The 57,671-nt window shown below is 68.9% G+C and carries 47 protein-coding genes, 3 tRNA genes and 3 pseudogenes (1 of these 53 running past the window's edge); 29 read left to right on the top strand and 24 right to left on the bottom strand.

From position 1 onward, the window contains the following. The 7 genes from ACFYZ8_RS43085 to trxA form a co-directional block, all read left to right on the top strand. On the top strand, positions 1-2,043 hold the 3' portion of the coding sequence (locus tag ACFYZ8_RS43085) for a DUF6049 family protein (RefSeq protein ID WP_388540557.1). Its footprint begins 327 nt before the window's first position; 2,043 of the gene's 2,370 nt are visible here — the last part of the coding sequence; its start codon lies beyond the left edge, outside the window; the stop codon is at positions 2,041-2,043. 44 nt (positions 2,044-2,087) lie between these two features. Next, positions 2,088-4,376: a murein biosynthesis integral membrane protein MurJ gene (gene murJ / locus ACFYZ8_RS43080; protein WP_388540554.1), complete on the top strand. Its 2,289-nt coding sequence runs from the start codon at positions 2,088-2,090 to the stop codon at positions 4,374-4,376. A 119-nt stretch (positions 4,377-4,495) separates the two neighbouring features. Further along, positions 4,496-6,211: a protein kinase family protein gene (locus ACFYZ8_RS43075; RefSeq protein WP_359033814.1), complete on the top strand. Its 1,716-nt coding sequence runs from the start codon at positions 4,496-4,498 to the stop codon at positions 6,209-6,211. A 32-nt stretch (positions 6,212-6,243) separates the two neighbouring features. Continuing rightward, positions 6,244-6,969: an RNA polymerase sigma factor SigM gene (gene sigM, locus ACFYZ8_RS43070; RefSeq protein WP_388540551.1), complete on the top strand. Its 726-nt coding sequence runs from the start codon at positions 6,244-6,246 to the stop codon at positions 6,967-6,969. Further along, positions 6,966-7,856, top strand: a complete 891-nt coding sequence (locus ACFYZ8_RS43065; protein ID WP_359033810.1) for a hypothetical protein — start codon at positions 6,966-6,968, stop codon at positions 7,854-7,856. Before sigM ends, ACFYZ8_RS43065 begins: the two co-directional genes overlap by 4 nt. A 167-nt stretch (positions 7,857-8,023) precedes the next feature. Next, positions 8,024-8,992 carry a thioredoxin-disulfide reductase gene (gene trxB, locus ACFYZ8_RS43060; protein ID WP_359033808.1) on the top strand — a complete coding sequence of 323 codons (969 nt, stop codon included), beginning with the start codon at positions 8,024-8,026 and terminating at the stop codon, positions 8,990-8,992. Between the two features lie 43 nt (positions 8,993-9,035). Further along, the gene (gene trxA, locus ACFYZ8_RS43055) at positions 9,036-9,368 is read left to right on the top strand and encodes a thioredoxin (protein WP_103545205.1); all 333 of its coding nucleotides are present in this window, start codon (positions 9,036-9,038) and stop codon (positions 9,366-9,368) included. A gap of 66 nt (positions 9,369-9,434) precedes the next feature. On the opposite strand, the gene ACFYZ8_RS43050 is transcribed toward trxA, so the two are convergent. From ACFYZ8_RS43050 to rpmH, 9 genes are all read right to left on the bottom strand, one after another. After that, positions 9,435-10,052: a GNAT family N-acetyltransferase gene (locus ACFYZ8_RS43050; protein ID WP_359033805.1), complete on the bottom strand. Its 618-nt coding sequence runs from the start codon at positions 10,050-10,052 to the stop codon at positions 9,435-9,437. Positions 10,053-10,379: 327 nt separating this feature from the next. Then, positions 10,380-11,480: a ParB/RepB/Spo0J family partition protein gene (locus ACFYZ8_RS43045; protein WP_388540547.1), complete on the bottom strand. Its 1,101-nt coding sequence runs from the start codon at positions 11,478-11,480 to the stop codon at positions 10,380-10,382. Beyond that, positions 11,477-12,550: a ParA family protein gene (locus tag ACFYZ8_RS43040; RefSeq protein WP_356595053.1), complete on the bottom strand. Its 1,074-nt coding sequence runs from the start codon at positions 12,548-12,550 to the stop codon at positions 11,477-11,479. The genes ACFYZ8_RS43045 and ACFYZ8_RS43040 overlap by 4 nt, the downstream gene beginning before the upstream one ends. A gap of 265 nt (positions 12,551-12,815) precedes the next feature. Further along, positions 12,816-13,532, bottom strand: a complete 717-nt coding sequence (gene rsmG / locus ACFYZ8_RS43035) for a 16S rRNA (guanine(527)-N(7))-methyltransferase RsmG (protein ID WP_359033801.1) — start codon at positions 13,530-13,532, stop codon at positions 12,816-12,818. Positions 13,533-13,650: 118 nt separating this feature from the next. Further along, positions 13,651-14,163, bottom strand: coding sequence for a R3H domain-containing nucleic acid-binding protein (locus ACFYZ8_RS43030; protein ID WP_355748709.1), 513 nt, complete (start codon positions 14,161-14,163; stop codon positions 13,651-13,653). A gap of 15 nt (positions 14,164-14,178) precedes the next feature. After that, complete coding sequence (gene yidC / locus ACFYZ8_RS43025) at positions 14,179-15,465, bottom strand: membrane protein insertase YidC (protein WP_359033799.1); 1,287 nt, start codon at positions 15,463-15,465, stop codon at positions 14,179-14,181. Between the two features lie 3 nt (positions 15,466-15,468). Further along, on the bottom strand, positions 15,469-15,819 hold the full coding sequence (gene yidD / locus ACFYZ8_RS43020) for a membrane protein insertion efficiency factor YidD (RefSeq protein WP_359033797.1): 351 nt from the start codon (positions 15,817-15,819) through the stop codon (positions 15,469-15,471). Then, complete coding sequence (rnpA, locus tag ACFYZ8_RS43015; protein WP_059208182.1) at positions 15,816-16,187, bottom strand: ribonuclease P protein component; 372 nt, start codon at positions 16,185-16,187, stop codon at positions 15,816-15,818. Before rnpA ends, yidD begins: the two co-directional genes overlap by 4 nt. A 21-nt stretch (positions 16,188-16,208) precedes the next feature. Further along, positions 16,209-16,346 (bottom strand): 50S ribosomal protein L34, encoded by a 138-nt coding sequence (gene rpmH, locus ACFYZ8_RS43010; protein ID WP_005482975.1) that lies wholly within the window; start codon positions 16,344-16,346, stop codon positions 16,209-16,211. 383 nt (positions 16,347-16,729) lie between these two features. On the opposite strand from rpmH, the gene dnaA reads away from it, so the two are divergent. From dnaA to ACFYZ8_RS42965, 9 genes and pseudogenes are all read left to right on the top strand, one after another. Continuing rightward, complete coding sequence (gene dnaA / locus ACFYZ8_RS43005; RefSeq protein WP_359033794.1) at positions 16,730-18,712, top strand: chromosomal replication initiator protein DnaA; 1,983 nt, start codon at positions 16,730-16,732, stop codon at positions 18,710-18,712. Positions 18,713-19,593: 881 nt separating this feature from the next. Continuing rightward, a complete protein-coding gene (gene dnaN / locus ACFYZ8_RS43000) occupies positions 19,594-20,724 on the top strand; it encodes a DNA polymerase III subunit beta (RefSeq protein ID WP_359033791.1) in 1,131 nt (376 codons plus the stop codon). A 143-nt stretch (positions 20,725-20,867) separates the two neighbouring features. Then, entirely contained in the window at positions 20,868-21,743 is an 876-nt protein-coding gene (gene gnd / locus ACFYZ8_RS42995; protein ID WP_359033789.1) for a phosphogluconate dehydrogenase (NAD(+)-dependent, decarboxylating), read from the top strand. Between the two features lie 51 nt (positions 21,744-21,794). Continuing rightward, positions 21,795-22,916, top strand: a complete 1,122-nt coding sequence (gene recF / locus ACFYZ8_RS42990) for a DNA replication/repair protein RecF (protein ID WP_388540540.1) — start codon at positions 21,795-21,797, stop codon at positions 22,914-22,916. Further along, positions 22,913-23,455, top strand: a complete 543-nt coding sequence (locus ACFYZ8_RS42985) for a DciA family protein (RefSeq protein ID WP_359033785.1) — start codon at positions 22,913-22,915, stop codon at positions 23,453-23,455. Before recF ends, ACFYZ8_RS42985 begins: the two co-directional genes overlap by 4 nt. 396 nt (positions 23,456-23,851) lie before the next feature. Continuing rightward, the gene (gene gyrB / locus ACFYZ8_RS42980; protein ID WP_359033783.1) at positions 23,852-25,897 is read left to right on the top strand and encodes a DNA topoisomerase (ATP-hydrolyzing) subunit B; all 2,046 of its coding nucleotides are present in this window, start codon (positions 23,852-23,854) and stop codon (positions 25,895-25,897) included. A 42-nt stretch (positions 25,898-25,939) separates the two neighbouring features. Next, positions 25,940-28,537, top strand: coding sequence for a DNA gyrase subunit A (gene gyrA, locus ACFYZ8_RS42975; RefSeq protein ID WP_359033781.1), 2,598 nt, complete (start codon positions 25,940-25,942; stop codon positions 28,535-28,537). Between the two features lie 219 nt (positions 28,538-28,756). Then, positions 28,757-29,455 (top strand): annotated as a pseudogene (locus tag ACFYZ8_RS42970) (DUF3566 domain-containing protein); the annotation flags it as partial. Between the two features lie 121 nt (positions 29,456-29,576). Beyond that, positions 29,577-29,653 (top strand) — tRNA-Ile (locus ACFYZ8_RS42965). Positions 29,654-30,060: 407 nt separating this feature from the next. Here the strand turns inward: ACFYZ8_RS42965 and ACFYZ8_RS42960 are convergent. Then, positions 30,061-30,402, bottom strand: coding sequence for a DUF6344 domain-containing protein (locus tag ACFYZ8_RS42960; RefSeq protein ID WP_388540536.1), 342 nt, complete (start codon positions 30,400-30,402; stop codon positions 30,061-30,063). 339 nt (positions 30,403-30,741) lie between these two features. Between ACFYZ8_RS42960 and ACFYZ8_RS42955 the strand changes: the two genes are divergently transcribed. Together ACFYZ8_RS42955 and ACFYZ8_RS42950 are read left to right on the top strand one after the other, a co-directional pair. Further along, positions 30,742-30,870, top strand: a complete 129-nt coding sequence (locus tag ACFYZ8_RS42955) for a DLW-39 family protein (protein WP_003999697.1) — start codon at positions 30,742-30,744, stop codon at positions 30,868-30,870. 304 nt (positions 30,871-31,174) lie between these two features. Further along, the gene (locus ACFYZ8_RS42950; RefSeq protein WP_388540533.1) at positions 31,175-32,563 is read left to right on the top strand and encodes a hypothetical protein; all 1,389 of its coding nucleotides are present in this window, start codon (positions 31,175-31,177) and stop codon (positions 32,561-32,563) included. Positions 32,564-34,495: 1,932 nt separating this feature from the next. Here ACFYZ8_RS42950 and ACFYZ8_RS42945 read toward each other — a convergent pair. Together ACFYZ8_RS42945 and ACFYZ8_RS42940 are read right to left on the bottom strand one after the other, a co-directional pair. Then, positions 34,496-35,848: pseudogene (locus tag ACFYZ8_RS42945) on the bottom strand (serine/threonine-protein kinase); the annotation flags it as partial. Positions 35,849-36,099: 251 nt separating this feature from the next. Then, a complete protein-coding gene (locus tag ACFYZ8_RS42940) occupies positions 36,100-36,648 on the bottom strand; it encodes a DNA-binding protein (protein WP_031036313.1) in 549 nt (182 codons plus the stop codon). A gap of 184 nt (positions 36,649-36,832) precedes the next feature. Between ACFYZ8_RS42940 and ACFYZ8_RS42935 the strand changes: the two genes are divergently transcribed. Beyond that, positions 36,833-36,905: transfer RNA gene (locus tag ACFYZ8_RS42935), tRNA-Ala, on the top strand. Between the two features lie 165 nt (positions 36,906-37,070). Here ACFYZ8_RS42935 and ACFYZ8_RS42930 read toward each other — a convergent pair. Together ACFYZ8_RS42930 and ACFYZ8_RS42925 are read right to left on the bottom strand one after the other, a co-directional pair. Further along, the gene (locus tag ACFYZ8_RS42930; protein WP_388540530.1) at positions 37,071-38,021 is read right to left on the bottom strand and encodes a glycoside hydrolase family 26 protein; all 951 of its coding nucleotides are present in this window, start codon (positions 38,019-38,021) and stop codon (positions 37,071-37,073) included. 150 nt (positions 38,022-38,171) lie between these two features. Next, complete coding sequence (locus tag ACFYZ8_RS42925; protein WP_359033770.1) at positions 38,172-38,873, bottom strand: DUF5324 family protein; 702 nt, start codon at positions 38,871-38,873, stop codon at positions 38,172-38,174. A 242-nt stretch (positions 38,874-39,115) separates the two neighbouring features. Here ACFYZ8_RS42925 and ACFYZ8_RS42920 point away from each other — a divergent pair, with 242 nt between their 5' ends. Next, a complete protein-coding gene (locus ACFYZ8_RS42920; protein ID WP_351989054.1) occupies positions 39,116-39,649 on the top strand; it encodes a peptidylprolyl isomerase in 534 nt (177 codons plus the stop codon). Positions 39,650-39,754: 105 nt separating this feature from the next. Beyond that, complete coding sequence (locus ACFYZ8_RS42915) at positions 39,755-40,642, top strand: rhomboid family intramembrane serine protease (protein ID WP_359033767.1); 888 nt, start codon at positions 39,755-39,757, stop codon at positions 40,640-40,642. A 264-nt stretch (positions 40,643-40,906) separates the two neighbouring features. Here ACFYZ8_RS42915 and crgA read toward each other — a convergent pair whose 3' ends face one another. Continuing rightward, a complete protein-coding gene (crgA, locus tag ACFYZ8_RS42910; RefSeq protein ID WP_007383302.1) occupies positions 40,907-41,161 on the bottom strand; it encodes a cell division protein CrgA in 255 nt (84 codons plus the stop codon). A 140-nt stretch (positions 41,162-41,301) separates the two neighbouring features. On the opposite strand from crgA, the gene ACFYZ8_RS42905 reads away from it, so the two are divergent. From ACFYZ8_RS42905 to ACFYZ8_RS42880, 6 genes are read left to right on the top strand one after another with little or no spacing between them, the layout of a single operon-like run. Next, entirely contained in the window at positions 41,302-42,081 is a 780-nt protein-coding gene (locus tag ACFYZ8_RS42905; protein WP_388540527.1) for a DUF881 domain-containing protein, read from the top strand. Between the two features lie 27 nt (positions 42,082-42,108). Then, a complete protein-coding gene (locus ACFYZ8_RS42900) occupies positions 42,109-42,798 on the top strand; it encodes a class E sortase (RefSeq protein WP_388540524.1) in 690 nt (229 codons plus the stop codon). A gap of 52 nt (positions 42,799-42,850) precedes the next feature. Continuing rightward, entirely contained in the window at positions 42,851-43,012 is a 162-nt protein-coding gene (locus ACFYZ8_RS42895; RefSeq protein ID WP_359033760.1) for a hypothetical protein, read from the top strand. Further along, on the top strand, positions 43,009-43,647 hold the full coding sequence (locus tag ACFYZ8_RS42890) for an aminodeoxychorismate/anthranilate synthase component II (RefSeq protein ID WP_359033758.1): 639 nt from the start codon (positions 43,009-43,011) through the stop codon (positions 43,645-43,647). Before ACFYZ8_RS42895 ends, ACFYZ8_RS42890 begins: the two co-directional genes overlap by 4 nt. Further along, positions 43,644-44,801, top strand: a complete 1,158-nt coding sequence (locus ACFYZ8_RS42885; protein ID WP_388540521.1) for a class E sortase — start codon at positions 43,644-43,646, stop codon at positions 44,799-44,801. The genes ACFYZ8_RS42890 and ACFYZ8_RS42885 overlap by 4 nt, the downstream gene beginning before the upstream one ends. Before the next feature lie 13 nt (positions 44,802-44,814). Then, positions 44,815-45,552 carry a class E sortase gene (locus ACFYZ8_RS42880; RefSeq protein WP_359033754.1) on the top strand — a complete coding sequence of 246 codons (738 nt, stop codon included), beginning with the start codon at positions 44,815-44,817 and terminating at the stop codon, positions 45,550-45,552. A gap of 196 nt (positions 45,553-45,748) precedes the next feature. On the opposite strand, the gene pknB is transcribed toward ACFYZ8_RS42880, so the two are convergent. The 6 genes from pknB to ACFYZ8_RS42850 all read right to left on the bottom strand — a co-directional run bounded on the left by pknB (position 45,749) and on the right by ACFYZ8_RS42850 (position 53,932). Beyond that, entirely contained in the window at positions 45,749-47,746 is a 1,998-nt protein-coding gene (gene pknB / locus ACFYZ8_RS42875) for a Stk1 family PASTA domain-containing Ser/Thr kinase (protein WP_388540518.1), read from the bottom strand. 169 nt (positions 47,747-47,915) lie between these two features. Further along, a complete protein-coding gene (locus tag ACFYZ8_RS42870) occupies positions 47,916-49,388 on the bottom strand; it encodes a peptidoglycan D,D-transpeptidase FtsI family protein (protein ID WP_388540515.1) in 1,473 nt (490 codons plus the stop codon). Continuing rightward, a complete protein-coding gene (locus ACFYZ8_RS42865; RefSeq protein ID WP_388540512.1) occupies positions 49,385-50,839 on the bottom strand; it encodes an FtsW/RodA/SpoVE family cell cycle protein in 1,455 nt (484 codons plus the stop codon). Before ACFYZ8_RS42865 ends, ACFYZ8_RS42870 begins: the two co-directional genes overlap by 4 nt. A gap of 27 nt (positions 50,840-50,866) precedes the next feature. Next, positions 50,867-52,432 (bottom strand): Stp1/IreP family PP2C-type Ser/Thr phosphatase, encoded by a 1,566-nt coding sequence (locus tag ACFYZ8_RS42860; RefSeq protein WP_388540731.1) that lies wholly within the window; start codon positions 52,430-52,432, stop codon positions 50,867-50,869. 98 nt (positions 52,433-52,530) lie between these two features. Next, positions 52,531-53,043 carry an FHA domain-containing protein gene (locus tag ACFYZ8_RS42855; RefSeq protein ID WP_280850468.1) on the bottom strand — a complete coding sequence of 171 codons (513 nt, stop codon included), beginning with the start codon at positions 53,041-53,043 and terminating at the stop codon, positions 52,531-52,533. A gap of 10 nt (positions 53,044-53,053) precedes the next feature. Further along, a complete protein-coding gene (locus ACFYZ8_RS42850) occupies positions 53,054-53,932 on the bottom strand; it encodes a DUF3662 and FHA domain-containing protein (RefSeq protein ID WP_359033743.1) in 879 nt (292 codons plus the stop codon). Positions 53,933-54,397: 465 nt separating this feature from the next. Here ACFYZ8_RS42850 and ACFYZ8_RS42845 point away from each other — a divergent pair. Next, positions 54,398-54,484 (top strand) — tRNA-Leu (locus ACFYZ8_RS42845). A gap of 549 nt (positions 54,485-55,033) precedes the next feature. Here ACFYZ8_RS42845 and ACFYZ8_RS42840 read toward each other — a convergent pair. After that, a complete protein-coding gene (locus tag ACFYZ8_RS42840) occupies positions 55,034-55,897 on the bottom strand; it encodes a helix-turn-helix domain-containing protein (RefSeq protein ID WP_388540508.1) in 864 nt (287 codons plus the stop codon). 168 nt (positions 55,898-56,065) lie between these two features. Between ACFYZ8_RS42840 and ACFYZ8_RS42835 the strand changes: the two genes are divergently transcribed. Continuing rightward, on the top strand, positions 56,066-56,821 hold the full coding sequence (locus ACFYZ8_RS42835; RefSeq protein ID WP_388540505.1) for an SDR family NAD(P)-dependent oxidoreductase: 756 nt from the start codon (positions 56,066-56,068) through the stop codon (positions 56,819-56,821). A 96-nt stretch (positions 56,822-56,917) separates the two neighbouring features. Here the strand turns inward: ACFYZ8_RS42835 and ACFYZ8_RS42830 are convergent, their stop codons facing one another. Then, positions 56,918-57,112 (bottom strand): hypothetical protein, encoded by a 195-nt coding sequence (locus ACFYZ8_RS42830; protein ID WP_388540502.1) that lies wholly within the window; start codon positions 57,110-57,112, stop codon positions 56,918-56,920. 367 nt (positions 57,113-57,479) lie between these two features. Continuing rightward, a pseudogene (locus tag ACFYZ8_RS42825) lies at positions 57,480-57,671 on the bottom strand (TetR/AcrR family transcriptional regulator); the annotation flags it as partial.

Here is a 57,671-nt window from a genome sequence, read left to right as displayed (position 1 = left end):
GACGAGAACTCGCTGCAGGGCGCCACGGGATCCGAAGTCGGCGGCAAGTACGTGGCGAAGTTCGCCAAGCTGGCCCCCGGGGTGGCCCAGCCCTTCTCCATCTCCGTGCCGGTAGACGAGTTGGGCCTCGGCGACGCCGGCGTCTACCAGTTCGCCGTCTCCCTCTCGGGCAAGACCTCCGCACAGCCGTGGGACAAGACGCTGGGCGTCCAGCGGACCTTCCTGCCCTGGCAGTCCGACGAGGCGGACCCGAAGACGAAGACCACGTTCCTGTGGCCGCTCATCTCCACCGTGCACATGACGGCGGAGACCGGCTCGAACGCGCAGCAGACACCGGTCTTCCTCAACGACGATCTCGCCGAGGAGATCTCGGCAGGCGGCCGGCTGGACCAGATGCTGTCTCTGGGCGAGAACCTGGACGTCACATGGGTGATCGACCCGGACCTGCTGGCGTCCGTCGACGCGATGACCCGCAGCTACCGGGTCCAGGGCGAGGGCGACACCACCACTGCGGGCTCCCACCAGGCGCTGGCCAAGCAGTGGTTGGCCAGGCTGCAGAAGGCGGTGCAGGACAAGGAGGTCGTCGCGCTCCCCTTCGCCGATCCCGACCTCGCCTCCCTGGCTCACAACGGCACGAGCGTCAGCGGCTCGCTCAGCCACCTCGACGAGGCCACCGACGTCGCCGCCACCACGGTGCGGACCGTGCTCCACGTGACGCCGAGCACCGACTTCGCCTGGCCCGTGAACGGCGCGGTGGACCCCTCGATCGTCAAGGTCGCGACCTCCGCGGGCGCCGACAAGGTGATCGCCCGCAGCGACAGCCTCCAGGAGACCGCCGGACTGTCGTACACACCCTCCGCGGCCCGTCCCATCGGCGGCGGCACCACGGCGGTGGTGGCGGACGCGCGGCTGTCCACCTCGTTCCAGGGAGATCTGACGAGGGCCTCCTCGGCCACGCTCGCCGTCCAGCGGTTCCTCGCCCAGAGCCTCGCTCTCGACCTGCAGACGGACAAGCAGCGCAGCATCGTCGTCGCCCCGCAGCGCATGCCCTCAGCGAGCCAGGCCGCCACCATGGCCGAGGCGGTCACCGCGCTGCAGGACGGGAACTGGTCCCAGTCCCAGAGGCTCACGGCGGCGGCCGCGGCCAAGCCCGACCCCGAAGCCACCACCAAGGTGCCGTCGGCGTCGGCCTACCCCTCCTCGCTGCGCAAGCAGGAGTTGCCGAAGTGGGCCTTCCAGCAGATCGCGAGCACGCAGGGCAAGCTCGACAAGTTCAAGGTGATCCTCTCCGACCAGTCCCGCGTCGTGACCCCCTTCGGGCGGGCCGTGAACCGCGAGATGTCCACGTCGTGGCGGGGCCGCGCCGCAGAGGCGAGCGGCTTCCGCAGCGATGTGGAGGCCTACCTCGACGATCTGATCTCCCAGGTCAGCCTGATCGACAAGTCGGAGACCAAGCTCTCCGGCCGCAGCGCCACGATCCCCGTGACGGTCCAGAACAACCTGGTGCAGGGCGTGGAGCACCTGAGGCTGCGCCTCACCTCGCTGAGCCCGAACCGGCTCGAGATCGGTGGCGACCGCTACGACGAGCAGCCGGTCGAGGTGTCGGGCGGACACAGCCAGACGGTGAAGTTCACCACGACGGCCAACGCCAACGGCAAGGCTTCCGTGGTCGCCCAGCTGTACACGGAGGACGGCCGGCCCTACGGCGAGGCCGTCAGGTTCGACGTGAAGGTCACCGAGTTCACGGCCACGGTGATGCTGGTCATCGGTGGCGGCGTGCTGCTGCTGGTGCTGGCAGGATTCCGGATGTACACCCAGCGCAAGCGCGCGGCCGCTCGTGAGGCCGAGGAGAACGGCCCCGACGACGCGACGGACGAAGCCGTGGACGGCCCGGAGAACCCGGAGGCCCCCGGGGACCGTCTCAAGGAGGAGTCCGGCACCGGCACCGGGGCAGACGCCCCGGAGCAGCCGAGTGACCTGACAGCGGACACCGCAGCGGAAAGCGCTGACCCGTCCGGCACGGGTGAGAGAGTGGACCGTTGAGGATGTCGTGGCCGGTGGGCCCGGGACGATGAGGTGGGGTAACCATGAACGCGCCGTACGACGGTGATCGCGGTCAGGGCGCGGGCAACTCGGACCGCCCCGAAGGCCCGCCGCCCGAGCCCGGCCAGGTGCCGCCGCAGGCTCCCGCGGACATGTACCTCCAGGACGCCTACGACCAGGACCCCTACCGGGCTCAGGACCTCCACGCCCAGGACCCGGTGGCCGAGGCGCTCTACGACCGTGCCGCGCATCCCCCGCCGCCGCCCGGAACCCAACAGCCGCAGCAGCCGCTGTACTCCCAGCCGCCCCAGTCTCCGTACGCCCCCGACCCGCACGTGTGGGCGCAGACCCCGGCACCCGAGCCGGAGGGCCCCACGCAGTACCTGCCGTACGGCGACAACCCTCGCACCACCCAGTTCGTGGGGGTCGACGACCTGATGAGCCAGGCCGGCGAGGAACGCCACGAGCCGGACGCCTTCGCCCACCTCTTCCGCGACCAGCAGCAAGGCGGCCGCCCGACGGATCCCCCGTCGGTGCCCGGCCCGGCTCCGGCCCCGGGCGGACCCTCACCGTCGCCCGTGCCGCAGTTCCAGGCCCCGGCCGTCCGCGCACCCTCGGCCGACGAGACGATGAACCTCGGTACCGCGCCGGTTGCGGCGGCCGCCGCGGCCCCTGCCGCAGCCCCCGCTGCTGCGAAGAAGGGCGGGAAGGCCGGGGGTCTGCTGAAGTCGAGCGCCGTGATGGCGGCCGGCACGATGGTCTCGCGGCTCACCGGCTTCATCCGGTCGGCGCTGATCGTGTCGGCGCTGGGTGTCGGCGTGCTCGGTGACACTTTCCAGGTCGCCTACCAGTTGCCGACGATGATCTACATCCTGACCGTCGGCGGCGGCCTCAACTCCGTGTTCGTGCCGCAGCTCGTGCGTGCGATGAAAGAGGACGAGGACGGCGGCGAGGCGTACGCCAACCGGCTGCTGACCCTGGTGATGGTGGCGCTCGGCGGTCTGACCGCCCTCGCGGTCCTCGGCGCCCCGTTCCTGATCCAGCTGCTGTCGGACTCGGTGGCCAGCGACCCGGCGGCCAACGAGGTCGGCATCACCTTCGTCCGCTACTTCCTGCCCTCGATCTTCTTCATGGGCATCCACGTGGTCATGGGCCAGATCCTCAACGCGCGCGGAAAGTTCGGCGCGATGATGTGGACGCCGGTCCTCAACAACATCGTCATCATCGTGACACTCGGCATGTTCATGTGGGTCTACGGCACCGCGTCCGACTCCGGCATGGAGGTCACGAACATCCCGCCCGAGGGGCAGCGCCTGCTCGGCATCGGTGTCCTGCTCGGCCTTGTGGTGCAGGCGCTGGCGATGATTCCCTACCTGCGCGAAACCGGCTTCCGTATGAGGCTGCGCTTCGACTGGCGCGGCCACGGACTCGGCAAGGCCGTGACGCTCGCCAAGTGGACCGTCCTGTTCGTCCTGGCCAACCAGGCCGGCGCACTCGTCGTCACCCAGTTGTCCACCGCCTCCGGCAAGGCTTCTCCCGTCGACGGCACCGGGTTGTCCGCCTACGCCAACGCCCAACTCATCTGGGGCCTGCCGCAGGCCATCATCACCGTCTCCCTGATGGCGGCTCTGCTGCCACGCCTGGCCCGCTCGGCGGCCGAGGGAGACAGCGGCGCCGTCCGTGACGACATCTCCCAGGGTCTGCGCACCACGGCCGTCGCCATCGTGCCGATCTCCTTCGGGTTCCTCGCTCTCGGCATCCCGATGTGCACGCTGATCTTCGGCCCCTCCGGCACCGGCGAGGCCACGAACATGGGGTACACGCTGATGGCCTTCGGCCTCGGTCTGATCCCCTACTCCGTGCAGTACGTCGTCCTGCGTGCCTTCTACGCCTACGAGGACACCCGGACCCCCTTCTACAACACGGTGATCGTGGCAGCGGTGAACGCGGGCGCGTCCGTCCTGTGTTACGTGGTACTGCCGCCGCGCTGGGCCGTGGCGGGCATGGCCGCCTCCTACGGCCTCGCGTACGCGATCGGCGTCGGCGTCGCCTGGAACCGGCTGCGCAAGCGCCTCGGCGGCGACCTGGACGGCAACCGTGTCCTGCGGACCTACGCCCGGCTCTGCATCGCCTCCATCCCGGCCGCGCTCCTCAGCGGAGCGGCCTGCTACGGCATCGGTCACTCGCTCGGTCAGGGAGTCGTCGGTTCGTTCACCGCTCTGATCGCGGGTGGAGCGGTTCTGCTCGGGATCTTCTTCGTCGCCGCGCGCAAGATGCGGATCGAGGAACTGAACTCACTGGTCGGCATGGTCCGGGGGCGTCTGGGGCGCTGAGGCAGGGGTACGCGCACAACCATCGTCCGTCTCTGTGTGTCGTGCATAGCGTCGGACTGTGGGCACAATTGGATTCTGCGTCGCACGGCGCGCAATGAATGGGGAGGCAGGGAACGACGGTGGCGGAACGGAGCACGGCTGCCGTCGACGTGGCAGACACCAGCGGTGACGAACCGCTGACCGCCAAGGCGGACCAGCCCACGGCCGACGGCGTGGCCAAGAACCGGGAGCGGGACACGGAAGACGTCGAGGCACAGGGGAGTGGCGGGACCGGGAGTCCTGGCAAGGCGTCACCGCCGGAGTTGCACAGCGGCCACAAGCTCGCCAGACGCTACCGACTCGAGGAGTGCGTCACCCGTCTGGACGGCTTCAGCAGTTGGCGTGCCGTCGACGAGAAACTCCGTCGGGCCGTCGGCGTGCACATCCTGCCGGCGGACCATGCGCGGGCGCGCTCCGTCCTGGCCGCGGCCCGTTCCTCCGCGCTGCTCGGTGACCCGCGCTTCGTCCAGGTACTGGACGCCGTCGAGGAGAACGACCTCGTCTACGTCGTCCACGAGTGGCTGCCCGACGCGACCGAGCTGACCACCCTCCTCGCTCCGGGCCCGCTGGAGGTGTACGACGCCTACCAGATGGTCAGTCAGGTGGCGTCCGCCATGGCCGCGGCCCACCGTGAGGGGCTCGCGCATCTGCGGCTGAACCCGAACGCGGTCCTGCGTACGTCGAGCGGTCAGTGGCGCATCCGCGGCCTCGCGGTGAACGCCGCGCTGCGGGGCGTCAGTTCGGAGACTCCGCAGCGCACGGACACGGAGGCGATCGGCGCCCTCCTGTACGCGGCACTCACCCAGCGCTGGCCGTACGAGAGCGACGCCTACGGACTCGCCGGTCTGCCCAAGGACGTCGGTCTCATCGCGCCCGACCAGGTGCGGGCGGGCGTCCACCGTGGGCTGTCCGAGCTGTCGATGCGGGCCCTCGCCAACGACGGTGCGACGGCCTCCCGGCACGAGTCGGCGTGCACGACGCCCGAGGAACTGGTCAAGGCGATCGGCGAGATGCCCCGCATCCGCCCGCCCGAGCCGGCGTTCACGGCGCCACCCGAGTACCAGCGCACGACGTACCAACAGGGCACATACGGCCGCCCCGCACCGCACCCCGGCGTCACCCAGCCGGTCCCTGCTCCGCCCCCACCGCTGCAGAGCCGCACAGGCCGGGCCTTGAAGTGGGCGGTCTCCGCGCTCCTCATCGCCGCGCTGGGCCTCGGCAGTTGGCAGCTGGCGGACGCCCTGATGGACCGGGGCGGCACATCGGACGAGAACCAGACCCAGACGACCGACGACGGCGACAAGAACAGCACCGCGCCGAAGCCGACGAAGACGCTCAGTATCGAGGGCGCCGAGGAGTACGTGGCCGAGGGCGACGCGCAGCATCCCGGTGATGTGCAGCTGACGTACGACGCCAGCATGACGACGGGATGGCGGACCAGCAGTTACAAGGACGGTCCCAAGATAGTGATCAAGCCCGGCGTCGGGATCGTCTATGACCTCGGTTCCGCCCAGGAAGTGTCGGCCGCGACGTTGTCCCTGCGGTACGGCGGCGATCACACGACGGTCGCGCTGTACGCGGCCGACTCGCTCACGCCGGCGTCGCTGGACTCTCTGAAGAAGATCGGCTCAGCCACCACGAAGGGCACCACGGCCACAGTGAAGGTCGGCAAGCCGGCGAAGTCGCGGTACGTCCTTGTGTGGCTCACCGCCCTGCCCTACTCCGGGGCCGACTCGGCGAACTTCAGCGACCCCGGCTACAAGCAGGCCATCACCAACGTGAAGTTCACCGGCTGAGAGCTCACCGCAGACAAGGGGGAGGGGGTCCGATGGCAGATGACACCGTGTACGGCGACACCAGCGATCAGGACCTCCTGGCCCGGCACGTGGACGGCGACCCCGACGCCTTCAGTGAGCTCGTGCGGCGGCACCGGGACCGGCTGTGGGCCGTGGCCCTCCGCACGCTCGGGGACCGTGAGGAAGCCGCTGACGCCGTTCAGGACGCCCTGGTGTCCGCCTACCGGGCAGCCCACACCTTCCGGGGTCAGTCGGCGGTCACGACGTGGCTGCACCGGATCACGGTGAACGCCTGCCTGGACCGGGCCCGGAAGGCAGCCTCCCGCAAGACCTCCCCCGTGGACGACACCGAGCGCCTGGAGCAGCTCCTGGAGCCGCACGAGTCCGCCTCGGCGCCCGCTGAGCGCAACGACCTCCACCGCCAGCTCCTGGAGGCCCTCGGCACGCTCCCGCCCGACCAGCGTGCCGCCCTCGTCCTGGTGGACATGCAGGGCTACCCCGTCGCCGAAGCCGCCCGCATGCTCGACGTGCCGACCGGGACGGTGAAGAGCCGCTGCGCCCGAGGCAGAGCCAGACTGCTCCCCCTTCTCACCCACCTGCGGCCGGAAAACGCCGGAGACGGCAGAGAAGGGGACGTTGGACGGAACCGGACTCAGGGGACATCCGTCCCACCCGCAGCGGGACCTCCGTCACAGGGCCCGCCGGATTCGGGACCAAGCGATTCAGCTGCAGTGAAGGGCGGAGGTGGGCGAGCGTGACTTCCTCGACAGACACAGCCGGGCACCCGGACGTCGCGGAGATCTCCGACCTCACCGAAGGCATCCTTCCGGTCTCCAAGGCCACCGATGTACGCCGGCATCTGGACGAGTGCGAGCTCTGCGCCGACGTTCACGCATCGCTGGAGGAGATCCGCGGACTGCTCGGGACACTGCCGGGCCCGACACGGATGCCTGACGACGTCGCCGGCCGGATCGACGCCGCTCTCGCCGCGGAGGCTCTGCTGCAGGCCACTGCCCCCGAGGCCGTGAACGCATCGGCACCGGTCGAGAGCGCGCATGTTTCACGTGAAACATCGCCCACCGACCGTCCCACGGGACACGCCCGTACTGCCACCACCGGACCCGGCCGCAAGGACCGCAAGAGGAGCGGGCGCCGCAAGGTTGCCGTCCTCGGCGCCGTCTTCACTGTCGCCGCCCTGGGATTCGGCTCCGTCCTGCTGTCTGCGCTGGATGACAGCACGTCGAAAGATCCGGCAGGCGGGCACGCGACCGCTGCTGCTGACACCTTCTCCGCCGGCAGCTTGGAGAAGGAGGTCTCGGACCTTCTCTCCGAGAAGAACGCGAGTGGCGGGTCCAAGGCTCCGCACACCGACATGGGGACGCTGGGCATTCCCAGCGCCGGGGGCCCCAGGGTTCTGCTGACGCCCGAGGTGCCTGCATGTGTCCAGAAGGGCCTCGACAGCACCGGCCGTCCCCTCGCGACCGATGACGGCGTCTACAAGGGGAAGGACGCGCTTCTGGTGGTCCTGCGCGACCCCTCTGACGGCACCCGCGTCACCGCGTACATCATGGATGCGTCCTGCATGAAGGACTCGCCCACCGGCAAGGCGAAGATCCTGCTGAAGCAGTCCTACACGCACTCCTGAGAGCTGACGCTCCGTCTCCGCCCCGCCGTGGTGGCTCGTAGGGTGCGGCCTCTCCGTGTGCCCGGACACACCGGGAATGCGCGCCCCTTAGGATCCGTTGGGTGGGGTGAGAGTTCTGAGTGGCTCCACCGGTCCGACGACGCAGTCCAGAGACGAGGAACCCAGCTGTGAGCGACGTCCGTAACGTGATCATCATCGGCTCCGGGCCCGCCGGCTACACGGCGGCGCTTTACACCGCGCGCGCGTCGCTGAAGCCGCTGGTGTTCGAGGGCGCCGTCACTGCCGGTGGCGCGCTGATGAACACCACCGAGGTGGAGAACTTCCCCGGCTTCCAGGACGGCATCATGGGCCCCGAGCTCATGGACAACATGCGGGCCCAGGCCGAGCGTTTCGGCGCCGAGCTCATCCCGGACGACATCGTCAGCGTCGACCTGACGGGCGACATCAAGACTGTCACCGACACCTCGGGCACGGTCCACCGGGCGAAGGCCGTGATCGTCACCACCGGCTCGCAGCACCGCAAGCTCGGTCTGCCGAACGAGGACGCCCTGTGCGGACGCGGTGTCTCGTTCTGCGCCACCTGTGACGGCTTCTTCTTCAAGGACCAGGACATCGCCGTGATCGGCGGCGGTGACACCGCGATGGAGGAGGCGACCTTCCTCTCCCGCTTCGCCAAGTCCGTGACGATCGTCCACCGTCGGGACACCCTGCGTGCCTCCAAGGCGATGCAGGAGCGCGCCTTCGCCGACCCGAAGATCAAGTTCGTGTGGGACAGCGAGGTCGCCGAGATCCAGGGTGACCCGAAGCTCTCGGGCCTGAAGCTGCGCAACCTCAAGACCGGCGAGCTCTCGGACCTGGCGGTCACCGGCCTGTTCATCGCGATCGGCCACGACCCGCGCACCGAACTGTTCAAGGGCCAGCTCGAGCTGGACGGTGAGGGTTACCTGAAGGTGCAGGCGCCTTCGACCCGCACCAACCTGACCGGTGTCTTCGGCGCCGGCGACGTGGTCGACCACACCTACCGCCAGGCGATCACCGCGGCCGGCACCGGCTGTGCCGCCGCTCTCGACGCCGAGCGCTTCCTCGCCGCCCTCGCCGACGAGGAGAAGGCGGAGCCCGAGAAGACCGCTGTCTGACCCCCATCCCGCCCCACCGCACCAACCAGTTAAGGAGCCCGCCGTGGCCGGCACCCTGAAGAATGTGACCGACGATTCCTTCGAGCAGGACGTCCTGAAGAGCGACAAGCCCGTCCTGGTGGACTTCTGGGCCGCCTGGTGCGGACCGTGCCGTCAGATCGCGCCGTCCCTCGAGGCGATCGCCTCCGAGTACGGCGACAAGATCGAGGTCGTCAAGCTGAACATCGACGAGAACCCGGGTACGGCCGCCAAGTACGGCGTCATGTCCATCCCGACGCTGAACGTGTACCAGGGCGGCGAGGTCGCCAAGACCATCGTCGGCGCCAAGCCGAAGGCCGCGATCGTCCGCGACCTCGAGGACTTCATCGCTGAGTGATGTTCGCTGAGTGATGTTTCACGTGAAACACGATGGGGCCGGCCCGAAAGGGCCGGCCCCATCGCATTACAGCGGACGCAGCGCCGGTTCCTTCTGGACCGCCCCCAGAAGCCGGTCGAGTGCCATCTCCACGTCTTCCTTCCAGGAGAGCGTGGTGCGCAGCTCCAGCCTGAGCCTCGGGTACGTGGGATGAGGCCTGACCGTCTTGAAGCCCACGGCAAGGAGATGATCCGCCGGAAGCAGACAGGCGGACTCTTTCCAATGGGCGTCGCCGAAGGCCTCAATGGCCTTGAAGCCCCGCCGCAGCAGATCCTTGGCCACTGTCTGGACCATCACCCGGCCCAGCCCCTGCCCCTGATAGCCCGGCATGATGAACGACGTCATCAGCTGGACGGCATCCGGAGAGACAGGGCTCGTGGGAAATGCCGTCGAGCGAGGCACGTACGCGGGAGGGGCGTAGAGGACGAAGCCGACCGGTACGTCGTCGACGTAGACGACCCGGCCGCACGATCCCCAGTCCAGCAGGACGGCGGAGATCCAGGCTTCCTTCTCCAGGGCGGATGTTCCCGCCTTTACCGCGGCTTCTCCGCTGACGGGATCCAACTCCCAGAAGACACACGAGCGGCAACGCCGGGGTAGGTCCTGAAGGTTGTCCAGCGTGAGCGGTACGAGCCGACGCCCCATGAAGGCTGTTCCTCGCTTCCTTCGCCCGCCGCGTCGCGGGCGGCCGTCAGAGCGCTCCGTTCCCTGAGCAGGCTGCCGACGAATCCGCCGACCGCCCCCAGTCCCAGGCCCGCGCTCACCAGTCCGCTTCGGCTCATCGTTCGCATGGCCCCTGCCTCCCCTCAGAGGTGCTGCCGGGTGGATGTGCCGCACCCAATCGCATCGTATCCACCCAGCGATTCCATCGATACCGCCTGAAAGCAAAGAGCGGGCCGTGTTCCCGGATACACCGGACACGACCCGCTCTTGGTGCTTCGCGTGGGCGCTTCCACCCTGACGAGGCCTGGCTCAGGCTTCCGTCTCCTCGGCTCCGTCGTCCAGCAGGCTCTTCTGCAGAACCGGTCCCTCACCGGGGGCGAGGGAGCTGAGGATGCGCTCAAGGTCCTCCATCGAGGCGAACTCGACAGTGATCTTGCCCTTCTTCTGCCCCAGGTCGACCTTTACCCGCGTCTCGAAACGGTCCGAGAGACGCGTCGCGAGGTCGGACAGCGCCGGAGAGACCCGGGCGCCGGCACGCGGCCCCTTGGGTCGCTGGGCGGTCTGCGGCCGCGAGCCCATGAGGGTCACGATCTCCTCGACCGCACGCACCGACAGTCCCTCGGCGACGATCCGGTGGGCCAGCCGGTCCTGCTCCTCCGAGTCGTCGACAGAGAGCAGGGCGCGGGCATGTCCGGCGGAGAGCACCCCGGCGGCCACCCGGCGCTGCACCGCCGGCGAGAGCTTCAGCAGGCGCAGGGTGTTGGAGACCTGCGGACGGGAGCGCCCGATGCGGTCCGCCAGCTGGTCGTGCGTGCAGTTGAAGTCCTTCAGCAACTGGTCGTAGGCGGCTGCCTCTTCCAGCGGGTTCAGCTGAGCACGGTGCAGGTTCTCCAGGAGGGCGTCCAGGAGGAGCTTGTCGTCCTCCGTGGCCCGCACGATCGCAGGGATCGCCTCCAGGCCGGCCTCACGGCTGGCACGCCAGCGCCGTTCGCCCATGATGAGCTCATAGCGGGCGGGACCAACCTGTCGTACGACGACCGGCTGGAGAAGACCGACCTCCTTGATGGAGGTGACCAGTTCCTGGAGCGCGTCATCGTCGAAGACCTCACGCGGCTGGCGCGGGTTCGGCGTGATGGAGTCGAGGGGGAGCTCCGCGAAATGGGCGCCCATCGGAGGCGCGGGCGTCTCCGGGTAGCCGTTGACCGACGGCTCCTCGGTTTCACGTGAAACAGGCGGCAGCGTGGCCACCTTCGCCGCGGCCACCCCACGGTCGGTCGTCAGCACCGGAACGGATGTCGGAGACGCCGAACCAGCGCCTCCCATCGCCGCCGGAGTCGGCGTCTTCTCCGTCGGGGCAGCGGGGATCAATGCGCCGAGACCACGGCCCAACCCCCTCCGTCGCTCGCTCACTGGATCCCCTCCACCATGCTCGGGTTGCTCTGTGCGCCGATGTGCGCCTGCGTCGGGTCATAGCTGACGCCGACGCCCTTCAGCGCGATCTCTCGTGCTGCCTCAAGGTAGGACAGGGCACCGCTCGATCCGGGATCGTAGGTCAGTACCGTCTGGCCGTAACTCGGCGCCTCGGAGATACGGACGGAGCGGGGAATGCTCGTCCGCAGCACCTCGTCGCCGAAGTGGGTGCGCACCTCGTCCGCGACCTGGGACGCGAGGCGCGTCCGGCCGTCGTACATGGTGAGCAGGATGGTCGATACGTGCAAGGTGGGGTTGAGGTGACCGCGCACCAGATCGACGTTGCGCAGCAGCTGTCCCAGACCTTCCAGCGCGTAGTACTCGCACTGGATCGGGATGAGGACCTCCGCACCGGCCACGAGCGCGTTGACCGTCAGCAGGCCGAGCGAGGGCGGACAGTCGATGAGGATGTAGTCCAGAGGCTGCTCGTACGCCTGGATCGCTCGCTGCAGTCGGCTCTCACGGGCCACCAGGGACACCAGCTCGATCTCGGCACCGGCCAGATCGATGGTGGCGGGGGCGCAGAAGAGACCTTCGACATCAGGGACCGGCTGGACGACCTCGGCCAGCGGCCTGCTGTCGACCAGGACGTCATAGATGGAAGGGACTTCGGCGTGATGGTCGATCCCCAGCGCGGTGGATGCGTTGCCCTGGGGGTCGAGGTCGATGACCAGGACACGGCCGCCGTGCAGAGCCAGCGAAGCGGCAAGGTTGACGGTCGTCGTCGTCTTGCCCACTCCGCCCTTCTGGTTGGCGACGACCATGATCCGGGTCTGCTCGGGCCGTGGCAGGCCCTCGCCGGCGCGGCCAAGAGCCTCTACCGCCAGTTGGGCAGCACGACCGATCGGAGTGTCGTCCATCGGGGGCGGTGTTTCACGTGAAACATCGTCCCCCATCGACTCGGTTCGGGGACCGGGGACCGGATCGGTCATCGGTCCCGCGATGTTGGCGTCGGACCGCAAGGATTCACTCTCCTCGACTTCAGGCTCGCAATGAACAGAGCCTCCCATGTCTTCGGGGTCGTGAACCAGTGAGGCCTGTTGTTCTGTGGAGAAATCCACCTCTGTGGACAACTCCGTTACCTCTCCGAGTGACCCGAGAGGCTTCCGGTCGCGGGGTTCGGCCGCGGCGCGGCCCCGGCTGATGATGCCGTGCAGCAGTGAGCGACGTTTCACGTGAAACACGATGCAGGGCAGCCGTGCCCGTTCTGCCGCGACACTCCGGCATGCATAGGTTTGGCAGCTTGTGTGGAGTACGTCTCGTCGTCAGGACGGATCAGCGGCGTCGGCGCGTGCGGCTGGTGCGAGCCGCCTTGGCGCGCTTGGCCGCGAAGCGCACACCGCCGGGGCTCTCCCCGACCTCGACCCTCACCACCGTGGACAACGGGTCCACCACTCCCTCGCCCACATGCAGGACGGAGGTCTCCACGGCACCGAGCTTGCTCAGGGCCGTACCCGCCGCCTTGAGCTCCTCCTCGGCGGTGTCGCCCTTGAGGGCGAGCATCTCCCCGTAGGGACGCAGCAGCGGGACACCCCACGTCGCCAGCCGGTCCAGTGGGGCCACGGCCCGCGCTGTCACCACATGCACGGGGGTCAGCTTGCCCATGACCTCCTCGGCACGGCCTCGCACGACCGTCACATGGTCCAGGCCCAGCAGCTCCACGACCTCCGTCAGAAAGGTCGTGCGCCTCAGCAGCGGCTCCAGCAGCGTGATCTTCAGGTCCTCACGGACGAGGGCCAGAGGAATACCGGGCAGACCGGCACCGGAACCCACGTCGCACACCGTCACACCCTCGGGAACGACCTCCGAGAGCACAGCGCAGTTCAGCAGATGCCGCTCCCACAGGCGGGGCACTTCACGCGGGCCGATGAGCCCACGCTGCACCCCCGCCTCGGCAAGCAGCTCGGCGTAGCGCACCGCGTCCTCGAAGCGATCGCCGAACACCTCACGCGCCTGCTCGGGCGCGGGGGGAAGCTCCGCTGCCTCCGTCACGGGGAACCGTCCTTCCGTACCGCATCAGCGCACCGGGCGCCGAGCACCAGAACTATCAGGCTGACAAAGTTCGGCCCCGCCTGCTCTACAGACGGGGCCGGAGGAACGTACGGACCGATCAGGCGGGAAGCACGACGACGAAGCGCTGCGGCTCCTCGCCCTCGGACTCGCTCCGCAGCCCGGCGGCCTTGATCGCGTCGTGCACGACCTTGCGCTCGAACGGCGTCATCGGGTCGAGCTTCACGGACTCGCCGGTGCTCTTGACCTCGGCGGCGGCCTTGGCGCCCAGCTCCGAGAGCTCGGCGCGCTTCTTGGCCCGGTAACCGCCGATGTCGAGCATGAGCCGGCTGCGGTCCCCGGTCTCCCGGTGCACGGCCAGGCGGGTGAGCTCCTGCAGGGCTTCCAGCACCTCGCCGTCACGGCCGACCAGCTTCTGCAGATCACGGCCGCCCGCGTCGCTGATGATCGAGACAGCGGCGCGATCGGCCTCGACGTCCATGTCGATGTCGCCGTCGAGATCGGCGATGTCGAGCAGACCCTCGAGGTAGTCCGCCGCGATCTCACCCTCCTGCTCCAGGCGGGTCAGGGTGTCTGCGCCCTCGGCAGCGGCGGAGGTGGTGCCTTCCGTCACGGGATGGACTCCTTCTTACTTCTTGGACGGGGACTTGGGCCGCTGCGGACCCTTGCGCTGTCCGGACTGGGCCTTGCTGCGGGTACCGCCGCCGGTCTGCTTCTTGGCGGGAGCGGCGGGCTTGGCGTCCTCGGGCTCATCGGACTTGGTCAGCGAGGTCGGCTCCGACGACTGGTCGTCACCGGCCGCCTTCGCGCCGGCCGTCGCCGCTCCCGACTGCCGCTGGGACTTGCTCTGCCGCTTGGGCTGCTGGCGCTTGGGGGTGGCCGCGCTGGCCGTCGAGCCGTCCTCGGTCTGGACCGCGGCCTGGGACTCGCTCTGGATCACGGAGCCGTCGGCCTGGGCCGCCAGGCCCGCCTTGTTCAGACCGTTGATGAACTTGCGCTCGAACTCGTTGCGGTCACGGCCCTTGGCCACGATCGCCTTGATGATGGTGCGCTCGCTGCGCTTGCGGGCCTTGCCGTGGGTCGTGACGTGCTTGGTGAGGCGCTCCAGGTAGGCGGCCTGGGCCTTGGAACCCGGGGTCGGGTTGTTGTGGATGACGTACATCTGCTGGCCCATGGTCCACACGTTGGTGGTCAGCCAGTAGACGAGGACACCGACGGGGAAGTTGATGCCGAAGACGGCGAACATGACCGGGAAGACGTACATCAGCATCTTCTGCTGCTGCATGAACGGCGTCTTGACCGTGGTGTCGACGTTCTTCGTCATCAGCTGGCGCTGCGTGTAGAACTGCGACGCCGACATCATGACGATCATGACCGCGGTGACGACCCGCACGTCCGTGACCGTGGCGCCCAGCGCCTGGACGGTGGCGGAGCCGTCCTTGAACTTCGCGGCGAGCGGGGCGCCGAAGATGTGCGCCTTACGGGCGCTGGCCAGCAGCGATTCGTTGATGACACCGATCGTGTCGCCCGTCGCGATGCCGTTGAGCACGTGGTACAGGGCGAAGAAGAACGGGGACTGCGCCAGGATGGGAAGGCACGAGGAGAGCGGGTTGGTGCCCGTCTCCTTGTACAGCTTCATCATCTCTTCGGACTGACGCTGCTTGTCGTTCTTGTAGCGCTCCTGGATCTTCTTCATCTCGGGCTGGAGCGTCTGCATGGCCCGCGTCGACTTGATCTGCTTCACGAAGAGCGGGATCAGGCAGATACGGATCAGGATCACGAGAGACACGATCGACAGGCCCCAGGCCCACCCGGTGTCAGGGCCGAAGATCTTGCCGTACACCGTGTGGAACTGAACGATGACCCAGGAGACGGGTGTCGTGATGAAGCTGAAAAGACTGGCAATCGTGTCCACTAATCATGCTCCTTGGGCATGGGACGGAGTCTCTGCGGCCGGGCTCGAAGGAGTCTGTCCCTCGGTGGCCGAGGCGGCGGAGGACCCGCCCCTACGTGCACGCCAGGCGTTACGCAGCATTTCGTGCCACCGCGGACGCCTGCGCGGCGGGACATGGTCCACACCGCCCAGCGACCACGGATTGCAGCGCAGGATGCGCCAGGCGGTGAGTGCCGTTCCCTTGATCGCGCCGTGCCGGTCGATGGCCTGGTAGCCGTAGTGGGAGCACGACGGGTAGTACTTGCACACCGGCCCCAGCAGCGGGCTGATGGTCCACTGGTACAGCTTGATCAGCGCCAGCAGCGGGTACTTCATCGTGCGCCCCCTCCCAGGAGCCGCTGAACGGCGGCATCCAGGTCTCGGGCCAGCTGTTCGTGATCAGCGTCGCCCGCCTCGGGCAGCGCTCGTACTACTACCAGGCTACCGGGGGGAAACAGAGCGACCCTGTCGCGCATCAGGTGACGCAGTCTGCGCTTCACCTTGTTGCGCACGACCGCGCCGCCCACGGCCTTGCTCACGACGAAACCCGCACGCGTCGGGGGAGCGCTCTCCCCAGGCGCGTGCGGGTCCGTGGCACCGCTACGAAAATGGACGACGAGGGACGGGCGGCCGGCCCGGCGCCCTCGTCGTACCGCGGTCGCGAAGTCCTCGCGCCGCCTCAGCCGGTTCTCGGTGGGCAGCACGACGGCATGACCTGACCGGGATCAGGCGGACAGGCTGGCGCGACCCTTGCTGCGGCGGTTCGCGAGAATCGCGCGGCCGGCACGGGTACGCATCCGCAGACGGAAGCCGTGGGTCTTCGCGCGGCGACGGTTGTTCGGCTGGAAGGTGCGCTTGCTCACTCGGGGGCTCCAGAGATAAATCGGTGGTGGCGGGTGCCGTCCTGGCTGTCACCGTGCGCCCACGAGTAGCTCGCAGTAACGCCCGAGTGCACCGCTTCCCGATCACCCGAAGCGATCTGTGCCCATCGGAGGCAGGCGGCAGCAGCCATCGACAACTCGACCTGGTTACGGTACGCGCGGCTGCGCCATCCGGTCAAACCAGCGGTCACCGGGAGACACTATCCACAGGCTGGGGACAACAACTTGAACCGCACCCGTCGCCCTGACTACCGTGGCTGAACTCCGATTCGTTCCCTTGACCCCCGTCTTTCGGCTCCACCCCATTTGAATCCCAACTCGTCCCACAACCACACGTTCGTGGGACCCGTGAGAGAGCGTGCCCTGTGGCTGACGTACCTGCCGATCTTGCCGCAGTGTGGCCACGCGTACTCGAGCAACTTCTCGGTGAGGGCCGCGTCCAGGGCGTGGAGGCGAAGGACGAGCACTGGATCCGGCGCTGCCAGCCGCTCGCGCTGGTCGCCGACACCGCCCTGCTCGCCGTACCGAACGAATTTGCGAAAGGCGTACTGGAGGGCCGGCTGGCCCCGGCCGTCAGCGAGACGCTGAGCCGTGAGTGCGGCCGTCCGATCCGCATCGCGATCACCGTCGACGACTCCGCGGGCGAGCCTCCGCCGCCGCCCGCGCCTCCGGCCCCCCGGCCCCAGCAGCGCTACGAGGAGCCGGAACTCCCCTCCGGCCAGTACGACAACCAGTACGAGGGCTACGGCCGTCACCGCGCCGACGACTCCCGTCCGAACCGCGACGAGCAGCGCCCCGGCCCGCAGGGCGACCAGGCCCCCCGGGACCAGCTCCCGACCGCCCGCCCGGCCTACCCCTCGGAGTACCAGCGCCCCCAGCCCGGCGCCTGGCCGCGCCCCGCACAGGACGAGTACAGCTGGCAGCAGCAAAGACTGGGCTTCCCGGAGCGCGACCCGTACGCCTCGCCGTCCCAGGACTCGTATCAGCAGGATCCGTACCCGCAGGAGTCGTACGGCCCTCCGTCGCAGGACTACCGCCCGCAGCAGATGGAGCGCCCGTCCTACGACGGCCCGCGCTCCGACTACGACCAGCGACCGGACTACGACAAGCGGCCCGACTACGACAAGCCGCGCGCCAACTACGACCAGCCCAGGTCCGACTACGACCAGCGCGACAACCGCCGTGACCTGCCCGATCCGCCGCCCGGCTCCGGGCATGTGCACCGCGGCGGCCCGGTCGGCTCCAACCTGCCCACCACCGGCGCCCCCGGTCCGCTCGCCGCGCAGCCCGCGCCGGCGACCGGACCGGGTGAGCCCACCGCGCGCCTGAACCCCAAGTACCTGTTCGACACGTTCGTCATCGGCGCCTCCAACCGCTTCGCCCACGCGGCCGCGGTGGCGGTCGCCGAAGCGCCGGCCAAGGCCTACAACCCCCTCTTCATCTACGGGGAGTCGGGCCTCGGCAAGACCCACCTGCTGCACGCCATCGGGCACTACGCGCGCAGCCTGTATCCCGGCACGCGCGTGCGGTACGTGAGCTCGGAGGAGTTCACCAACGAGTTCATCAACTCCATCCGCGACGGCAAGGGCGACAGCTTCCGCAAGCGCTACCGCGAGATGGACATCCTGCTCGTCGACGACATCCAGTTCCTCGCGGACAAGGAGTCGACGCAGGAGGAGTTCTTCCACACCTTCAACACGCTCCACAACGCGAACAAGCAGATCGTGCTCTCCAGCGACCGGCCGCCCAAGCAGCTGGTGACACTGGAGGACCGGCTGCGGAACCGTTTCGAGTGGGGCCTGATCACCGACGTCCAGCCGCCCGAGCTGGAGACGCGTATCGCGATCCTGCGCAAGAAAGCGGTCCAGGAGCAGCTCAACGCCCCGCCGGAGGTCCTGGAGTTCATCGCCTCCCGCATCTCGCGCAACATCCGCGAGCTGGAGGGCGCGCTGATCCGGGTGACGGCGTTCGCCTCGCTCAACCGGCAGCCGGTGGACCTGGGCCTGACGGAGATCGTGCTGAAGGACCTGATCCCGGGCGGGGAGGACTCGGCGCCCGAGATCACCTCGACGGCCATCATGAGCGCCACGGCGGACTACTTCGGCCTGACCGTCGAGGACCTGTGCGGCACCTCGCGCGGGCGGGCGCTCGTCACGGCCCGCCAGATCGCCATGTACCTGTGCCGCGAGCTGACGGACCTCTCGCTGCCGAAGATCGGCGCGCTGTTCGGCGGCCGCGACCACACGACCGTGATGCACGCGGACCGCAAGATCCGCAATCTGATGGCCGAGCGGCGCTCCATCTACAACCAGGTGACCGAGCTGACGAACCGCATCAAGAACGGCTGACGGAAGCAGAGTTACGCCGGTTTCGGCACCGAAGGGCGCCCTGGGGACGAGTTCCCGAGGGCGCCCTTCGGCATTCCACAGGTCACGGCGCCGTAGCCCGCTGTTCGATTCCGCGCCGGGTTACGGCCTCCCTCCACAGATTCGGTGACTTTCTGCCGTCCACATCCTGGGGACTGCGAAGTTGTCCAGATCGCAGTCCACAGGCTCCCTGCCCAAAGACCATCGGCCCAGGTCAAGTGGCTGTGGATTCGTGGACGAACGATCTCCACAGACTGTGGACAGAGAGAAGATCCACAGGCTGTGCATCGAGTTGTCCACCGACAACCCACAGGCTGGGGCCGGTTGTCCCCAGCGATCAACAGCTTCTCCACATGCCTGTCCACTGTTCGGCAACGCGACGCGCCTGATCACCGGGGCGAGTGAAAGGCGTCACACGAAGGTGCCGGGTTGGGCTGTGGGAAAGACGGGTAAAGCTGGGGACGGTGCTGGGGAGAAGTCGCCTCAGGCTGTGCACGGAGTGTGCAGAACTTTCTGTTCTCCACAGAGACACCCGGTTGTCCACCGTCGTCGCCCACAGGGCCGGTGGACAAAATTCCCGCTCTGAGCTGGGAAAACGGGGTTATCCACGGTATCCACAGCCCCTACTACTACTCCCAACTAGAGAGAGCTGGGAATCCGTTTCGAAGTGGGGCCTGTGCACAACTCGCTGTCCGGCGCCCGACTGCGCCTCGTCACGACTTGACCCCGAGAGGCACCTACTGTCAGTGGGGTGCGTCAGACTGTTCCCCGGTGTCCTTCCCGTCACAGGGGCCGACGACACCGAGACAGACGACGAAGCCAGGCAGGCCGAGCAGCGCCGGCAACAGCAGGAGGCGGCAACAGTGAAGATCCGGGTGGAACGCGACGTACTCGCGGAGGCAGTGGCCTGGGCGGCGCGCAGCCTCCCGGCCCGTCCGCCGGCGCCTGTCCTCGCCGGCCTTCTCCTGAAGGCCGAGGAAGGCCAGCTGAGCCTGTCCAGCTTCGACTACGAGGTCTCCGCGCGGGTGTCGGTGGAGGCCGAGGTCGAGGAGGAGGGCACGGTCCTGGTCTCCGGCCGACTGCTCGCCGACATCTGCCGCGCCCTGCCCAACCGCCCGGTGGAGATTTCCACAGACGGTGTACGGGCGACGGTGGTCTGCGGCTCCTCGCGGTTCACCCTCCACACCCTGCCTGTGGAGGAGTACCCGGCGCTGCCGCAGATGCCGAGCGCCACCGGCACGGTTCCCGGTGAGGTCTTCGCCTCCGCCGCCTCCCAGGTGGCCATCGCCGCGGGCCGCGACGACACGCTTCCCGTCCTGACCGGTGTGCGCATCGAGATCGAGGGCGACACCGTCACGCTGGCGTCCACCGACCGCTACCGCTTCGCGGTCCGTGAGTTCCTGTGGAAGCCGGAGAACCCCGAGGCGTCCGCGGTGGCCCTGGTGCCCGCCAAGACGCTCCTGGACACCGCCAAGGCGCTCACGAGCGGCGACAGCGTGATCCTGGCGCTCTCCGGCTCCGGTGCGGGCGAGGGCCTGATCGGCTTCGAGGGCGCGGGCCGCCGTACGACCACGCGTCTGCTCGAAGGCGACCTGCCGAAGTACCGCACGCTGTTCCCGACGGAGTTCAACTCCATCGCCGTGATCGAGACCGCCCCCTTCGTGGAGGCAGTCAAGCGTGTGGCCCTGGTCGCCGAGCGCAACACCCCGGTGCGGCTCAGCTTCGAGCAGGGCGTGCTGATCCTGGAGGCCGGCTCCAGCGACGACGCACAGGCTGTGGAAAGGGTCGACGCCCAGCTGGAGGGCGACGACATCTCGATCGCCTTCAACCCGACCTTCCTGCTGGACGGCTTGAGCGCCATCGACTCCCCGGTGGCCCAGCTCTCCTTCACGACGTCCACCAAGCCCGCCCTGCTGAGCGGCAAGCCGGCCCTGGACGCCGAGGCGGACGAGGCCTACAAGTACCTGATCATGCCGGTGCGCCTCAGCGGCTGAGCGGCTGAGCGGCTGAGTCAAAGCCCCAGGTGAGGGCATACGTTTGAGCGCGTATGCCCACAGGTGTGCGTGAGCGTCCGGGTTTAGGCTCGTACGTGGGTACGAAAGTGCCCCACACGCCACAGCAACCTAAGGAACCACTGATGGAGCTCGGTCTCGTCGGCCTCGGCAAGATGGGCGGCAACATGCGCGAGCGGATCCGCCGCGCAGGCCACACCGTGATCGGATACGACCGCAACCCGGACCTCGCGGATGTCCACAGCCTCAAGGAGCTTGTGGACGCGTTGCAGGGCCCGCGGGTCGTGTGGGTGATGGTCCCGGCCGGTGCGCCCACCCAGGCCACCATCGACGAGCTGGCCGAGCTCCTGGAGCCCGGTGACGTCGTGGTGGACGGCGGGAACTCCCGCTGGACCGACGACGAGAAGCACGCCGGGGAACTGGCCGCCAAGGGCATCGGTTTCGTCGACTGCGGTGTCTCGGGCGGCGTGTGGGGCCTGGAGAACGGCTACGCGCTGATGTACGGCGGCGACGCGGAGAACGTCGCCAAGGTGCAGCCCGTCTTCGACGCCCTCAAGCCGGAGGGTGACGCCGGAGCGGTGCACGCCGGCAAGGTCGGCGCGGGCCACTTCGCGAAGATGGTCCACAACGGCATCGAGTACGCGATGATGCAGGCCTACGCCGAGGGCTGGGAGCTCCTGGAGAAGGTCGACTCCGTGACCGACGTCCGGGAGGTCTTCCGCTCCTGGCAGGAGGGCACGGTCATCCGCTCCTGGCTGCTCGACCTCGCGGTCAACGCCCTCGACGAGGACGAGCACTTGGACAAGCTGCGCGGTTTCGCACAGGACTCCGGCGAGGGCCGGTGGACCGTGGAGGCCGCCATCGACCACGCGGTGCCGCTGCCGGCGATCACCGCCTCGCTGTTCGCGCGGTTCTCGTCCCGCCAGGACGACTCGCCGCAGATGAAGATGATCGCGGCGCTGCGCAACCAGTTCGGCGGCCACGCGGTCGAGACGAAGTAATCCACAGGGCTGTTCACACAGTCCACAAGCTGGGGGAGGTCGCGCCCGACCATGCACGTCACGCATCTGTCGCTGGCCGACTTCCGCTCGTACGCCCGGGTCGAAGTGCCGCTCGACCCGGGCGTCACCGCGTTCGTGGGCCCCAACGGGCAGGGCAAGACGAATCTGGTCGAGGCGATCGGCTACCTCGCCACCCTCGGCAGCCACCGGGTTGCCTCCGACGCCCCCCTGGTCCGCATGGGCGCCGACCGCGCGATCGTCCGGGCGCAGGTCCGGCAGGGCGAGCGGCAGCAGCTGGTCGAGCTGGAGCTGAACCCCGGCAAGGCGAACCGGGCCCGCATCAACAGGTCCGCGCAGGTCAGGCCGCGTGACGTGCTCGGGATCGTGCGCACGGTGCTGTTCGCCCCGGAGGACCTCGCCCTGGTGAAGGGCGACCCGGGCGAGCGGCGCCGCTTCCTGGACGAGCTGATCACCGCGCGCTCCCCGCGCATGGCCGGCGTCCGCTCCGACTACGAGCGGGTCCTCAAGCAGCGCAACACCCTGCTGAAGTCGGCCGCCCTCGCGAGGCGGCACGGCGGCCGCTCGATGGACCTGTCCACCCTCGACGTGTGGGACCAGCATCTCGCGCGCGTGGGTGCCGAGTTGCTCGCCCAGCGGCTCGACCTGATCGCCGCGCTCCAGCCGCTGGCCGACAAGGCGTACGAGCAACTGGCGCCCGGCGGCGGTCCGGTCGCGCTGGAGTACAAGCCGTCCGCGCAGGGCGAGGCACACACGCGTGAGGCTCTCCATGAGCAGCTGATGGCGGCGCTCGCGGAGGCGCGCAAGCAGGAGATCGAGCGGGGTGTGACCCTCGTAGGACCCCATCGGGACGATCTGAATCTCAAACTCGGTCAGCTGCCCGCCAAGGGGTACGCCTCGCACGGCGAGTCCTGGTCGTACGCGCTGGCGCTGCGCCTGGCCTCGTACGACCTGCTCAGGGCCGAGGGGAACGAGCCCGTGCTGATCCTCGACGACGTGTTCGCGGAGCTGGACACCCGTCGTCGTGAGCGTCTGGCCGAGCTGGTCGCGCCCGGTGAGCAGGTCCTGGTGACGGCGGCGGTCGACGACGACGTGCCGCACGTGCTGACGGGGACGCGGTACAGCGTGTCCGAGGGGACGGTGGAGCGCGTATGACCGACGAACAACCGCCCGCGGAGATCCCCAAGCCCGCCGAGCCGTCCGGCGTCGACCTCGCGCGCGTGGCGCTCAGGGCCGCGAAAGAACAGGCACGCGCGCGTGGGGACGCGGCGCAGCAGAAGCGGCAGGCGCGGCGCGGAGGCGGTCTGCGCTCCGGCGCGCGCGCCGACGGACGCGACCCGATGGCGTTCGGTGCCGCCATCAACCGCCTGATCACCGAGCGCGGCTGGGAGACCCCGGCCGCGGTGGGCGGGGTGATGGGGCGCTGGCCGCAGATCGTGGGCGAGGACGTGGCCAAGCACTGTGCGCCGGAGAGGTACGACGAGGACGAGCGGGTCCTGGTCGTGCGCTGTGACTCGACGGCGTGGGCGACGAACCTGCGGCTGCTCGCGCCGCAGTTGGTGGCCCGTCTGAACGAGGATCTCGGGCACGGCGCCGTGAAGATGATCAAGGTGAACGGTCCGGGCGGGCCCGCCCGTCGCTACGGTCCGCTGCGTGCCCCCGGCAGCACGGGACCCGGTGACACCTACGGGTGACAGACATCACATCAGGGGCGTCGGCGGTGCCTTCGGGGCGCCGCCGACGCCTTTGTCGTAGCAGCGCGTGCGGTGGTGGATTTCGACCTGACTCCCAAGTAGCCAAGGGTTGACAGCTGGAAGCGCTGAGTGCCGCTGTGAGCCTCTTGGAGCCCCGCTCCGCATATGGGGACCCGGAAGACGCCGGTTGAGGGCGGCACATGCGGACTCAGGTACCGGCAAACCCCCATCACTGTCGGCGCTACCGGTAGACTGGAAGCCAATCCCGCCCCAAACGTGGGGACCGCCCGGGAAACGCTGAGCAACGCTGATCAAGGCTTACCAACGCAACATGCCGCAGCCGCTCCGGCAACCCGCCGACGAGCCCGGCTCGTGCTGTGCCAGAAAGGGCGCTTCGTGGCCGATTCCGGCAACCCCAACGAGAACATCCCGTCCACCGAGGCTCCGGCCGCAATCGCCGAGGCCTCAGCCACGGCGTACGACGCCAGCGCCATCACCGTCCTCGAGGGTCTGGACGCGGTCCGCAAGCGACCCGGTATGTACATCGGCTCGACCGGCGAGCGCGGCCTGCACCACCTGGTGCAGGAGGTCGTCGACAACTCCGTCGACGAGGCACTGGCGGGCTACGCGGACACCATCGACGTGACGATCCTCCCCGACGGCGGGGTCCGGGTCGTCGACAACGGCCGTGGCATCCCGGTCGGCATCGTGCCCTCAGAGGGCAAGCCGGCCGTCGAGGTCGTGCTCACCGTGCTGCACGCGGGCGGCAAGTTCGGCGGCGGCGGCTACGCGGTCTCCGGCGGTCTGCACGGCGTGGGTGTCTCCGTCGTGAACGCACTGTCGACCAAGGTCGCCGTCGAGATCAAGACCGACGGCTACCGCTGGACGCAGGACTACAAGCTGGGCGTGCCGACGGCCCCCCTGGCCCAGCACGAGGCCACCGACGAGCACGGCACCACGGTCACCTTCTGGGCCGACCCGGACATCTTCGAGACCACCGAGTACTCCTTCGAGACGCTCTCGCGGCGCTTCCAGGAGATGGCGTTCCTCAACAAGGGCCTCAGGATCAACCTCACCGACGAGCGCGAGTCGGCGAAGGCCACCGCCGGCGCGGACGAGGCGGGCGAGGACGAGAAGCACGAGGTCAAGACCGTCTCGTACCACTACGAGGGCGGCATCGTCGACTTCGTGAAGTACCTCAACTCCCGCAAGGGAGAGGTCGTCCACCCCACCGTGATCGACCTGGAGGCCGAGGACAAGGACAAGAGCCTGTCCCTCGAACTCGCCATGCAGTGGAACGGCGGTTACAGCGAGGGCGTGTACTCCTTCGCCAACATCATCCACACGCATGAGGGCGGCACGCACGAGGAGGGCTTCCGCGCGGCGCTGACCTCGCTGATCAACAAGTACGCGCGCGACAAGAAGCTGCTGCGCGAGAAGGACGACAACCTCACGGGTGACGACATCCGCGAGGGTCTGACCGCGATCATCTCGGTGAAGCTGAGCGAGCCGCAGTTCGAGGGCCAGACCAAGACCAAGCTGGGCAACACCGAGGTGAAGACCTTCGTCCAGAAGGTCGTCTACGAGCACCTCACCGACTGGCTGGACCGCAACCCGGTCGAGGCCGCGGACATCATCCGCAAGTCCATCCAGGCGGCCACCGCGCGCGTGGCGGCCCGCAAGGCCCGCGACCTGACCCGCCGCAAGGGCCTGCTGGAGACCGCGTCCCTGCCGGGCAAGCTCTCCGACTGCCAGTCGAACGACCCCACCAAGTGCGAGATCTTCATCGTCGAGGGTGACTCCGCCGGCGGCTCGGCCAAGTCGGGCCGGAACCCGGAGTACCAGGCGATCCTCCCGATCCGCGGCAAGATCCTGAACGTCGAGAAGGCGCGGATCGACAAGATCCTCCAGAACCAGGAGATCCAGGCGCTGATCTCGGCCTTCGGCACCGGGGTCCACGAGGACTTCGACATCGAGAAGCTGCGCTATCACAAGATCATTCTGATGGCGGACGCCGACGTCGACGGCCAGCACATCTCCACCCTGCTGCTGACCTTCCTGTTCCGCTTCATGCGGCCGCTGGTCGAGGCCGGGCACGTGTACCTCTCCCGTCCTCCGCTCTACAAGATCAAGTGGGGCCGGGACGACGTCGAGTACGCCTACTCCGACCGCGAGCGCGACGCGCTGATCGAGATGGGCCGCCAGCGCGGCAAGCGCGTCCGCGAGGACTCCATCCAGCGCTTCAAGGGTCTCGGCGAGATGAACGCCGAGGAGCTGCGCGTGACCACCATGGACCAGGAGCACCGCGTCCTCGGCCAGGTCACCCTCGACGACGCCGCCCAGGCGGACGACCTGTTCTCCGTCCTGATGGGCGAGGACGTGGAGGCCCGGCGCCAGTTCATCCAGCGCAACGCCAAGGACGTCCGCTTCCTCGACATCTGAGTCGGTCTCAGCTGACCGCACCAGGAAGGATCCTCACCCGCAATGACCGACGAGAACACGCCCGTCACCTCTGAAGAGGGCGGCGTCATCGCCCAGCGTGTCGAGCCCGTCGGGCTCGAGACGGAGATGCAGCGCTCGTACCTGGACTACGCGATGTCCGTCATCGTGTCCCGCGCGCTGCCGGACGTCCGGGACGGCCTCAAGCCCGTCCACCGCCGCGTCCTGTACGCCATGTACGACGGCGGCTACCGTCCCGAGCGCGGCTTCTACAAGTGCGCGCGCGTGGTCGGCGACGTCATGGGCAACTACCACCCGCACGGCGACTCCTCGATCTACGACGCCCTGGTGCGCCTCGCCCAGCCGTGGTCGATGCGGATGCCGCTGGTGGACTCCAACGGCAACTTCGGCTCCCCGGGCAACGACCCGGCGGCGGCCATGCGGTACACCGAGTGCAAGATGGCGCCGCTGTCCATGGAGATGGTCCGTGACATCGACGAGGAGACCGTCGACTTCACGGACAACTACGACGGCCGCTCCCAGGAGCCGACCGTCCTGCCGGCCCGCTTCCCGAACCTGCTGATCAACGGCTCGGCCGGCATCGCGGTCGGCATGGCGACCAACATCCCGCCGCACAACCTGCGCGAGGTCGCGGCCGGGGCCCAGTGGTACCTGGAGAACCCGGAGGCCTCGCACGAGGAGCTCCTGGACGCGCTCATGGAGCGCATCAAGGGCCCCGACTTCCCGACCGGCGCCCTCGTGGTGGGCCGCAAGGGCATCGAGGAGGCGTACCGCACCGGCCGTGGCTCGATCACCATGCGCGCGGTCGTCGAGGTCGAGGAGATCCAGAACCGCCAGTGCCTGGTGGTCACGGAACTGCCGTACCAGACCAACCCCGACAACCTCGCGCAGAAGATCGCCGACCTGGTGAAGGACGGCAAGGTCGGCGGCATCGCGGACGTCCGGGACGAGACGTCGTCGCGCACCGGCCAGCGACTCGTGATCGTCCTCAAACGGGACGCGGTCGCCAAGGTCGTGCTGAACAACCTCTACAAGCACACGGACCTGCAGTCGAACTTCGGCGCCAACATGCTGGCGCTCGTCGACGGCGTCCCGCGCACGCTGTCCCTGGACGCGTTCATCCGGCACTGGGTGGCGCACCAGATCGAGGTCATCGTCCGCCGTACGAAGTTCCGGCTGCGCAAGGCCGAGGAGCGGGCGCACATCCTGCGCGGCCTCCTCAAGGCCCTGGACGCCATCGACGAGGTCATCGCGCTGATCCGGCGCAGCGACACCGTCGAGATCGCGCGCGGGGGCCTGATGGAGCTCCTGGAGATCGACGAGATCCAGGCCAACGCCATCCTCGAGATGCAGCTGCGCCGACTGGCCGCCCTGGAGCGCCAGAAGATCATCCAGGAGCACGACGAACTCCAGGCGAAGATCACCGAGTACAACGAGATCCTCGCCTCGCCGGTCCGCCAGCGCGGCATCGTCAGCGCCGAACTCGCCGCGATCGTCGAGAAGTACGGCGACGACCGCAAGACCATGCTGGTGCCCTACGACGGTGACATGTCCATCGAGGACCTCATCGCCGAGGAGGACATCGTCGTCACGGTCACGCGCGGCGGTTACGTCAAGCGCACCAAGGCCGTCGACTACCGCGCCCAGAAGCGCGGCGGCAAGGGCGTACGCGGTACGAAGCTCAAGGAAGACGACATCGTCGACCACTTCTTCGTCTCCACCACGCACCACTGGCTGCTGTTCTTCACCAACAAGGGCCGCGTCTACCGCGCCAAGGCCTACGAGTTGCCGGACGCCGGCCGGGACGCGCGCGGACAGCACGTCGCCAACCTGCTGGCCTTCCAGCCGGACGAGGCGATCGCCGAGATCCTCGCGATCCGCGACTACGACGCGGCGCCGTACCTGGTGCTCGCCACAAAGGCGGGTCTGGTCAAGAAGACGTCACTGAAGGATTACGACTCTCCGCGTTCCGGTGGCGTCATCGCCATCAATCTGCGGGAGCGCGAGGACGGTTCGGACGACGAACTGATCGGTGCCGAACTGGTCTCGGCCGACAGTGATCTGCTTCTGATCAGCAAGAAGGCACAGTCGATCAGGTTCACCGCCTCGGACGACACCCTGCGTCCCATGGGCCGTGCCACCTCGGGCGTCAAGGGCATGAGCTTCCGTGAAGGCGACGAGCTGCTCTCGATGAATGTTGTTCGACCCGGTACGTTCGTGTTCACTGCTACGGACGGCGGGTACGCGAAGCGGACCCCTGTCGACGAGTACCGCGTCCAGGGTCGCGGCGGCCTCGGCATCAAGGCCGCCAAGATCGTGGAGGACCGCGGATCGCTCGTCGGAGCGCTGGTGGTCGAGGAGACCGACGAGATCCTCGCCATCACGCTGTCCGGCGGTGTGATTCGTACGCGAGTCAACGGAGTCAGGGAGACGGGCCGTGACACCATGGGCGTCCAACTGATCAACCTGGGCAAGCGCGATGCCGTGGTCGGCATCGCACGTAACGCCGAGGCGGGGCGTGAGGCGGAGGAGGTCGACGGCGATGTGGCCGACGACGAGACCGTCGAAGGTGCCGCCGAGACCATCGGCACGGACGAGGGTGAGGCACCCTCGGCCGAGTAGCACGAGGAGAGAGTCATCGTGAGCGGAGCCACGGGCGCCGGATCGACCGGAACCTCTGGGGGGTCCTCCCCCGGCACGGAGGCGGACGGCGGCGGCCGTGGCTCTGCCGCGCGTGCGGCAGATGCGCGGGGTACGGCGGGTCCGGCAGCCGCGGGCCCCGCAGCCTCGGGTCCGACGGCCTCGGGTCCGACAGCTGCGGGTCCGACAGAAACGCACACGACGGACACGCACACGACTCAACTCAAGGCGATCAAGCCGCCCGCGACCCAGTCGCGCTCGCCCGAGACTCATGGATCCCATGGATCCCAGGGGGGACCTGTGACGGACACCCAGCCGCCGGCCCAGCCGACGGCGCCCGCCGCACCGCCCAAGGCGGCGGGCCAGCCGCAGCCCGCGGTGCAGCCCCAGCCCTCGCCCTCTCCGCTGCCGGGGGAACGGCAGCCGCAGCAGCAGTCGGGCCCGTACCACCCGCCGCAGGCCTACTCGACCCAGGCCGCGCCGACCGGCGCCGTACGGCGCCCGCGCACCGGCGCGCGCACCATGCCCCGTACCCGCAAGGCGCGTCTGCGGGTGGCCAAGGCCGACCCGTGGTCCGTGATGAAGGTCAGCTTCCTGCTCTCCATCGCGCTCGGCATCTGCACGATTGTCGCGGCCGCCGTGCTGTGGATGGTCATGGACGCGATGGGCGTCTTCTCGACGGTCGGCGGGACCATCTCCGAGGCGACCGGCTCGAACGAGTCGAACGGCTTCGACCTGCAGGCGTTCCTCTCCCTGCCGAACGTCCTGATGTTCACGTCGATCATCGCGGTCATCGACGTCGTCCTCGCGACGGCGCTCGCGACCCTCGGCGCGTTCATCTACAACCTCTCCGCGGGCTTCGTCGGCGGCGTCGAGCTGACGCTGGCCGAGGACGAGTAACGCTGCCCCCAACCTGCGGGGGCGTGCGGGGGCGGTCCTCGGGGAACCGATTTTGGGACTGCCCACGTCGTGCGCTAATCTTCAGGAGTCAGCGCGCGGGACACACTCCGCAGAGCGCGGCGGGGCTATAGCTCAGTTGGTTAGAGCGCATCCCTGATAAGGATGAGGCCACAGGTTCAAATCCTGTTAGCCCCACCAGCGAGAAGACCTCCGGTCCATAGGGCCGGGGGTCTTTTGGTGTCCAGGGGGCGCTCCTGCGGGCTGTGCAATCGAGTCGTTCAGCGTGCCAGGAGCACCGGTGCACGAACGCCTGCCGAGCCCCGGACGGGGATGGCGGTGGCGGCGATCGGCAGGATGGTGCTCTACCGGACTCTTTGGCGCGTCCGTCCTGCGCGGTTCTGCTTGGGTACGTGGCGTCGCCACTTCGTCTCTTCGGTGCTTCATCGGTGCTTCTTCGATCCGTCTCGGCACGTCTGCCACTGCGTGTGCCACTGCGTCTGCCAGTACGTCTGGCGGTGCGTCTTAGCCGTCTTCAGTCCGTCGTCAGTTCCGTCGTCAGTCCGTCTTCATGCCGTCTTCGGTGTTTCTCCAGCGGGGCGGTGCACTCACCCGCAGTCCGCTCCGGCCCGTTCCGCTGTGTCCGCCTCCGTTTCCGTGTCCGCGGCGGTGTCCGTGTCGGCGAGGGAGCGGGGGCGGCAGCTGGGCGTCTTGCCGTGGGCCTCGGCCCGGATGCGCTGCTTCATCGTGGGGGGCAGGGACCTGACGTAGGACCACAGGCCGTGGGACATCGCCAGGGGCTCCGGGTGTGCGACCTCGCTGTTGCGAGCCGGCTGGGTCTGCGGTACGGCAGCGGCTGCGGTCGTCGTGATGAGGCCGAGTGCCGTGAACAGCGCCAGGAAGGCGGTGATGACGACGGTCCACAGCTTCATGACCTTGTTCCGGGCCATGTTCCCTCACTTTCGGGTTGGGCGATTTGCGTACTTTCCTCATGATGTGTATGGGCGTCGCGAAATCACGGACCCGAGCCTGTGGCGCGTCGATCTTCAGATGAACACCACACGGATGGGTGCATGGAGGACGAAAAAGAGGAGAACCGGGGCGACAGAGGCCGAAGGGGCCATCCGTGGGGATGTGATCACCCTCTGATCGGAGGTCCTTGCTCCGCTTCTACTGGGGCGTTCCCGACGGGAGTTGAGGGCCCGGATGCAGGTCACCGATCGGTATCGGTCGGTGTGTATAGTCGGGCGCCAGAGGTCCCCTACGTCAAGGAAAGACGAGGTAGCGCGGTGAAGAAGCTGCTCCTGGTCGCACTGGCCGCCATCGGCGGGCTCCTCGTGTACCGCCAGATCCAGGCGGATCGCGCCGAGCAGGATCTGTGGACGGAGGCGACTGACTCCGTGCCCACGGGTTCGTGAGTACCGAGATCCGATTCTGAGCAGACCCCGGCCGTTGTTGCGGTCGGGGTTTTGTGTTGCCCGAGGCTTGGCGAGGCGCTGGGACAGGGGAGCGGTGACCGGTGGCCGTTGACCCGCCCGAGGGTTTCGGACGGCCGTGCGGATTGCGAGGGTGGGCGGGGGCCTGGCGGGGCAGGATGGGCCACGGCCGCAGCCGTCCGGCCGCACGGGTGGCCGGAGGCGGGCCTGTCGCATCGACGACGGTCGTATGACGGCCGGATGAGGTCGTAGGAGCTTGGGCGCGGGCACGGAGGGGTGGCGCGGGATGGGGCGGCGTACGGCGTGGTGGCGGGTGGCCGTCGTGGGGGTGCTGCTGGGGCTGGTGGCCGGTGCGCCGGGGGCTCCTGGTTTCGTGGCCTCCGCTTCTCCCTCTCCCTCTTCTTTCTCAGCTACGGGTTCACCCTCAGCCACGGGTTCTTCCTCTGCTACGGCTTCCTCGTACGCCTTCACCGAAGACGCCCCGTCGGTCACCGGAGCCACGGCCACCGCCGACGCCGAGCCTCTCGAACCCGGCACCGTCTACCGCAGTTCGCTTCCGAGCGAAGGCAAGGTCTACTACCGCCTCGCACTGGACGGCACGTCCACCGTGTACGTCGCCGCGACGGCCGTACCCCCGAAGGACGCCGCGGTCAGCCCCACCGAAGGCGTCAGGGTGTCCGTGCAGGACGCCGACGGCCGTGTCTGTTCCGCGGCGGACACCGCCAGCATCGGCGCCGGCCGCAGCCCGCGTCCCCTCACGGTGTGGGGCGTGCGGCAGCTTCCGTCGGGCCGGTCGCTGTGCCAGGGCGCCGGGACGTACTACGTCGTCGTCGAGCGGGTGCTGCGCACCGAGTCCACGCCGGGTGACTGGGACCTCGAACTCGCCCCCGTGCTGGAACCGCGGCTGCGGAAGACCGGTTCGACCAGTGCGCCCGAGGCCTGGGACTCGGCCACGCCCTCGCCTCCCGGTGGTGAGGCCGTGCGGCTGCGGGGCGGCGGGGGGTTCGGCTCGGCGGCTGCCCTGGAGCAGGGGGTCTGGCGCGACGACGTGCGGCCTGGGCAGACGCTGTTCTACGAGGTGCCGGTCGACTGGGGACAGCAGGTGTACGCCACCGCCGAACTGAGCGCTGCGAGTGGTGGCGGGGAAGGCGGGGGGTTCGTGCCGGGGGGCGTGAATCTGGCGCTGTACAACCCCGTGCGCGGGCTGGTCGACGACACGAGCATCAGTTACAACGGCAGCCGGAAGTCGGGTGCGCTCGCTGCCGTGCCGCCGGTCGGGTACGACAACCGGTACGCCGTTTCCGACCGGGTCGCCGGGATGCGGTTCGCCGGGTCCTACTACCTCGTCGTGCATCTGGCCGCGCGGGTGGGCGAGGAGTTCGGTGACGGGCCGTTCGAGCTGACGCTGCGGGTGCGGGTGAAGGGGGAGGCGAAGGGCGGGCCCGGTTACGCGGGGCAGTCCGAGCCTTCGGGGATCTTTCAGGTCGGGCTGCTTGGGCGGGGTTCGGGAGCGGCCGGTGACGCGGGGTCGAGCGGCGGTGGTGGCGGTGGAGGTGCCGGTGCCGGTGCCGGGATGAAGCTGGTGGCTGTCGGGGGGATCGGGGCGGGGACCGTGGTGCTGGTGGTCCTCGGGGTGTGGGTTGTGGTGGGGCGGCGGAGGGCTGCGGGGGTGTAGGGCGGGCGAGGGGGGCGGCGGCGGGCTGGGGACTTTGGCTTGTGCTGCCGGGGCTCGGGGGTGTCTTGCTGCCTGTCCTGCCCGGAGCGCCGGGCCTCAGATCTGCGCGAGTGCCCAGAAGCCCACGGCGTAGCAGGCCAGAGCCAGGAGCAGGAGGGGTATCGCCACCTTGGCGGGTGGCCCGCCGCGGCGTGCTCGCGAAAGTGATGGGGCGGGATGCGGAACCTGCGGGCTCTGAGCGGTGTACGAAGCAGTAGAGGCATCAGGGTGCGGCTGGTGCGGGGTGTGGGGTCGGGGCGAGGGTCGGACTTGAGTGGGGGGTGTGGGGTCGTGGGGGGAGACGTAGGCGGAGTGAGCAGGGGCAGGCCGGTGTGGTTGTGCTGGAGCCTGTGGGTGGTGGTACGGCTGTGCTTGGCGCTCCGGTGGTGTGAAGGGCTGGGAGCGGGAGTCCGTGGGCCGGGGTGGCGGCAGATGGAAGCTGCCGGTGTCCGACACGGAGGAAGGTCCGTTGGTGGGGGCCGGCGGAGTGTGGGAGGTGGCCCACGGGGTTTCGCCCCCCGGGGCGGGAGAGGACGCGTCAGGGCCGGTGTTTGGTTGGGCGCCTGGAAGGGGCGGAGGCCCCGCCTCGCCGGGCCAGGACGGCGGATTGGCCTGTCCGGACCACGGTGCCGGGTTCGATTCGCCGGGCCAGGACGTCGCGTTGGCCTTCGCCTGCCAGGGCGGTGGGTTTCCTTCGTCAGGCCGAGATGCGGGGCTGCCTTCCCCCGGACGCCGGGAGACCTGGCTGTGCTCGCCGGTCCAGGGAGCACCGCCTCTCCGGTCGGGCCAGGACGACTCGTCGCCCTCGCCGGGCCAGGGCCCCGCGCCGTTCGCATGGCCTGGCTGGGCGACAGGGCCGCTCGGTTCACCGGGCTGGTATCCGGGCCTGTTCACCTCGCCGGGCGGGTAGGCGGGCTCATCCACCTCGCCGGACCGGTGCGCGGGCCCGTTCGGCTCGTCCTGCCCGTAGGTCACTCCATTGGCCCCACCTCGCAGGTATGGCGCCTCGCTTGCCTCGCGCGGTCGGGACGGTGTTCCACCTCCCTCGCCGTGCCAGGAGGACGCCCCGCCTGGCACCTCAGGGTGGGAGGGCCGTCCGTCGCCTTCGCCGGACCAGTTGGGTGGCCGACTGGCGTCCCTGGGCCGAGAGGGGGCCGGTCCCGTTCCTTCGACGGGTCGGGAGGTTCCTGCCGGTTGACCAGGCCAGGGTCCCATCCCGTTGCGTTCGCCGGACCAGGGGGGAGCCTCGCCAGTGTCTCCGGACCGGTAGGGGGCCGGACCGTTTCCTTCGCCGGGTCGGAAAGAGGCCTCGCCCGCTTGACCGGGCCAGGGCCCCGTCCTGTGGCCTTCGCCGGACCAGGGGGGAGTCCCGCCCGTGTCTCCGGGCCGGTAGGCGGCCGAGTTGCCTCCTTCGTCGGCCGGGAAGGAGGCCTCGCCCGCTTGACCGGGCCGGAATTCCGTGCCGTTGCCTCCGTCGGACCAGGAGGGAGCCGCGCCGGCCTCTCCAGCCTGGGCGGGAGCTCTGTATACGCCCTCACGCTGGGAAGGGGCCGACCCATCCCCTGCGTCGGCACCGGAAAAGACCGCACCCGCTTCAGCCGGCGGCGATCCCACTCCGTTTCCTTCACCGAACCAGGAGGATGCCCCGCCCGGCTCACCGGACCGAGCACCCACCTCGCCGCCCTGGCCGGGCCACGACGGAACCCTGCCCGCGTCACCGGCACCGCCCCCGGCGCCGGCTCCAGCAGCACCGTCGAACCCTTCACGGGCACCCGATCCAGCGCCGGGCCCAGGCCGAGCAGCATCACCGAACCCAGGGGAGCCGGGACTCGGTCCAGCGCCACCGCCGGGCCCAGCTCCACCGTCGAACCCCTCACGGGCATCCGGCCCACCGCCGGGCCCAGGCCGAGCAGCATCACCGGACCCAGGGGAGCCGGGACTCGGTCCAGCGCCACCGCCGGGCCCAGCTCCACCGTCGAACCCCTCACGGGCATCCGGCCCACCGCCGGGCCCAGGCCGAGCAGCATCACCGGACCCAGGGGAGCCGGGACTCGGTCCAGCGCCACCGCCGGACCTCACATCGGCACCCGATCCAGCGCCGGGCCCAGCACCAGCAGCATCACCGACCCCAGGGGACCCGGCCCCCGCTCCACCATCAGCGCCGGCCCCCCGCCAGAACGCCCCCTCACTCCCTCCGCCGTCGGAAAACCCCCTCGCGCTTCCGCCGCCACCCCGAGAAGGAACCCCACTGCCTCCATCGCCGCCGAAAGCCGTCCTGCTTCCGGCACTCGCCCCGAAGCGCGCAGCCCCTCCCCCCGTACCGGACCCGCCGCGCGTCCTGTTCGGGTCGACGCCCGGTGCCTGCTTCAGCGGTCCCTGTGGGCCGAAGCCCGGTGGGAGTGGGCCGAGTTGGTCGAAGATCTCGATGGACTCGTCGTCGGGGCCGGGGTCCGGGAGGAGTTCTCTGGCCGCTGCGAGGGCCTTGCGGGCCCCCGTGGCGGTGCGGAAGCGGGCCTGGGGGTCCGGCTGAAGGAGGGAGGCCACGACCTGCCAGAGCGGATCGGGGACGCCATGGGGCGCGCCGGGGGTGCCGTGGGCGGCGAAGTACTGGATGAGTGCCTTGGCGTCGGGCTTGGCGCCCTCCAGGAGGTACAGGGCGACCAGGCCGACGGCGAACAGGTCGGCGGGGAAGTCCGGTTCCGCGCCCATCATCTGCTCGGGGGCGAGATAGCCGGGGGTGCCCACGACGAGGTTGGTCTCGGTCAGGCGGGGTTCGCCCAGCCGCATGGCGATGCCGAAATCGGACAGCCGCAGCCGCGGGCGGGCGGTGCCGGTGGCTTCGAGCAGGATGTTGGCGGGCTTGATGTCCCGGTGCACCACGCCTTCCGCGTGCACCGCGGCCAGCCCCGCGAGGAGCTGGTCGAGCAGGGTGCAGACGAAAGCGGGCGGCAAGGGGCCGTAGTCGCCGATCAGGTGGACCAGCGAACCGCCGGCGACGAGGTCCATGGTGAACAGGACCTTGTCGTCGTCGGCGGCCCAGCTCGCGGGCGCGAGGACATGGGGGTGGTCGATCCGCAGGGCCTGTTCGCGGACGAAGCGCAGCAGGGAGTGGGCGTCGCTCTGGAGCAGGACCTTGGCGGCCACATATCGGCGGCGCCGGTGGTCCCAGGCACGCCAGACGGCGCCGACGCCTCCGCGTCCGATCGGATCGGCCAGTTCGTACCGGCCGGCGAACACCTCACCCATGACTGCGCGTCGCTCCTCCCCCTGCGGTTACCCCCGTTGCTTCCCCCGTGATGAGCGATACGACCCCTCGTGGCCTCCCGGATGAGAGATACGGCCCCGTGTTCCTCGTCTCCTCGGTGGCTGACACACCCCCGTGTGTCACCCCCCGGTGAGGAGCGCGACCCCCCGCGCTCCTCCGAGGCGCCTGCGTGGCACCTCGTACCGCCTCCTCACCCGGCTGCCGAACCCCTTCGGCGGCCGGACGGGACGGCTCAGTTCTGGTGGGACTGGTAGTGCGTGACCGCGTCCGAGGTGCGGCCGGCGCCGTAGACCCGGAGGAACTCTGCCAGTTCCGGGTGGGTCGGGGCGAGAGTGTCGGCCGCGTCGATGATGTCCCCGGCGGCGGCCACCGAACGCAGCAGCGACTGGATCTCGCGGACGACCCGCTTGACCGTCGGCGCGCCCGAACTGCTCGTCGTGGTCGTGGTGTTGCTGAGCACCGAGCCCCCCTGCGACTTCTTGATCTCGTCCATGCGCTCGGTCGCCTCGGCCGCGCTCACGCTGCCGTCCGCGACCTGCCCCGCCAGGTCCTGCAGCAGCTGCACCCGCTGGACCACGGCGGGATTGCCGATCTTCGCCCGCTGACCGCTCATCAGCTGCGACAGCATCGGAGCGGACAGTCCCAGCACCCCCGCGAGACGAGCCTGGTTGAGGCCGAGATCATCTATGAGCTTGCGGAAGAGCGCCCCCAGCGGCTCCCCGTACCAGTTCCGCTGCAGTTCCCGCGCTCTTGCGGTCGCTTCCTGCTGTGCGGCGTCCATGTGCGTCTCCCCATCGCTTCCCCAAAAAACCGTGGTTCGCGACAGCGAACCACGCCGAGCATCTTACGGAGAGTGGTCGTTCGCGGGGACCCCCAATCTTTTTGCGGAATACCGGGGGTGACCCGGTACTCTGGTCTGCGGCGCCCACCGGCAAGTGGTTCTTCCGGCGGACGTCCCTCTTCCCGGGGCCTTAGCTCAGTTGGTAGAGCGCTGTCTTTGCATGGCAGATGTCAGGGGTTCGACTCCCCTAGGCTCCACTTCAAAAGACCCCTCCGACCTGCGGATACGCGGGCGGAGGGGTTTTTCGTGCGCGCGGTGGGAGCGGTCCGGCGGGGCCTGCCGCGGCGGGCCTCCGGCCGGTACCCGGCGGCCGCAGTACGCACTGGAACCGGCCAGAGCGGCCCCGCCCCCCCCGTACCGGACTACCGCATCAGCGAGCGGTACACCGCCGACGACCTCGGATGGGCGCCACAGCCCCACACCCCGTGCGGGCAGTAGTCGGTGACGGCCTGGTAGAGCGGGCGTTGGCGGGCGAACCAGGTGAGCATGCCGCGCATGTACGCCGGGTTGTCGCCGTTCTCGTACAGGCCCCACTCCTGGTACGAGAAGGGTTTGCCGTGGGCGCGGGCGAAGCGGACGTGGGCGCGCAGGCCATACGGCTCGGTCACCTGGTCGGAGAAGGCAAGGCCGCGCGGGGCGTCGTAGGCGTCCATGCCGACGATGTCGACGACCTCGTCGCCCGGGTAGCAGCGCGGCCACGGGATCGCGTCGCGGCCGCGGGTGGGCGTGAACTCGAAGCGGAAGCGCTGACCGGGCACCGAGCGCATCGCGCGCACGATCCTCGTCCAGTACGCCTTCCACGCGGCCGGATCGGGGCCGCAGCGGTGGGTGTAGGTGGTGCCGTTCATCTCCCAGCCGAGGACGACGACCGTGTCCGGGACGCCCAGAGACGTCAACCGCCGGGCCAGGGTGCGGAAATGGCCGTCGTGGTCGCCGTTCGCGCCGCGCCGGAGCTGTTCGCGGACCGCGCTGTCGTGGAGATGGGCCTCCGTGTGTTCCAGCATCGGCACGTTCAGGACGAACATCCGCCGCGCGTCCGCCCGTCGCCAGGCCGCCCAGGACTCCAGGTAGCGCGGCGCGCCCTCGATGTTGCTCCAGCGGTCGCCGGGCAGGTACACGTGCCCGACCCGGGGCGCGGGCCCGCCGAGCCAGGCGCCGAGTTCACCGAGACGGCCGATGTCGGCGGGCTCGTAGCCGACGTAGGCGCCGTACGCGACAGCCGCCGCGGGCTCGGGGGCGCGGGGGGCGCAGGCCGCGGCCAGGAGCAGCAGTACGGCGGCGAGGGCGAGCGGCCCGCGGCGCGAGGGCTTCATCAGGGCGGCGGTCCATCCGGTAGGAAGACGTGTCCCCGCGACTGTGACGCACCGGAGCCCCGCCGTACCGGCGCGGCCACACCGTCGGGTGAACACGACGGTGGGGCGGAGAAGTATCCGCCCCACCGCTGGTACACGCCGGTATCGGCGTCAGCGCCCTTCGTCGTGCTGCGCGGCGTCCTCCTCGGCCTCCTTCGCCTGGACCTCGGGGTCCAGGACCGACTGGCCGCTGCCGTCCACGGACGTCAGACGGCCCGTCTCGGGCACCTCGGTCGCGGCGGGCGGCTCGACCAGCCAGTCGGGGTTGGCCTGCTTGTCCCACCACTTCCATGCGGCGAAGGCGCCCCCCGCGACGATGCCCACGACCGCCAGCGCCCGGGCAAGACGTCCAGCGCGGGCCCGCCGCTCGTGCTTGCGGACCAGCTTCTGGACCTCCTTGGGCGTGATCTGACCGCGCAGGGCGGCCAGAGCGGCCACGCTGCGGGCCGTGGCCTCCTCGCGGACCGGGCCGGCCGCGGCGACGGCCTGCTCGATCCTCGGACGGGAGTAGTCGGCGGCCTGCCGGGCCGCCTTGCGGGTGCGGACTGCGGCCTCGTGGGCGGCCTGGTCGACCTTCGGCGGAACATGCGTACGAGCCTGCTCCAGACGCGGCGCCACATGGGCGCCGTACTGGACACGCGCCTGCTCGGTCGCCTGGGAGACCTTCGGCGCGAGCCGTACGCGTGCCTCCGTCGCGTAGTGCGAGGCCTTGTCCTTTGCCGTGTCGGCGTAGGGCGCCACCACTTCCGCGGCGTGCAGCACGCTGTCCTTCGCCGAGCCGGTCGCGGCGCGCACGCTGTCGATGCGGGTCACGGGATCCTCCTCCTCGGTGGCGTACGGTAATTCGACTTTCCACCCTTTTACGGATCATGCCTGCCGGAGTGCAGCCCGGCACCTGAGGGCGGGCATCCGGATCAATAACGGATGAATACGTGGCAACAGGAGCTTGTCGACGACAATGCCACGGATCGCCGCTCCGCGCCCCTGCCCGGACCCTCCTCGGCCGGATCCGTGCGAGGATCGGTCGGGCACAAGAAGACAACGGAAGGCAGATCGTGGCCGAGCAGCTTTACGCCACCCTGAAGACCAACCACGGCGACATCGAAGTCCGGCTCCTGCCGAACCACGCCCCGAAGACGGTCAAGAACTTCGTCGAACTCGCCCAGGGCGAGCGCGAGTGGACGCACCCCGGCACCGGTGAGAAGTCCACCAAGAGGCTCTACGACGGCACGATCTTCCACCGGGTCATCAGCGGCTTCATGATCCAGGGCGGCGACCCGCTGGGCACCGGCATCGGCGGCCCCGGGTACGAGTTCGAGGACGAGTTCCACCCCGACCTCGGCTTCAACAAGCCCTACCTGCTCGCCATGGCCAACGCGGGGCCGGGCACCAACGGCTCGCAGTTCTTCATCACCGTCTCCCCGACGGCCTGGCTGAACCGCAAGCACACCATCTTCGGCGAGGTCACCGACCCGGCCAGCCAGAAGGTCGTCGACGCCATCGCCGGCGTCAAGACCACGCGCCCCAACGACCGCCCGGTGAACGACGTCGTCATCGAGCAGGTCGTCGTGGAGACCCGCCAGGGCTGAGCCCGGGGCAACCGCCACGAAGGGAACCATTCGCCCCGCTCAACCGTAAGGATGAGCGGGGCGGTGCACGTGGGCACGACGACTCAGGGCGACTTAGGGGATGGCATGAATCAGGAGGCGGGCAGCACACCGGAGGCCCAGAACCTGCCTGGCTGCTACCGGCACCCGGACCGTGAGACCGGCATCCGCTGCACCCGCTGCGAGCGCCCGATCTGCCCCGAGTGCATGGTCAGTGCCTCCGTCGGCTTCCAGTGCCCCGAGTGCGTGCGCGACGGGGGCGGCAGCGGGCCCGCTCCGGCCGCGGCCAGGCCCCGCACCATCGCGGGCGGTACGGTCACGGCCGATCCCCGGCTGTTCACGAAGATCCTGATCGGGATCAACGTCGCGGTGTTCATCGCCATCCAGGCCAAGGCGTCCCTCGCGACCGACCTCAGCCTCATCGGTGCCTGGCCGCCGGCGCCGTTCCAGCCCACCGAGGGAGTCGCGGACGGGCAGTACTACCGCCTGGTGACCTCGATGTTCGCGCACCAGGAGTACTGGCACATCGGCTTCAACATGCTGAGCCTGTGGTGGCTCGGCGGCCCCCTCGAAGCCGCCCTCGGCCGCGCCCGCTACCTGGCGGTCTACTTCGTCTCCGGCCTCGCGGGCAGCGCCCTGGCCTATCTGCTCGCCTCCCCGAGCACGGCCACGCTCGGGGCCTCCGGCGCCATCTTCGGCCTCTTCGGCGCGACCGCCGTGCTGATGCGCAAGCTCAACTACGACCTGCGCCCGATCATCGCGCTCCTGGTGATCAACCTGATCTTCACCTTCAACCCGGCGTTCAACATCTCCTGGCAGGCCCACATCGGCGGCCTCGTCGCCGGGCTCATCACGGGCTACGGCATGGTCCACGCCCCGCGTGAGCGGCGGGCGCTGGTGCAGTACGGGACCTGTGCGCTGGTCCTGCTGGTCGTCGTGGGCATGACCCTGTTCAGAACCGCTCAGCTGACCTGACGGGGCCGTACGACCCTTCTGAGCCGGGCGTTGTCCACAGAGAGTCCCGGATCTTGTGCATAGAGTTCGGGAACAGCTGTGCCCCCTGTCGCTGACCCGTGTTTACGCAGGTCAGGCAGGGGGCGAACAAGCTTGCGACGTTGGTGCGATGGTCGTACCGGCGTCAACGTCAGAGGGGTTATCCACAGATCGTCGTCTTTTCCCCAGCCCTGTTGTGGAAATCGCTCAGGCTGTGGATAACTCAGCGGAAACCCCTGGGGAGAGCTACTTCCACTGGGTGGAGACGGCGAATCCGGCGGCGATGAAACCGAAGCCCACCACGATGTTCCAGTTGTCCAGAGCATCGATGGGCAGTGAGCCGTCGGTCACATAGAAGACGACGATCCAGGCGAGCCCGATGAGGAACATGGCCAGCATCACAGGCGCGACCCAGGCGCGGCTGTTCAGCTTGATGGCGGTCGCCTGCTTCGCCGGCGGCGGCGTGTAGTCGGCCTTCTTGCGGATACGTGACTTCGGCACGAGGGTCTCTCCTGTCGATGCGCTGCGTGGCCGCGCAGGTAACTGGTCGGGCTCCGGGCAGCGTACAAGGGGACTCTTAGCGCTCCCCCGGGCGTCCGTTAGCGTAGTGCTTCCGCGGCGCCGAAGGAGATAAGGGTACGTTGAGCAATTCTGCCGACTCCCCCCAGTCCGGATCCAGTCCTGTCCACAGGCGGGGTTTCCGGCCGGTGAGGGTGCTCACGGCGGGCGTCTTCGCTCTGGCGGGGCTCATTTTCTTCACGAGTTTCAACACGGCCAAGGGCACCGACATCCGCACGGACGCCTCGATGCTGAAGCTCTCGGACCTCATCCAGGAGCGCAGCCGCAACAACGGCGAGCTCGACGAGTCCAACGGTTCGCTGCGCCGGGACGTCGAGTCGCTCGCCGAGCGCGACGACGGCAGCACCAAGGCCGAGGACGCCAAGCTCGCCGCCCTGGAGGACCGGGCGGGCACCCAGAAGCTCAAGGGCAAGGCGGTCACCGTCACGCTCGACGACGCCCCGCCGAACGCCACCGCCAAGCTCCCCGGCTATCCCGAGCCGCAGCCCGACTACCTGGTCATCCACCAGCAGGATCTGCAGGCCGTGGTCAACGCCCTGTGGAAGGGCGGCGCCAAGGGGATCAAGGTCATGGACCAGCGGCTGATCTCCACCAGCGCCGTGCGCTGCGTCGGCAACACCCTGATCCTCCAGGGCCGCGTCTACTCGCCGCCGTACAAGATCCAGGCGGTCGGTGACCCCGGGAAGCTGAAGCAGGCGCTCGCGGACTCCAAGGCGATCCAGAACTACATGGTCTACGTCAACGTCTACGGCCTCGGCTGGAATGTCGCCGACGACGGCACGGTGACTCTTCCCGGCTACTCGGGCACAGTGGATCTGCAGTACGCCAAGCCCGTGGAGTGAGCACGGTGTGAGCCCCTGGAGCCGCCGGTGCGTGTCGTCGTCAGGACCGTCAGCGAGCTGTGCATCACCGTCGGCGCCCTGATCGTGTTGTTCGTCGTCTACGTGTTGTTCTGGACCGGTGTGAAGGCCGACACCGTCATGGACGACCAGATCGACCAGTTGCAGAGCCAGTGGTCGCAGGGGAGCGTGCGGCAGCCGAAGGCGACCGCGGGTGCGTCCGCCGCTCCGGCGCGGCTGGCGCCGTACAGGAGCGGGAAGCCCTTCGCGATCATGTACATCCCGCGGCTTGGTTTCACGTGGAACAAGCCCGTGCTCGAGGGCACCGAGGTCGGCACCCTGAAGAAGGGCCTCGGCCACTATGCCAACACCGTGCAGCTCGGGCAGCAGGGCAACTTCGCGGTCGCCGGGCACCGGCGGACCTACGGCGATCCCTTCAAGGACTTCCCGAGGCTGCGGCGCGGGGACGCGGTCGTGCTGACCGACGGAACGACCTGGTTCACGTATCGGATCGACAAAGGGCCTTACAAAACCGTGCCCGCCGACATTGAGGTGATCGATCCTGTGCCACGTAAATCCGGGTACACGCGGCCCGGCCGGTATCTCACGCTGACCACGTGCGATCCGGAGTGGGGACACAGTCACCGGCTGATCGTCTGGGCACACCTGGACTCCACACAGCCTGTGGAGGACGGCAAGCCTCTTGCCCTGCGCCGTTAGTCTGGTGCGGTACGGCGTGTGTGTGGTGCCGTGGTGCGACGGAAGGGACGGCATGTACGGCTGGATCTGGCGGCATCTGCCGGGGAACGTGTGGGTGAAGGCGCTGCTCTCACTCATGCTGGTCGTTGCTGTGGTCTACGTCCTGTTCCAGTACGTGTTCCCGTGGGCCGAACCGCTGCTGCCCTTCAACGATGTGACGGTGGACAACCAGTGAGCGCGCGCATTCTCGTCGTCGACAACTACGACAGCTTCGTCTTCAACCTGGTCCAGTACCTGTATCAGCTGGGTGCGGAGTGCGAGGTGCTGCGCAACGACGAGGTGTCGACGGCGCACGCCCAGGACGGCTTCGACGGTGTCCTGCTCTCGCCCGGTCCCGGCACGCCGGAGGAGGCCGGGGTCTGCATCGAGATGGTGCGCCACTGCGCCGCTACCGGGGTGCCCGTCTTCGGTGTCTGCCTCGGCATGCAGTCGATGCAGGTGGCGTACGGCGGTGTCGTGGGCCGCGCTCCCGAGCTGCTGCACGGCAAGACGTCGCTGGTCGAGCACGAGGGCCGCGGGGTCTTCGCCGGGCTGCCCACTCCGTTCACGGCGACCCGGTACCACTCGCTGGCCGCGGAGCCGGCGACGGTGCCTGCCGAGCTGGAGGTCACCGCGCGGACGCACGACGGGATCGTCATGGGGCTGCGGCACCGTGAACTCCCGGTCGAGGGTGTGCAGTTCCACCCCGAGTCGGTGCTGACGGAACACGGTCACCTGATGCTGGCCAACTGGCTGGTGGAGTGCGGGGACCAGGGCGCGGTGGCGAGGTCGGCGGGGCTCGCCCCGGTGGTGGGCAGGGCCACGGCGTGACGGCCCTGCGCCCCGAGCGCGAGGACTTGTACGGCGACGCGTCGTACGAGTCCTACGGCGGTGATGCCTACGGCGGGGACGCGTACGGCGGGGGGCCCGTGGGCGGTGCCTCCTACGCCGAAGAGCATCGCGTGGAGGAGCCGTACGTCCAGGAGCCGTACACCGAGGAGTCGTTCGGCGGGGCGTCGTCGAGTGGGGCGGCGGCGCCGTATGTGCCCCCGGCCGACGACGAGACGGTGGCGCTGCGGATACCCGATCCGCCTCCGCCCCCCATATCCGCCTCTGCGGCCTCTTCCGTCACATCCGCCACTGGATCCCCACAGGGTGGCCGTGCGGCCCGCAGAAAGGCCGCCAAGCGCCGTCACGGGCGTCATGGCGGTGCGGCCGCCCCTGAAGCGCAGCCGGAGCAGGACTCGCCGGACTCGCCGGACGGCAGGCCGCTCTCGCGCGTGGAGGCCCGCAAGCAGGCCAAGGCGCGCAAACCGGGCGCGGCGGTCGTCGCGAGCCGGGCGATCGGCGAGGTGTTCATCACCACCGGCGTGCTGATGCTGCTGTTCGTCAGCTACCAGCTGTGGTGGACCAACGTGCGGGCGCACGCGGCGGCGGACAAGGAGGCGAGCAGCCTCCAGAACGACTGGGCGAGCGGGAAGGGCGCCCCGGGCACCTTCGAGCCGGGCCAGGGTTTCGCCCTGCTGCACATCCCCAAGCTGGATGTCGTCGTGCCGATCGCCGAGGGCGTCAGCAACAAGAAGGTCCTCGACAAGGGCATGGTCGGGCACTACAGCGAGGGCGCCCTGAAGACGGCGATGCCCGACGCCAAGACCGGCAACTTCGCCCTCGCCGGGCACCGCAACACACACGGCGAGCCCTTCCGTTACATCAACAAGCTCAGCCCGGGTGACGCGATCGTCGTGGAGACGCAGGACGAGTACTTCGTCTACAAGATGACGTCGACGCTGCCGGTGACGTCTCCGAGCAACACGAGCGTGATCGACCCCATCCCGAAGGGATCCGGTTTCACCACGGCCGGCCGCTACATCACCCTCACCACCTGCACGCCGGAGTTCACCAGCAAGTACCGGTTGATCGTCTGGGGCAAGATGGTCGAGGAACGGCCGCGCAGCAAGGGCAAGCCGGATGCGCTCGTCCAGTAAGGGCAGATGACTAGTGGCAGCGACCACCGACCAAGAGCAGAACACCGGCACTCCCGCGCCGCGCCGCCGCGGCGCCGGCCGGATCGCCATGGCGGTCAGCTTCTTCGGTGAACTCCTCATCACGGCAGGCCTGGTGCTCGGCCTGTTCGTCGTCTACTCGCTGTGGTGGACGAACGTCGTCGCCGACCGCGCGGCGCACAAGGAAGCCGACAAGGTCCGCGACAGCTGGATGCAGAACCGGGACACCGGTCCCGGCGCGCTGGACACCAAGAACGGCATCGGCTTCCTGCACGTCCCCGCGATGAGGAACGGCGAGGTCCTGGTCGAGAAGGGCACCTCGACGAAGATCCTCAACGACGGTGTCGCCGGCTACTACACCGACCCCGTCAAGGCCACGCTCCCCACCACCGGCAAGACCGGCAACTTCACCCTCGCCGCGCACCGCGACGGCCACGGGGCGAAGTTCCACAACATCGACAAGGTCAAGAAGGGCGACCCGATCGTCTTCGAGACCAAGGACGAGTGGTACGTCTACAAGGTCTACGCCGTCCTCCCCGAGACCTCGAAGTACAACGTCAAGGTCCTGGGCCAGATCCCCAAGGAGTCCGGCAAGAAGAAGGCCGGCCACTACATCACGCTGACGACGTGCACGCCGGTGTACACGTCGCGGTACCGGTATGTGGTGTGGGGGGAGCTGGTCCGCACGGAGAAGGTGGACAGCGAGCGGACGCTGCCGAAGGAACTCACCTAGCATGGAGAAGGCCCGAAGCCGCAACTTGCTCTTGCGGCTTCGGGCCTTTCCGCTTCGGCAGGATGCGGAGCGCGACTGCGGTATCCGTTGGCCGCCAGTTCGGCACGATGGTCGACTACGAGTGAGCGAATGGCAACGAAGAGCCGGACCCCGTACAGGGTCCGGCTCTTCTCGGTGCTGGGGCCGCAGGCGGCGATCAGCCGCTTCCGCCTCCGAAGAAGCCTCCGCCGTTGTTCCCGCCGCCGTTGTTGTTGCCGTTGCCGAAGCTCACGGTGGTCAGGTTGATCTGGGTGTTGCCCGGGTCGTCGACCTCGTTGCCCGCGCCCGGGTCCTGTTGGAGCACGATCGCGGTGTCGCTCGTGTCGCTGCCGTTCGCGAACTGGATGTTCGTGAAGCCGGCGCTGTTCAGGATCTGCCGGGCCTGCGCGACCGTGCGGTTCCTGACGTCCGGGACCTCGGTCTTGTCCTTCGGCTTGCCGATCTGGATGTTGACCGCCGAGTTCTTGTCGACCTGGGTGCCGGCCTGCGGTGTGGTCGAGATGACCTTGCCGATCTTGTTGGTGTCGTCGGTCTCGATCTCGGTGCAGTTGCCGACGAGGTTGTTGGCCTGCATCTGTGCCTTGGCCTCGTCACAGGTACGGTCGGCGACGTCCGGCACCGTGGACTTCGCCTCGGCCTTGGCGATGGTCAGGGTCACGGTGGAACCCTTCTCCACCTCCGCGCCCAGCTTCGGGTCCTGGTTCAGGACGGTGCCCGCCTCCTCGGTGGACACCTGCTGCTTGGTCTTGACGACGAACTGGTACTGGTCGTCCTCCAGCGTCTGCGTGGCCTTGTCGACGTCCAGACCGAGGACGCTGGGGACGGCCACCTTGGGCGCCCCGGTGGACACCACGATGCTGACGGCGGTGTTCTTGTCGACCTTGGTGCCGCCGGTCGGGTTCTGCTCGCAGACGTTGCCCTTGGCCGTGTTCTCACACGGTTTCTGCGTGATCTCGCCGACCTTCAGGTCGATGTTGCCCAGTTGTTTCGTGGCGTCGGCCTGTGGCTGGTTGACGAGGTTCGGCACGGTGACCTGGTCGTTGCCCGCGCCGCCGCCGCTGAAGATCCACTTGCCGATCAGGATCGCGCCGACGAGCACCAGGATGCCCGCCACCACCAGCAGGATCGTCGAGGTGTTCGACTTCTTCTGGCGGCGCCGGTCGGGGCGGTCGTCGTAGCCGTAGCCGCCGTCGTCCGGGTTCATCGGCGGGAGCATGGTGGTGGCGCCGGCGTCGGAGCGCAGGGCCGTGGTCGGCTGGTCGTCCGGGTAGCCGCCGTAGCCCACGGAGCCCATGGCCGCGGTGGCCGCGACGGGCTGGCCGTCGAGGCAGGCCTCGATGTCGGCGCGCATCTCGTCGGCGGACTGGTAGCGGTAGTTGGGGTCCTTGACCAGGGCCTTGAGGACGATGGCGTCCATCTCGGGCGTGATCTCGGGGTCGAAGACCGACGGGGGCTGCGCCTCTTCCCGTACGTGCTGGTAGGCGACGGCCACCGGGGAGTCGCCCACGAAGGGCGGCCGTACCGTCAGCAGCTCGTAGAGGAGGCAGCCGGTGGAGTAGAGGTCCGACCTCGCGTCGACCTGCTCGCCCTTGGCCTGCTCCGGGGAGAGGTACTGGGCGGTGCCGATGACCGCGGAGGTCTGGGTCATGGTCATGCCGGAGTCGCCCATGGCGCGGGCGATGCCGAAGTCCATGACCTTGACCTGGCCATTGCGGGTGAGCATCACGTTGGCCGGCTTGATGTCCCGGTGGACGATGCCGCTGCGGTGGGAGTACTCCAGCGCCTGGAGGATCCCGATGGTCATCTCCAGGGAGCGCTCCGGCAGCAGCTTGCGGCCGGAGTGCAGGAGTTCGCGGAGCGTGGAGCCGTCGACGTACTCCATGACGATGTACGGGATCGAGACCCCGTCGATGTAGTCCTCGCCCGTGTCGTAGACCGCCACGATCGCGGGATGGTTGAGCGAGGCGGCCGACTGGGCCTCCCGGCGGAACCGGGCCTGGAAGGACGGGTCGCGCGCGAGGTCCGCGCGCAGCGTCTTCACCGCCACGGTGCGGCCGAGGCGCGTGTCCATGGCGAGGTAGACCTCCGCCATGCCACCACGGCCGAGCACCTGGCCCAGCTCGTACCGGCCGCCGAGGCGACGCGGCTCTTCCATAGCTTCCTACCAGCCCTCTCCGTCGGTCCCGACCGGCACGTGTGTGCCGTCGGAGGCTGCACTCCGGGCCTACCGTACCCGGCTAGCTTTGTGTGACCTGGCCAAGTGCGTCACCCGATACAGGACCGGTATCGCAACGTGCGCCGATGTGGAGGCGACGTGAGCGGGGTCACTTCTTGGAGTCGATGACCGCCTCCATGACGCTCTTGGCGATGGGGGCCGCGAGGCCGCTGCCGGAGATGTTCTCGCGGACCGCGTTGTCGTCCTGGACGACCACGGCGACGGCGACCGGCGCGCTGTCGCCGACCTTGGCGTACGAGATGAACCAGGCGTAGGGGTTCTTGCTGTTGTTCTCGCCGTGCTGGGCGGTACCGGTCTTGCCGCCCACGGTGACGCCCTGGATCTTCGCCGTGGTACCGGTGCCCTTCTCGACGACCGTCTCCATCATCGACTGGAGGATCTGGGCGTTCTCCGGGGACAGCGGCTCGCTCATCTTCTCCGGCTCGGTCTGCTCGAGGGGGTCGAGGTTGGGGGCCTGGAGCGAGTCGACCATGTACGGCTTCATCAGGGTGCCGTCGTTGGCGACGGCCGAGGCGACCATGGCCATCTGGAGCGGCGTCGCGGCGGTGTTGAACTGACCGATCGAGGAGAGCGCGACCTCGGAGGGCGCCATGTCGTCGGAGAAGACCGAGGAGCTGGAGCGGACCGGCGTGAACTGCTCCTCGTCGAAGCCGAACTTCTTGGCCTCCTCCAGCATCTTGTCGTTGCCGAGGTCGGAGCCGATCTTGCCGAAGACGGTGTTGCAGGACCACTGGAGCGCGACCCGCATGGTGGCGTTCTCGCAGGGGATGTTGCCCTCGTTCTTCAGCTGGGTCGTGGTGCCCGGCATGGTCCACGGCAGCGGCGACTTGGTCTTCTCGTCGGCCTGGGTGTACAGGCCGTTCTGGAGGGCGGCGGCCGCGGTGACGATCTTGAAGGTGGAGCCGGGAGGGTAGACCTCGCGCAGCGCCCGGTTGAGCATCGGGTCGTCGGGGTTGTTCTTCTTGTCGAGCTTCTTCCAGGCCTCGGCGTCGGAGTCGCTGCCGCCGGCGATCGACGACGGGTCGTACGACGGGTAGGAGGCCAGTGCCAGGATCTTGCCGGTGGAGGGCTCGATGGCGGCGACCGCGCCCTTGCCGCCCTGCTTCTTCAGACCGTCGTAGGCGGCCTTCTGCGCGGCGGCGTTGAGGGTGGTGACGACGTTGCCGCCCTCCTTCGGCTTGCCGGTGAGCATGTCGAGGGTGTTGCGGAAGAAGAGCCGGTCGTCGTTGCCGGTGAGGATGCCGTCCTCGATGGACTCCAGCTGGGTGGCGCCGTAGGACTGCGAGACGAAGCCGGTGACCGGCGCCCACATCGCGCCGTCCTTGTAGGTGCGCTTGTACTTGAAGTCGCCCGACGTCGTCTCCGCGTGCCCGGTGATGGACTTGCCGTTGACGATGATGTCGCCGCGGGGGGTGGCGTACCGCGCGATCAGCACCCGGCGGTTGTCCGGGTCCTCCCTGAGGGCGTCGGCCTTGACGTACTGGAGCCAGTTGTCGCGGATGAGCAGGGCCAGGACCAGGAGGCCGCAGAAGATCGCGATCCGGCGCAGGGGCTTGTTCATGACGGGCGGACCACCTGGGTCATCTCGGCGTCGGGGCTGGGGGCGGGGGCGGGCGCCGGGCGGCGCGCGGTGTCGCTGATTCTGATCAGGATGCCGATGAGGGCCCAGTTGGCGATGACGGAGGAGCCGCCGTAGGCCAGGAAGGGCATCGTCATACCGGTCAGGGGGATCAGGCCCATCACGCCGCCGGCCACCACGAAGACCTGGAGCGCGAAGGCGCCGGACAGGCCGATGGCGAGGAGCTTGCCGAAGGGGTCGCGGGCGGCGAGGGCGGTGCGTACGCCGCGCTCCACGATCAGGCCGTAGATCAGCAGGATCGCCATCAGGCCGGCCAGGCCCAGTTCCTCGCCGAAGGTGGCGAGGATGAAGTCGGAGTTGGCGGCGAAGCGGATCAGTTCGGAGTGGCCCTGGCCCCAGCCGGTGCCGAGGGTGCCGCCGGAGCCGAAGGCCCACAGGGCTTGCATGGCCTGCTCGGAGTGGACGAGACCGTCGCTGCTGCCGTTGCGGCTGAGCGTGTACTCGCGCATCGGGTCGAGCCAGGCCTGCACACGGGTCTGGACGTGCGGTTCGAAGCTGGCCACACCGACGGCGCCGGCCGCGGACATCAGCAGACCGAAGACGATCCAGCTGGTCCGCTCGGTGGCGACGTACAGCATGATGATGAACATTCCGAAGAACAGCAGCGAGGTACCGAGGTCGGTCTCGAACACCAGGATGAGGATCGAGATCATCCAGACGACGATGATCGGGCCGAGGTCGCGGCCGCGGGGCAGGTACAGGCCCATGAAGCGGCGGCTGGCGAGGGCGAGCGCGTCGCGCTTGACCATGAGGTAGCCGGCGAAGAACACAGCGAGGACGATCTTGGCGAACTCGCCGGGCTGGATGGTGAAGCTGCCGACCTGGATCCAGATCTTGGCGCCGTAGGTGATGTTGGCGCCGAGGCCCGGGACCAGCGGGAGGAGCAGCAGGACCAGCGCGCCGACCATGGAGATGTAGGTGTAGCGCTGCAGGACCCGGTGGTCCTTGAGGAAGACCAGGACGACGGCGAACAGGGCGATGCCCATCGCCGTGTAGATCAGCTGGTTGGTGGCCTTGCCGCCGGCGACGTGGATCTGCTGGAGCAGCTTGGACTGGTCGAGGCGCCAGATCGCGACGAGTCCGAGGCCGTTGAGCAGGGTGGCCAGCGGCAGCATGAGCGGGTCCGCGTACGGGGCGAACTTGCGGACGACGAGATGGGCGACGCCGGCCAGCAGGCCGAGTCCCAGGCCGTAGCTGAGCAGCCCGGTGGGGACCTGGTCGTTGATGGCCAGGCCGACGTTGGCGTAGGCGAAGACCGGGATGAGGACGGCGAACACCAGCAGCGCCAGCTCGGTGTTGCGGCGGCTCGGTGCGCCGATCGCGCCGATCGTGGACGTGTGGTGCGTCGACGTGTTCGAAGTACTGCTGCTCATCGTGTGACAGGGCCTCTCACGGCTTGCCTACTGCGTACCGCAGTTCCCGACGACCTGCTTCTCCTCGTCCGAGAGGGTGGGGCCGGGGGTGGGAGTGGGCGTCGGGGATGCGGAAGCGCTCGGGGACGGGGAGGTCGTGCTCGTCGGGGTCGGTGTGGCCTTGGACGCCAGGGAGGACCGAGTGGTTCCCGTGGTGCCGCCGGCCTGGCCCTCGCCCGTCTTGGAGTTCTTCTTGCTCTCCGTGGCCTGCGCCTCTGCCTGCTTCTTGCACGCGGAGGCCTGGACGCCCAGTTCGTCGATCTTCTTCTGGGCCGTCTTCAGGCCGCCCTCGGCGATGGTGCCCTCGACCGACTTCTGCTGGTACGGCGGCAGGTACTTGAGTTCGATCTCGGGGTGGTCCTTGGACACCTTGGAGAGCGAGACCCACGCCAGGTCCTGGCTGATCCCCCGGTACAGCGCCACGTGCTCGCCGTTGACGCCGACGTAGTACTGGGTCTGCGTCCAGCGCCAGCCGCCGTACAGGCCGCCGCCGATGACGGCGAGCGCGAGGACCGAGTAGAAGGATCTCTTCAGCCACTTGCGGCCCTTGCGGGGCTTGACGAAGTCGTCGTCGGAGTAGTCGCCGAAGCTGCCCGCGGGGATGTAGCCGGTGGTGTCGGACGAGCCGGGCCCGCCGTACTCGCCGCCCCCGCCCCCGCCCTGGCCGTGGCGGCCGAGCCCGGAGGCGCGGCCCGCGGGGGTCTGCATGATGCCGTTGTCGTGCAGGTGGTTCTGGTTCTCGGCGACCGCGCCGACCACGACGGGCTGGTCGGACAGCTGCCCGGCGAGGGTGTCGCCGGTGTCGAGGTCGAGGACGTCGGCGACGATGACGGTGATGTTGTCGGGGCCGCCGCCGCGCAGCGCGAGCTCGATGAGCTGCTGCACGGTCTCCTGGGGGCCCTGGTAACTGGCGAGGGTGTCCTCGAGCGTCTGGTGCGAGACGACGCCGGAGAGGCCGTCGGAGCAGATCAGGTAGCGGTCACCGGCGCGGACCTCGCGGATGGACAGGTCCGGCTCGACGTGTTCGCCGCTGCCCAACGCCCGCATCAGCAGGGAGCGTTGGGGGTGGGTGGTGGCCTCTTCCTCGGTGATGCGGCCCTCGTCGACCAGGCGCTGCACCCAGGTGTGGTCCTGGGTGATCTGAGTGAGGACGCCGTCGCGCAGCAGGTACGCGCGCGAGTCGCCGACGTGCACGAGGCCGAGCCGCTGGCCGGTCCACAGCAGGGCGGTCAGCGTGGTGCCCATGCCTTCGAGCTGGGGGTCGTCCTCGACCATGGAGCGCAGCTGGTCGTTGGCGCGCTGGACGGCCACGCCGAGGGAGGTCAGGACGTCGGAGCCGGGGACGTCGTCGTCGAGGGCGACGATGGTGGAGATGGCCTCGGAGGAGGCGACCTCGCCGGCGGCGGCGCCGCCCATGCCGTCGGCGATGGCGAGCAGGCGCGGCCCGGCGTATCCGGAGTCCTCGTTGCCCTCCCGGATCATGCCTTTGTGCGATCCGGCGGCGAAGCGCAGTGACAGACTCATGCGCACCTCGCCCGTCGGCTCCGGGTACATCCGCACGGTGCCCACCCTCCGGTCGGGAGCGCGCCGGGACCCGGGGTGGGGGCCCACGCCGCGTGCTCGCTCCGCTCGCGCCTATTCATGATGTAGCACTACTTCCGCAGCTCGATGACGGTCTTGCCGATGCGGATCGGCGCGCCCAGCGGAATCGGTGTCGGGGTCGTCAGCCGGCTCCGGTCGAGATACGTGCCGTTGGTGGAGCCCAGGTCCTCGACGATCCACTGGCCGTCTCGGTCCGGGTAGATCCTGGCATGCCGGCTGGAGGCGTAGTCGTCGTCCAGCACGATGGTGCTGTCGTGCGCCCGGCCCAGCGTGATGGTCTGCCCCTGGAGCGCGACGGTGGTGCCGGTGAGGGTGCCCTCGGACACGACGAGCTTGGTGGGGGCGTTACGGCGCTGGCGGCCCCCGGCGGCCGGCTGCTGGCGCTGCTGCGGGGGCGCCTGGCGCTGGGCCTGCTGGGCCCGGCCTGCCTCCCGGCGCGAGCCGCGCTGGGTGACGCGCGTACCGAACAGGTCGCTGCGGATGACCTGCACGGCCACGATCACGAACAGCCACAGTACGGCCAGGAAACCCAGCCGCATGACCGTGAGGGTCAGCTCTGACATTGCCCCCGCTTCACCCTTCGGCTTGCCGGTAAATGATGGTGGTACTGCCCACGACGATCCGCGAGCCGTCGCGGAGCGTAGCGCGGGTGGTGTGCTGCCCGTCCACCACGATGCCGTTGGTGGACCCGAGATCCTGGATCGTCGAGGGCGTTCCGGTCCGGATCTCACAGTGCCGGCGCGAGACGCCGGGGTCGTCGATCCGCACGTCGGCTTCGGTGCTGCGGCCCAGCACCAGCGTTGCGCGGGAGATCTGATGGCGGGTGCCGTTGATCTCGATCCAGTGGCGGGTGCGGGAGCCCGGCGCGGGCGCGCCGACCGGGCCGCCGGCGCCGGGGCGCTGGGCCTGGGCCGGCTGCGGGTAGCCGTAGCCGCCGGGGGCGCCACGGCCGGGAGGCGGGGCGGCCGGCATGGGCGGGGCGCCCGCCGGGGCGGCCGGGGGGTAGCCGTAGCCGCCGGGTGCCGGTGCGCCGGGCCGTCCGGCCGGGGCCGCGGGGCCGGGGGCCTGCTGGTTGGTGGAGGAGGCGAGCGTACGGCTGCGTACCCGGTACAGACCGGTGTCGAGGTCGTCGGCCTTCTCCAGGTGGACCTTGATCGGGCCCATGAAGGTGTAGCGCTGCTGCTTGGCGTAGTCGCCCACCATGCCGGCGAGCTCGTCGCCGAGCTGGCCCGAGTAGGGGCTGAGCCGCTCGAAGTCCGGCGTGCTCAGCTCCACGATGAAGTCATTGGGTACGACCGTGCGGTCGCGGTTCCAGATGGTCGCGTTGTTGTCGCACTCCCGCTGGAGCGCGCCCGCGATCTCCACGGGCTGGACCTCGGACTTGAACACCTTGGCGAAGGTGCCGTTGACCAGACCTTCGAGACGCTGCTCGAACTTCTTCAGGACTCCCATGAGGCACCTCCTCCGTCCTTGCCGTCCTGGGTACTGCGCCTGCTGCTTACCTGGTAGTGCTTACTGATCGTATCCACGCGCCGGTGAATCGGCTGGTTCCCCCTGTCGGCACGGTCGACGGGTGTCGACGCCTCCGAAGTTCCCTGTGGAGCTCGACTTCGAACTCCACAGTCGAACTCCTCTGTCAAGGATCGTAGAGGTGGCCGCAGACCAGTGTCCCGCACCTGACTGTGGACCCCTACCGGCTCCCGGGGAGACGGGCGCTACCGGTACGAGGTTGATACGTGAACAAGCACAGGCTGATACGTGGCCGACGGCACCCCGGTTCGGGCGACCGCAACAGAAGCCGCTGGTGGGCGGCTGCCCACGGATATGGGATGTGAACCCACCCCCTCCAGCGTGCTAATGTTCTGCGTGTCGGAAGGCGCCGCACCGCAAGGCGAGGGGCCCGAGGACACACCCAATGCGCGGGTGGCGGAATAGGCAGACGCGCTGGATTCAGGTTCCAGTGCCCGCAAGGGCGTGGGGGTTCAACTCCCCCCTCGCGCACCAGGAAGAACCGACGGAACGGGTCTTCACCAGTGACGAAAGTCACCGGTGGGGGCCCGTTCCTCGTTGTGGTGATGGACTGCGGCCCGGACAGGGACGCGGCAGGGCCCCGGCGGTGAGGTATCTCACGGCCGGGGCCCTGCTATGTGAGCTGCTGGTTGTTCTCCGGGTGGTGCTGTGGTGACCTCGGCCGGTTCATGCGGCCGACGGCAGGTGGCCGGTGGGTGTCCAGGTCCCGGGTTCCTTGGTCTTCCGCCTGTGGTGGGTGCGGCGCCGGGGGCGTTCGCCGAGCGCGAGCGTCTCCAGCCATTTCATGATCTTGCGGCGGTTGGCATGGGCGAGCTGGAAGGCCAGGAGGATCGTCTGGGCCGCGATGCCGCGGATGCGACGGGAGCCGGCGGCTTCGATGCTCGGCGAGGGGGTTCTTGGTGTAGCCGTTGTAGCCCTCGACGCTGTTGCGGAGCCGGAAGCAGATCTTCTGCCATTCCGGGCCGCCGTACTCCAGGGCCTGCCACTGCTTGGCTCCGGCTCCCGGGCCGACGGTGAGGGGTGTCAGTCGTCCACCGCGCGGACGTCTTCCTCTCGTACGGGTCGCGTTTCTGCGGCCCAAGACGCGAGCAGCGTGAACCGGTCCGCGCTTTCCGGGTGCGTGTCGGTGGGGTGGTAGATGACGAGCGTCTGGTCGCCGGTGTCGTCGACGGCGAGCTTGGAGAGGTGTAGCTCCATCGGACCGACCTGCGGGTGATCGATGCGGACGGGACCGCCCCGGGCCGGCCGCACATCGTGGCGGGCCCACGCCTGCCGAAACGCTTCGCTTGCCAGTGACAGTTCTCCGATGAGCTGCACGGCCCGTGGATCGTCGAGATCGGCTCCGACGCGTTTGCGGAACATCGCGACCATGTCGTTTCGATCGAGGTGTATTCGGTCATCCGCGTCGAGGAATGCAGCACGCAGCAGGTTCTCACCGGGTCGGAGCTCCGGCGAGAGGACGTGCGCCAGCGGATTGCTCGCGAGCACGTCCATGTAGCGCCCCGCGACAAACGCGGGCATCTCTATCGAGCGGAGGAGCTCCATGATGCGGGGGATGACTGTCTCGCGGCGGGGTGCTCGACGCCGACGTGGCGCCGTGGCGCTCAGTTTGAGGAGATGCTCGGTGGAGGGTTCGTCGAGTTGCAGCACACGTGCGATGGCTTCGAGCACCTGCACCGAGGGATTCCGGTTGCGCCCCTGCTCGAGCCGGAGGTAGTAGTCCGAGCTGATGCCGGCGAGCAGGGCGACTTCTTCGCGGCGCAGCCCCGGCACTCGACGTCGTTCGTCCTCAGGCAGACCGACAGTCTCCGGGGCCACCAGTTCCCGCCGAGCGCGCAAGTAGTCGCCGAGCCTGTTCTCGCGCCCCGAGCCTGCCGCGTTCGTCACACTCGTTGACGATAGTTCCCGCGGACTGACGTTGCCTGGTCCTGCCACTCCCAGGATCGAGGTGGCCTTCTCCGTCGGCCGGGAGGGCCGCACGGTTGTCACAGAGCGCGACGCGCACTGGCACGAGCGCTCGTTCGTCATCGCCACGTCAGCCGAAGGAGGGCCCTCGTGCCTACGAACCGTATTGCTCTGATCACCGGAGCCAACCAAGGCATGGGCAAGCAGGTCGCGAAGGAGCTGGTCTTCGATGGGGTGACCGTGTTTGTCGGGTCCCGCGACCTCGCCCGCGGCGAGAAGGCAGCCGCAGAGATCGGTGAGGGCGCCAACGCGCTCCAGCTCGACGTGACCGACACGACGTCGATCGCCTCGGCCGCCGAACGGATCCGCGACGAGACCGGCCGACTCGACCTCCTCGTCAACAACGCCGCCATCTCCACCACCCGCACCGATGTGCGTGATCTGTCCGAGCTCCGGGCAGTGTCGAAAGCGAGCACCGTCCCCCTCGATGAGGTGCGGGCTGTGTGGGAGGTGAACGTCTTCGGTCCCCTGGCGGTATTCCAGGCCATGCTGCCGCTGCTTCGCGAATCGCCTGTTGCGCGCGTCGTGAACGTCACGAGCGCACTCGGCTCGTTGACAACCATGGCTGGCCCGGACTTCCCGTACCGCTCCACATTCGAACCCGTCTATGCCGCGTCGAAGACGGCGCTCAACGCCGTGACGCTGGCGATGATGATCGAACTGGAGGACACCGACGTCAAAGTCAACCTCGTCTCGCCGGGGTTCGCCAACACCGCACTGGTCAACTTCGAGGGCATGGAGTCGGCCGAGGAGGCCGCCCGCGAGATCGTGCGCGTCGCCCGGCTCGGAGCCGACGGACCCACCGGCACCTTCACGCTCTGGGAAGGCGTGGACCTCCCGTGGTGACCCACGTCGGATTGAGCAGTCAGCGTCGGACGACTCACGAACGACGCCACCGCCGGCGATCCTGAGCCTCCCCCCGACGCGCTGATCGATCACCGCTCAGTCGAGGTCCGCGAGCTTGGCGATGTCGACGTCAGTGCGGTGGCCATGGACCTTGACGGTGGCGGCTTCGGCCTCGATGCGGCTGAACTCGTCCTCGGTGAGGTCGACGTCCGCGGCGCCGAGGTTTTCTTCGATGCGGCTGGGCTTGTGTGATCCGGGGATCGGTAGGAGGCAGTCATACTTGTGCAGCATCCAGACCTAAACGATCACTCAACCTTCGGTGAGAAAATCTAGCGGTCACCAACGGCGGGTCACTGAACGTGGGAGGCGGTGCTCTCCACGGGGCAAGGCGCAATCGCCCTCGGCCGGGAGTGGGTGGAGGTGTACGGCAGCCGGGCGTCCCTGCGCTGCCTACTGGCCTCGCGGGGACTATGGCGGTTGTGGTCGCAGTTGTCGTGTGCCGCGAGCGCCGGGTGACGCTGCTGGATGCGGGCGCGGTTCTTCGCCGGCCGCCCAGGCGACCGCCCGGCGGTGCGTGAACCTGCGGGCCGTGCTTCGGCGGCGTCGATGTGGGCCGGCCGCATCAGGTGCCTGCGCGGCGAGATCGGCTGTGTCCTTGTCAGGGGTGGCGGGGGCGGGGCAGGAGTGCGAATGCGCTTTCCGCGATCGAGGTCAGGCGGTCGGGAGTGTGGCCGGCCGCGCCCATGACATCGCTGCCGCGGATGATGGTCAGCAGGAGGTAGGCGAGGTCGTCGGGGTCCGCGTCGGGGTCGATGTCGCCGTTGCGCTGGGCCGCTCGTAGGCAGTCGGC

The sequence above is a fragment of the Streptomyces sp. NPDC001668 genome, from assembly GCF_042893155.1.
Classification (GTDB): Bacteria; Actinomycetota; Actinomycetes; order Streptomycetales; family Streptomycetaceae; genus Streptomyces.
Note: the sequence above shows the minus strand (reverse complement) of the source record. Positions and strands in the feature narration are given on the sequence as shown.

What these genes read in the sequence shown, in the direction of transcription:
- recF (WP_388540540.1), top strand. Translation starts at nt 21,795, where the DNA reads ATGCACGTCACGCATCTGTCGCTGGCCGACTTCCGCTCGTACGCCCGG.
- ACFYZ8_RS42870 (WP_388540515.1), bottom strand. Translation starts at nt 49,388, where the DNA reads ATGAACAAGCCCCTGCGCCGGATCGCGATCTTCTGCGGCCTCCTGGTC.
- pknB (WP_388540518.1), bottom strand. Translation starts at nt 47,746, where the DNA reads ATGGAAGAGCCGCGTCGCCTCGGCGGCCGGTACGAGCTGGGCCAGGTG.
- ACFYZ8_RS43040 (WP_356595053.1), bottom strand. Translation starts at nt 12,550, where the DNA reads ATGGGAGGCTCTGTTCATTGCGAGCCTGAAGTCGAGGAGAGTGAATCC.
- ACFYZ8_RS42830 (WP_388540502.1), bottom strand. Translation starts at nt 57,112, where the DNA reads ATGCTGCACAAGTATGACTGCCTCCTACCGATCCCCGGATCACACAAG.
- ACFYZ8_RS42855 (WP_280850468.1), bottom strand. Translation starts at nt 53,043, where the DNA reads ATGTCAGAGCTGACCCTCACGGTCATGCGGCTGGGTTTCCTGGCCGTA.
- ACFYZ8_RS42865 (WP_388540512.1), bottom strand. Translation starts at nt 50,839, where the DNA reads ATGAGCAGCAGTACTTCGAACACGTCGACGCACCACACGTCCACGATC.
- ACFYZ8_RS43050 (WP_359033805.1), bottom strand. Translation starts at nt 10,052, where the DNA reads ATGGGGCGTCGGCTCGTACCGCTCACGCTGGACAACCTTCAGGACCTA.
- ACFYZ8_RS42940 (WP_031036313.1), bottom strand. Translation starts at nt 36,648, where the DNA reads ATGGACGCCGCACAGCAGGAAGCGACCGCAAGAGCGCGGGAACTGCAG.
- ACFYZ8_RS42850 (WP_359033743.1), bottom strand. Translation starts at nt 53,932, where the DNA reads ATGGGAGTCCTGAAGAAGTTCGAGCAGCGTCTCGAAGGTCTGGTCAAC.
- ACFYZ8_RS42860 (WP_388540731.1), bottom strand. Translation starts at nt 52,432, where the DNA reads ATGTACCCGGAGCCGACGGGCGAGGTGCGCATGAGTCTGTCACTGCGC.
- gnd (WP_359033789.1), top strand. Translation starts at nt 20,868, where the DNA reads ATGGAGCTCGGTCTCGTCGGCCTCGGCAAGATGGGCGGCAACATGCGC.
- ACFYZ8_RS42950 (WP_388540533.1), top strand. Translation starts at nt 31,175, where the DNA reads ATGGGGCGGCGTACGGCGTGGTGGCGGGTGGCCGTCGTGGGGGTGCTG.
- sigM (WP_388540551.1), top strand. Translation starts at nt 6,244, where the DNA reads ATGGCAGATGACACCGTGTACGGCGACACCAGCGATCAGGACCTCCTG.
- yidD (WP_359033797.1), bottom strand. Translation starts at nt 15,819, where the DNA reads ATGAAGTACCCGCTGCTGGCGCTGATCAAGCTGTACCAGTGGACCATC.
- ACFYZ8_RS42930 (WP_388540530.1), bottom strand. Translation starts at nt 38,021, where the DNA reads ATGAAGCCCTCGCGCCGCGGGCCGCTCGCCCTCGCCGCCGTACTGCTG.
- ACFYZ8_RS42915 (WP_359033767.1), top strand. Translation starts at nt 39,755, where the DNA reads ATGAATCAGGAGGCGGGCAGCACACCGGAGGCCCAGAACCTGCCTGGC.
- ACFYZ8_RS42985 (WP_359033785.1), top strand. Translation starts at nt 22,913, where the DNA reads ATGACCGACGAACAACCGCCCGCGGAGATCCCCAAGCCCGCCGAGCCG.
- ACFYZ8_RS42895 (WP_359033760.1), top strand. Translation starts at nt 42,851, where the DNA reads ATGTACGGCTGGATCTGGCGGCATCTGCCGGGGAACGTGTGGGTGAAG.
- gyrA (WP_359033781.1), top strand. Translation starts at nt 25,940, where the DNA reads ATGACCGACGAGAACACGCCCGTCACCTCTGAAGAGGGCGGCGTCATC.
- ACFYZ8_RS42960 (WP_388540536.1), bottom strand. Translation starts at nt 30,402, where the DNA reads ATGGCCCGGAACAAGGTCATGAAGCTGTGGACCGTCGTCATCACCGCC.
- murJ (WP_388540554.1), top strand. Translation starts at nt 2,088, where the DNA reads ATGAACGCGCCGTACGACGGTGATCGCGGTCAGGGCGCGGGCAACTCG.